At 72.3% G+C, this 56,119-nt stretch carries 52 protein-coding genes and 2 pseudogenes (2 of these 54 running past the window's edge); 16 read left to right on the top strand and 38 right to left on the bottom strand.

Translation table 11 applies throughout. From position 1 onward, the window contains the following. Positions 1-116, bottom strand: partial view of a DUF4328 domain-containing protein gene (locus IE287_RS02630; RefSeq protein WP_189847191.1) — the start only. 517 nt of this gene lie to the left of the window's left edge; 116 of the gene's 633 nt are visible here — the first part of the coding sequence; the start codon lies at positions 114-116; its stop codon lies off the left edge, out of view. A gap of 106 nt (positions 117-222) precedes the next feature. After that, positions 223-1,848, bottom strand: a complete 1,626-nt coding sequence (locus tag IE287_RS02625; RefSeq protein WP_189847190.1) for a beta-N-acetylhexosaminidase — start codon at positions 1,846-1,848, stop codon at positions 223-225. A 150-nt stretch (positions 1,849-1,998) separates the two neighbouring features. Here IE287_RS02625 and IE287_RS02620 point away from each other — a divergent pair, with 150 nt between their 5' ends. The 5 genes from IE287_RS02620 to IE287_RS02600 all read left to right on the top strand — a co-directional run bounded on the left by IE287_RS02620 (position 1,999) and on the right by IE287_RS02600 (position 6,206). Then, positions 1,999-2,613 (top strand): 2-oxo-4-hydroxy-4-carboxy-5-ureidoimidazoline decarboxylase, encoded by a 615-nt coding sequence (locus IE287_RS02620; RefSeq protein WP_373307780.1) that lies wholly within the window; start codon positions 1,999-2,001, stop codon positions 2,611-2,613. 193 nt (positions 2,614-2,806) lie between these two features. Continuing rightward, positions 2,807-3,187, top strand: coding sequence for a succinate dehydrogenase, cytochrome b556 subunit (gene sdhC, locus IE287_RS02615; RefSeq protein WP_015035721.1), 381 nt, complete (start codon positions 2,807-2,809; stop codon positions 3,185-3,187). A gap of 8 nt (positions 3,188-3,195) precedes the next feature. Further along, positions 3,196-3,669: a succinate dehydrogenase hydrophobic membrane anchor subunit gene (locus IE287_RS02610; RefSeq protein WP_189847189.1), complete on the top strand. Its 474-nt coding sequence runs from the start codon at positions 3,196-3,198 to the stop codon at positions 3,667-3,669. Positions 3,670-3,693: 24 nt separating this feature from the next. Next, positions 3,694-5,448, top strand: a complete 1,755-nt coding sequence (gene sdhA / locus IE287_RS02605; protein ID WP_189847188.1) for a succinate dehydrogenase flavoprotein subunit — start codon at positions 3,694-3,696, stop codon at positions 5,446-5,448. Further along, on the top strand, positions 5,448-6,206 hold the full coding sequence (locus IE287_RS02600; RefSeq protein ID WP_189847187.1) for a succinate dehydrogenase iron-sulfur subunit: 759 nt from the start codon (positions 5,448-5,450) through the stop codon (positions 6,204-6,206). Before sdhA ends, IE287_RS02600 begins: the two co-directional genes overlap by 1 nt. A gap of 193 nt (positions 6,207-6,399) precedes the next feature. On the opposite strand, the gene IE287_RS02595 is transcribed toward IE287_RS02600, so the two are convergent. Further along, positions 6,400-6,939: a MarR family winged helix-turn-helix transcriptional regulator gene (locus tag IE287_RS02595; RefSeq protein WP_189847186.1), complete on the bottom strand. Its 540-nt coding sequence runs from the start codon at positions 6,937-6,939 to the stop codon at positions 6,400-6,402. An 86-nt stretch (positions 6,940-7,025) separates the two neighbouring features. Here IE287_RS02595 and IE287_RS02590 point away from each other — a divergent pair, with 86 nt between their 5' ends. Together IE287_RS02590 and IE287_RS39050 are read left to right on the top strand one after the other, a co-directional pair. Next, positions 7,026-8,240, top strand: coding sequence for an MFS transporter (locus IE287_RS02590; protein ID WP_189847185.1), 1,215 nt, complete (start codon positions 7,026-7,028; stop codon positions 8,238-8,240). A 44-nt stretch (positions 8,241-8,284) separates the two neighbouring features. Further along, positions 8,285-10,798, top strand: a complete 2,514-nt coding sequence (locus IE287_RS39050) for a DUF4132 domain-containing protein (RefSeq protein WP_189847184.1) — start codon at positions 8,285-8,287, stop codon at positions 10,796-10,798. On the opposite strand, the gene IE287_RS02580 is transcribed toward IE287_RS39050, so the two are convergent. Beyond that, a complete protein-coding gene (locus tag IE287_RS02580; protein ID WP_189847183.1) occupies positions 10,779-11,567 on the bottom strand; it encodes an alpha/beta fold hydrolase in 789 nt (262 codons plus the stop codon). The two genes, IE287_RS39050 and IE287_RS02580, sit on opposite strands and share 20 nt — an antisense overlap. A gap of 126 nt (positions 11,568-11,693) precedes the next feature. Between IE287_RS02580 and IE287_RS02575 the strand changes: the two genes are divergently transcribed. The 3 genes from IE287_RS02575 to IE287_RS02565 are packed head-to-tail and all read left to right on the top strand — an operon-like array spanning position 11,694 to position 13,348. Further along, positions 11,694-12,128 (top strand): hypothetical protein, encoded by a 435-nt coding sequence (locus IE287_RS02575; protein ID WP_189847182.1) that lies wholly within the window; start codon positions 11,694-11,696, stop codon positions 12,126-12,128. 13 nt (positions 12,129-12,141) lie between these two features. Further along, on the top strand, positions 12,142-12,582 hold the full coding sequence (locus IE287_RS02570) for a thiol-disulfide oxidoreductase DCC family protein (RefSeq protein WP_189847181.1): 441 nt from the start codon (positions 12,142-12,144) through the stop codon (positions 12,580-12,582). A gap of 10 nt (positions 12,583-12,592) precedes the next feature. Further along, positions 12,593-13,348: a TetR/AcrR family transcriptional regulator gene (locus tag IE287_RS02565; protein ID WP_189847180.1), complete on the top strand. Its 756-nt coding sequence runs from the start codon at positions 12,593-12,595 to the stop codon at positions 13,346-13,348. Positions 13,349-13,361: 13 nt separating this feature from the next. Here the strand turns inward: IE287_RS02565 and IE287_RS02560 are convergent, their stop codons facing one another. From IE287_RS02560 to IE287_RS02550, 3 genes are all read right to left on the bottom strand, one after another. Beyond that, entirely contained in the window at positions 13,362-14,915 is a 1,554-nt protein-coding gene (locus IE287_RS02560; protein ID WP_189847179.1) for an ABC transporter substrate-binding protein, read from the bottom strand. 195 nt (positions 14,916-15,110) lie between these two features. Continuing rightward, entirely contained in the window at positions 15,111-16,436 is a 1,326-nt protein-coding gene (locus tag IE287_RS02555) for a metallophosphoesterase (RefSeq protein ID WP_189847178.1), read from the bottom strand. A 19-nt stretch (positions 16,437-16,455) separates the two neighbouring features. Further along, positions 16,456-16,689, bottom strand: coding sequence for an SCO4848 family membrane protein (locus tag IE287_RS02550; RefSeq protein WP_373307779.1), 234 nt, complete (start codon positions 16,687-16,689; stop codon positions 16,456-16,458). A 49-nt stretch (positions 16,690-16,738) separates the two neighbouring features. Here IE287_RS02550 and IE287_RS02545 point away from each other — a divergent pair, with 49 nt between their 5' ends. Continuing rightward, on the top strand, positions 16,739-16,978 hold the full coding sequence (locus IE287_RS02545; protein ID WP_189847177.1) for an SCO4848 family membrane protein: 240 nt from the start codon (positions 16,739-16,741) through the stop codon (positions 16,976-16,978). 316 nt (positions 16,979-17,294) lie between these two features. On the opposite strand, the gene IE287_RS39595 is transcribed toward IE287_RS02545, so the two are convergent. Beyond that, the gene (locus tag IE287_RS39595; RefSeq protein WP_444545976.1) at positions 17,295-17,525 is read right to left on the bottom strand and encodes a DUF7848 domain-containing protein; all 231 of its coding nucleotides are present in this window, start codon (positions 17,523-17,525) and stop codon (positions 17,295-17,297) included. Positions 17,526-17,743: 218 nt separating this feature from the next. Between IE287_RS39595 and IE287_RS02540 the strand changes: the two are divergent. Together IE287_RS02540 and IE287_RS02535 are read left to right on the top strand one after the other, a co-directional pair. Continuing rightward, positions 17,744-18,331 (top strand): annotated as a pseudogene (locus tag IE287_RS02540) (KH domain-containing protein); the annotation flags it as partial. A gap of 4 nt (positions 18,332-18,335) precedes the next feature. Continuing rightward, positions 18,336-18,806, top strand: a complete 471-nt coding sequence (locus IE287_RS02535) for an NUDIX hydrolase (protein ID WP_189847176.1) — start codon at positions 18,336-18,338, stop codon at positions 18,804-18,806. A 236-nt stretch (positions 18,807-19,042) separates the two neighbouring features. On the opposite strand, the gene IE287_RS02530 is transcribed toward IE287_RS02535, so the two are convergent. The 3 genes and pseudogenes from IE287_RS02530 to IE287_RS39590 all read right to left on the bottom strand — a co-directional run. Next, positions 19,043-19,372, bottom strand: a complete 330-nt coding sequence (locus IE287_RS02530) for an HNH endonuclease (protein ID WP_189847175.1) — start codon at positions 19,370-19,372, stop codon at positions 19,043-19,045. A 1,084-nt stretch (positions 19,373-20,456) separates the two neighbouring features. After that, positions 20,457-22,205 carry a recombinase family protein gene (locus IE287_RS02525; RefSeq protein WP_229883233.1) on the bottom strand — a complete coding sequence of 583 codons (1,749 nt, stop codon included), beginning with the start codon at positions 22,203-22,205 and terminating at the stop codon, positions 20,457-20,459. A 44-nt stretch (positions 22,206-22,249) separates the two neighbouring features. After that, positions 22,250-22,324, bottom strand: a pseudogene (locus IE287_RS39590) (SCO4848 family membrane protein); the annotation flags it as partial. A 109-nt stretch (positions 22,325-22,433) separates the two neighbouring features. Between IE287_RS39590 and IE287_RS02520 the strand changes: the two are divergent. After that, a complete protein-coding gene (locus IE287_RS02520) occupies positions 22,434-23,771 on the top strand; it encodes a D-alanyl-D-alanine carboxypeptidase family protein (RefSeq protein WP_229883232.1) in 1,338 nt (445 codons plus the stop codon). Here the strand turns inward: IE287_RS02520 and IE287_RS02515 are convergent. Next, positions 23,686-24,624 carry a YihY/virulence factor BrkB family protein gene (locus tag IE287_RS02515; RefSeq protein ID WP_189847173.1) on the bottom strand — a complete coding sequence of 313 codons (939 nt, stop codon included), beginning with the start codon at positions 24,622-24,624 and terminating at the stop codon, positions 23,686-23,688. The genes IE287_RS02520 and IE287_RS02515 overlap by 86 nt on opposite strands. Before the next feature lie 327 nt (positions 24,625-24,951). Here IE287_RS02515 and glgA point away from each other — a divergent pair, with 327 nt between their 5' ends. Continuing rightward, positions 24,952-26,133 carry a glycogen synthase gene (gene glgA, locus IE287_RS02510; RefSeq protein WP_229883244.1) on the top strand — a complete coding sequence of 394 codons (1,182 nt, stop codon included), beginning with the start codon at positions 24,952-24,954 and terminating at the stop codon, positions 26,131-26,133. A gap of 283 nt (positions 26,134-26,416) precedes the next feature. On the opposite strand, the gene IE287_RS02505 is transcribed toward glgA, so the two are convergent. The 6 genes from IE287_RS02505 to IE287_RS02480 all read right to left on the bottom strand — a co-directional run bounded on the left by IE287_RS02505 (position 26,417) and on the right by IE287_RS02480 (position 32,577). After that, positions 26,417-28,009 carry a GMC family oxidoreductase gene (locus tag IE287_RS02505; protein WP_189847171.1) on the bottom strand — a complete coding sequence of 531 codons (1,593 nt, stop codon included), beginning with the start codon at positions 28,007-28,009 and terminating at the stop codon, positions 26,417-26,419. Between the two features lie 48 nt (positions 28,010-28,057). After that, on the bottom strand, positions 28,058-29,599 hold the full coding sequence (locus tag IE287_RS02500; protein ID WP_189847170.1) for a GMC family oxidoreductase: 1,542 nt from the start codon (positions 29,597-29,599) through the stop codon (positions 28,058-28,060). Continuing rightward, complete coding sequence (locus IE287_RS02495; protein ID WP_189847169.1) at positions 29,596-29,922, bottom strand: Nif11-like leader peptide family natural product precursor; 327 nt, start codon at positions 29,920-29,922, stop codon at positions 29,596-29,598. Before IE287_RS02495 ends, IE287_RS02500 begins: the two co-directional genes overlap by 4 nt. After that, positions 29,919-30,254: a hypothetical protein gene (locus IE287_RS02490; protein ID WP_189847168.1), complete on the bottom strand. Its 336-nt coding sequence runs from the start codon at positions 30,252-30,254 to the stop codon at positions 29,919-29,921. The genes IE287_RS02495 and IE287_RS02490 overlap by 4 nt, the downstream gene beginning before the upstream one ends. 110 nt (positions 30,255-30,364) lie before the next feature. Next, positions 30,365-31,615, bottom strand: coding sequence for a low temperature requirement protein A (locus IE287_RS02485; protein WP_189847167.1), 1,251 nt, complete (start codon positions 31,613-31,615; stop codon positions 30,365-30,367). Positions 31,616-31,617: 2 nt separating this feature from the next. Further along, complete coding sequence (locus tag IE287_RS02480) at positions 31,618-32,577, bottom strand: NAD(P)/FAD-dependent oxidoreductase (RefSeq protein WP_189847166.1); 960 nt, start codon at positions 32,575-32,577, stop codon at positions 31,618-31,620. 208 nt (positions 32,578-32,785) lie between these two features. On the opposite strand from IE287_RS02480, the gene IE287_RS02475 reads away from it, so the two are divergent. Beyond that, the gene (locus IE287_RS02475) at positions 32,786-33,820 is read left to right on the top strand and encodes a zinc-binding dehydrogenase (RefSeq protein WP_189847165.1); all 1,035 of its coding nucleotides are present in this window, start codon (positions 32,786-32,788) and stop codon (positions 33,818-33,820) included. Between the two features lie 110 nt (positions 33,821-33,930). On the opposite strand, the gene IE287_RS02470 is transcribed toward IE287_RS02475, so the two are convergent. The 20 genes from IE287_RS02470 to IE287_RS02375 form a co-directional block, all read right to left on the bottom strand. Then, positions 33,931-34,563, bottom strand: a complete 633-nt coding sequence (locus IE287_RS02470) for a mycothiol-dependent nitroreductase Rv2466c family protein (RefSeq protein WP_189847164.1) — start codon at positions 34,561-34,563, stop codon at positions 33,931-33,933. A gap of 105 nt (positions 34,564-34,668) precedes the next feature. Continuing rightward, the gene (locus IE287_RS02465) at positions 34,669-36,090 is read right to left on the bottom strand and encodes a DHA2 family efflux MFS transporter permease subunit (protein WP_189847163.1); all 1,422 of its coding nucleotides are present in this window, start codon (positions 36,088-36,090) and stop codon (positions 34,669-34,671) included. 188 nt (positions 36,091-36,278) lie between these two features. Continuing rightward, positions 36,279-37,043: an alpha/beta hydrolase family protein gene (locus IE287_RS02460; RefSeq protein WP_189847162.1), complete on the bottom strand. Its 765-nt coding sequence runs from the start codon at positions 37,041-37,043 to the stop codon at positions 36,279-36,281. Next, positions 37,043-37,465, bottom strand: a complete 423-nt coding sequence (locus IE287_RS02455) for a CoA-binding protein (protein ID WP_189847161.1) — start codon at positions 37,463-37,465, stop codon at positions 37,043-37,045. Before IE287_RS02455 ends, IE287_RS02460 begins: the two co-directional genes overlap by 1 nt. After that, positions 37,462-38,700: a cation:proton antiporter gene (locus IE287_RS02450; RefSeq protein ID WP_189847160.1), complete on the bottom strand. Its 1,239-nt coding sequence runs from the start codon at positions 38,698-38,700 to the stop codon at positions 37,462-37,464. The genes IE287_RS02455 and IE287_RS02450 overlap by 4 nt, the downstream gene beginning before the upstream one ends. A 4-nt stretch (positions 38,701-38,704) precedes the next feature. Next, positions 38,705-39,190, bottom strand: coding sequence for a cation:proton antiporter regulatory subunit (locus IE287_RS02445; RefSeq protein ID WP_189847159.1), 486 nt, complete (start codon positions 39,188-39,190; stop codon positions 38,705-38,707). Positions 39,191-39,224: 34 nt separating this feature from the next. After that, positions 39,225-41,480: a 1,4-alpha-glucan branching protein GlgB gene (gene glgB, locus IE287_RS38285; protein WP_229883231.1), complete on the bottom strand. Its 2,256-nt coding sequence runs from the start codon at positions 41,478-41,480 to the stop codon at positions 39,225-39,227. After that, positions 41,477-43,516, bottom strand: coding sequence for an alpha-1,4-glucan--maltose-1-phosphate maltosyltransferase (locus tag IE287_RS02435; RefSeq protein WP_189847157.1), 2,040 nt, complete (start codon positions 43,514-43,516; stop codon positions 41,477-41,479). The genes glgB and IE287_RS02435 overlap by 4 nt, the downstream gene beginning before the upstream one ends. Before the next feature lie 62 nt (positions 43,517-43,578). Further along, positions 43,579-44,346 (bottom strand): MinD/ParA family ATP-binding protein, encoded by a 768-nt coding sequence (locus tag IE287_RS02430; RefSeq protein ID WP_189847156.1) that lies wholly within the window; start codon positions 44,344-44,346, stop codon positions 43,579-43,581. Positions 44,347-44,361: 15 nt separating this feature from the next. After that, positions 44,362-45,666 carry a PP2C family protein-serine/threonine phosphatase gene (locus IE287_RS02425; RefSeq protein WP_189847155.1) on the bottom strand — a complete coding sequence of 435 codons (1,305 nt, stop codon included), beginning with the start codon at positions 45,664-45,666 and terminating at the stop codon, positions 44,362-44,364. Between the two features lie 10 nt (positions 45,667-45,676). Continuing rightward, positions 45,677-46,183: an ATP-binding protein gene (locus IE287_RS02420; protein WP_229883230.1), complete on the bottom strand. Its 507-nt coding sequence runs from the start codon at positions 46,181-46,183 to the stop codon at positions 45,677-45,679. 10 nt (positions 46,184-46,193) lie between these two features. Beyond that, positions 46,194-46,505 (bottom strand): STAS domain-containing protein, encoded by a 312-nt coding sequence (locus IE287_RS02415; protein ID WP_189847154.1) that lies wholly within the window; start codon positions 46,503-46,505, stop codon positions 46,194-46,196. A 42-nt stretch (positions 46,506-46,547) separates the two neighbouring features. Beyond that, positions 46,548-48,692, bottom strand: a complete 2,145-nt coding sequence (gene glgX, locus IE287_RS02410; protein WP_189847153.1) for a glycogen debranching protein GlgX — start codon at positions 48,690-48,692, stop codon at positions 46,548-46,550. Beyond that, positions 48,689-49,030, bottom strand: coding sequence for an STAS domain-containing protein (locus tag IE287_RS02405; RefSeq protein ID WP_189847152.1), 342 nt, complete (start codon positions 49,028-49,030; stop codon positions 48,689-48,691). Before IE287_RS02405 ends, glgX begins: the two co-directional genes overlap by 4 nt. After that, positions 49,027-50,877 (bottom strand): AGE family epimerase/isomerase, encoded by a 1,851-nt coding sequence (locus tag IE287_RS02400; RefSeq protein WP_189847151.1) that lies wholly within the window; start codon positions 50,875-50,877, stop codon positions 49,027-49,029. Before IE287_RS02400 ends, IE287_RS02405 begins: the two co-directional genes overlap by 4 nt. 5 nt (positions 50,878-50,882) lie before the next feature. Continuing rightward, complete coding sequence (locus IE287_RS02395) at positions 50,883-51,482, bottom strand: DJ-1/PfpI family protein (RefSeq protein WP_189847150.1); 600 nt, start codon at positions 51,480-51,482, stop codon at positions 50,883-50,885. Further along, positions 51,475-53,124: a thiamine pyrophosphate-binding protein gene (locus tag IE287_RS02390; protein WP_189847149.1), complete on the bottom strand. Its 1,650-nt coding sequence runs from the start codon at positions 53,122-53,124 to the stop codon at positions 51,475-51,477. Before IE287_RS02390 ends, IE287_RS02395 begins: the two co-directional genes overlap by 8 nt. A 73-nt stretch (positions 53,125-53,197) precedes the next feature. Beyond that, positions 53,198-54,034 carry a type 1 glutamine amidotransferase domain-containing protein gene (locus tag IE287_RS02385; RefSeq protein ID WP_189847148.1) on the bottom strand — a complete coding sequence of 279 codons (837 nt, stop codon included), beginning with the start codon at positions 54,032-54,034 and terminating at the stop codon, positions 53,198-53,200. An 86-nt stretch (positions 54,035-54,120) separates the two neighbouring features. Then, positions 54,121-54,816 carry an EthD domain-containing protein gene (locus tag IE287_RS02380; RefSeq protein WP_189847147.1) on the bottom strand — a complete coding sequence of 232 codons (696 nt, stop codon included), beginning with the start codon at positions 54,814-54,816 and terminating at the stop codon, positions 54,121-54,123. 130 nt (positions 54,817-54,946) lie between these two features. Next, a protein-coding gene (locus tag IE287_RS02375) for a phosphomannomutase/phosphoglucomutase (RefSeq protein WP_189847146.1) crosses the window boundary here: on the bottom strand, positions 54,947-56,119 show its 3' portion. Its footprint extends 228 nt past the window's final position; the window shows 1,173 of its 1,401 coding nt (coding positions 229-1,401); its start codon lies off the right edge, out of view; the stop codon is at positions 54,947-54,949.

Here is a 56,119-nt window from a genome sequence, read left to right as displayed (position 1 = left end):
GCCGACGGGTCGGCCAGGATCCACGCCTCGGTGAAGGCGCTCAGCACGAGCAGGACGACGTCGACGCCCAGCAGGACCGTGACGGCGTTCGCCAGGCCGTTGGGATTGCGCAGCATGAAGGTTCCCCCCAGGGACACGAGTGATCGGAACGTGCCCCTCCCCCAGGGGCCGGGCCGGAACCTATGCCAGGCGGAACCATTCCGTCCAGGGAGAAACCGCAGCTCAGTCGCGCACCTTCGCCGCCAGGGCGCGGAAGTCGGACCAGCTCCGCGCGGGTTTGCGGGGGTCCCACACCTTCTGGGCGAGGGCTTCGAGCGGAAGGCGGATGCCGGCCGCGACCTGGGCCTGGGTCTGGGCGTTCGCGAAGTCGCACCAGACGGCGAGCCGGCCGCCGAGGATCTGCGCGTCGTAGCGGGCCGGCACCGGGGTGGTGCCGCGGACGACCAGCGGGGTCCACTGCTCGTAGATGCGGCGGCCGGTCGGGTAGGTGAAGTCGTTGGGCTCGCCGAGCACGTAGTAGAGGTACTCGTCGTTGAGGTTGACCAGCGCGCGGCCCGCCCGGAGGTACGGGAGCGGGGGCCGGGCGCCGTACTCCTTGCCGGTCCAGTACTCGACCTCGATGTCCTTCGCCGCGCTCACCACGCCGCCGGCGAAGAAGCCGTCGTTCCAGGCCTTGAGGGTCTTGCCGGTCGGGCGGACGGTGGCCGCCCGGTCGTTGAGCCAGCCGGTGGCCAGGTCCTGGACCCGGCCGGAGGGCCCGTACGCCTCCCGGGCCGCCCGCGCGAGCTGCGGATAGCTGGCCTCGGGGTCCTTCGCCATCAGCGCCACGTACTCGTCGGCGCCCAGGTGCCAGTAGGCACCGGGGAAGAGGGCGGTGTACTCGCGGAGCAGGTCGTCGACGATCCGGGCGGAGTCCGGGTCGGAGATGTCGACGGCGCCGCGCGGGGTGCGGCCGGTCGCGCTGACCAGCTGGAGGTCCGGGTGGGCGGCGATGACCGCGCCGAGGTGGCCCGGCGAGTCGATCTCGGGGACGACGGTGACGTGCCGGCTCGCGGCGAGCGCCAGGATCCGGCGGACCTCCGCCTTGGTGAGGTGCTGCTCGGAGACGACCTCGGGGTGCGAGTCCGACTCGATCCGGAAGCCCTGGTCGTCGGAGAAGTGCAGGCCGAGCTGGTTGAGCTTGAGGTCGCCCATCTCCCGGACGCGGTCCTCCAGCCAGGCGGCCGTGAAGTGCTTGCGGGCGATGTCGACGTTGAGTCCGCGCTGCGGCTTGGCCGGCCGGTCGGCGACCGTGCCCTCGGGCATCGCCCCGCTCCCCCTCACCGACTGCTTGAGGGTGCGGGTGCCGTAGAAGACCCCGGCCTCGTCGGGGCCGGCGATCCGGACCCGGCCGTCCTCCACGGTGAGCGTGTACGACTCGGGGGCGCCCTTCGCGCCGAGCGCGAGCTCGACGTCGCCGGGGCCCGCGGCGGCCTCGCCCCGGTAGCGCAGGCCCAGCTCCTCGGCTATCAGCCGGCCCTCGTCGGCGAGGCCCGCGCTGTCCGCGCCGAGGACGACCCCGGCGCGCGGACCGGGCTTCCAGCCGGGGCCGCGGGCCGGCTCGTGGGAGCGGACGGCGGGGACGGTGCGGGGCGCCGCGGAGAGCGGGTACGTCCGGGTGGGCGTGGGGGTGGGCGACGGGCTCGTCGTGACGGGCGCCGGGGCGGCCGTGCCCGTGGCGGAAGGGGCCGGAGAGGGGGAACCCGCACCGGAGGGGGCACCGCTCGAACAGGCCGCGACGGTGGTCAGGGCCACCGCGGCCGCCAGGAGCGCCGGGCCGCGCAGGGGGCCCCGTGGGGAGTACCGCATCCCTCGCATCCTCCCGCACCCCCGTCGGACCGGCCAGTCGTCCGCCCCAGGACGGAACGGAACCTTCACGTCCATCACACGTTCCCAAACTCTTCCTTCCGAGTGAAATTCGCGCACCCGTCGGACACTTCCCCCGTCCCGTCGATAACGTTGCGTCACGTCAACCCCTCTCGCCCCGCCGTCCCGGAGCCCACGCTGACCAGCGACACCCACGCCCCCTGCCGCAAGCCGGGTCCGGCGGACGCGCCTGCCATACCCGCCCAGAAATACGCCGGCACCCCGCACGGCCTGCTGCTCCTCGACGCGGCGGACCCCGCCGAGGCGGTCGAGCTGCTGCTCTCCTGCTGCCACAGCCGCCGCTGGGCCGAGCGGATCGCCGCGCACCGGCCCTACCCCACGGTGGACGCCCTGCTGGCCGCCGCCGAGGAGGCCGGATACGACCTGACCGGCGCCGATCTGGACGAGGCGCTGGCCGCCGAGTCCTCCGCGCCGGCGCACCCGGGCGCGCCGCCGGCCGCCCGGACCGCGCTGCGCGCCGCGCACGCCGCGTACGAGAGCCGCTTCGGCCACGCCTTCGTCATCAGCCTGGACGGGGTGCGGCCGGGCGAGCGGCTGGACGCCGTGCTGGCCGGGATCCGGTCACGTCTCGGCAACGAACCGGAGGAGGAACGGGTCGTCGCGGCGGACGAACTGCGCCGGCTGGCCCGCTCGCGACTCGTCCTCGCGCTCGCCCGGGGGCTCACCTTCCCCCGCACGGACCTGTGATTCCGCCCGGAAGGGGCCGATTCGGCCCTGGACGATAGCCCGTCCGTGCCTGTTTGATCACACTGACGGACCCCGCGCGAGCGAACCGACAAGTCGTCGCTACGATGACCGGGGCCGGTGGACCGTACCCGGCCGGGCCAGACCGACAGAGAAGCCGGCCGGGCCCCGATCCCCGCTCCCGGAGGGTTTTTCCGTGCCGGCTGGAACGCTGTACCGCGGCCGGGAAGGAATGTGGTCCTGGGTGGCTCATCGAGTCACCGGCGTCCTCATCTTCTTCTTCCTGTTCGTACACGTGCTGGACACCGCTCTCGTCCGCGTCTCCCCCGAGGCGTACGACGAGGTCGTCGCGACCTACAAGACGCCGATCGTCGCTCTGCTGGAGTACGGCCTTGTCGCCGCCATCCTCTTCCACGCGCTGAACGGTCTCCGTGTCATCGCCGTGGACTTCTGGTCCAAGGGCCCGCGCTACCAGAAGCAGATGCTCTGGACCGTCGTGGGCATCTGGGTCGTGCTGATGGCGGGCTCCCTGTACCCCGTCCTCGGCCACGCCGCACGTGAACTGTTCGGGAGCTGACGCCAGACATGTCCGCTGACACCACTTCCGCGATCGGTCCCGTCGAGGGCCCTGCCTACGACGTGGACAACCCCGCCCCCTACATCGAGGCGCCCCGCAAGCGCACGGGCAGGACCCCGCGCGCGACCCGCGGCAACTTCGAGATGGCCGCGTGGCTCTTCATGCGCCTCTCGGGCGTCGTCCTCGTGGTCCTCGTCCTCGGCCACCTGCTGATCCAGCTCTTCCTGGACGGCGGCGTCTCCAAGATCGGCTTCGCCTTCGTGGCCGGCCGCTGGGCGTCCCCGTTCTGGCAGGTCTGGGACCTGCTGATGCTGTGGCTCGCCATGCTGCACGGCGCCAACGGCCTCCGTACCGTCATCAACGACTACGCGGAGCGCCCCAACACGCGCCTGTGGCTCAAGGGCCTGCTGTACACCGCCACGGTGTTCACCATCCTTCTGGGCACGCTGGTGATCTTCACCTTCGACCCGAACATCCGCTAGGCACGGGGCTGAGGTAACCACCCAATGAAGATCCACAAGTACGACACCGTCATCGTCGGCGCCGGCGGCGCCGGCATGCGCGCCGCCATCGAGGCGACGAAGCGCAGCCGCACCGCCGTGCTGACGAAGCTCTACCCCACCCGCTCCCACACGGGCGCCGCGCAGGGCGGCATGGCCGCCGCGCTGGCCAACGTGGAGGAGGACAACTGGGAGTGGCACACCTTCGACACGGTCAAGGGCGGTGACTACCTGGTCGACCAGGACGCCGCCGAGATCCTGGCGAAGGAGGCCATCGACGCCGTCCTCGACCTGGAGAAGATGGGCCTGCCCTTCGGCCGTACGCCCAACGGCGACATCGACCAGCGCCGGTTCGGCGGTCACTCCCGCAACCACGGCGAGGCCCCGGTCCGCCGCGCCTGCTACTCGGGCGACCGCACCGGCCACATGATCCTCCAGACGCTGTACCAGAACTGCATCAAGGAGGGCGTGGAGTTCTTCAACGAGTTCTACGTCCTGGACCAGCTCATCGTCGAGGTCGACGGCGTCAAGAAGTCCGCCGGCGTCGTCGCGTACGAGCTGGCCACCGGCGAGATCCACATCTTCCAGGCGAAGGCCGTGGTCTACGCCTCCGGCGGCACCGGCAAGTTCTTCAAGGTGACGTCGAACGCCCACACCCTGACCGGTGACGGCCAGGCCGCCTGCTACCGCCGCGGCCTGCCCCTGGAGGACATGGAGTTCTTCCAGTTCCACCCGACGGGCATCTGGCGCATGGGCATCCTGCTGACGGAGGGCGCCCGCGGTGAGGGCGGCATCCTCCGCAACAAGGACGGCGAGCGCTTCATGGAGAAGTACGCGCCGGTCATGAAGGACCTCGCGTCCCGTGACGTCGTCTCCCGCTCCATCTACACGGAGATCCGCGAGGGCCGCGGCTGCGGTCCCGAGGGCGACCACGTCTACCTGGACCTGACGCACCTCCCGCCGGAGCAGCTCGACGCCAAGCTCCCGGACATCACCGAGTTCGCCCGTACGTACCTCGGCATCGAGCCGTACACGGACCCGATCCCGATCCAGCCCACCGCGCACTACGCCATGGGCGGCATCCCGACCAACGTCGAGGGTGAGGTCCTGTCGGACAACACCACCGTCGTCCCGGGCCTGTACGCGGCCGGCGAGGTCGCCTGCGTGTCGGTGCACGGCGCCAACCGCCTCGGCACCAACTCGCTGCTCGACATCAACGTCTTCGGGCGCCGCGCGGGCATCGCCGCCGCCGAGTACTCCCACCAGCACGACTACGTCGAGCTGCCGGAGAACCCGGAGTCGCTGGTCGTCGCGCAGATCGAGAACCTGCGCAACTCCACGGGCTCCGAGCGGGTCGCCGACCTGCGCCGCGAGCTCCAGGAGACGATGGACGCCAACGTGATGGTGTTCCGCACGGAGCAGACCATCAAGACGGCCGTCGAGAAGATCGCCGAGCTGCGCGAGCGCTACAAGAACGTGTCCATCCAGGACAAGGGCAAGCGCTTCAACACCGACCTCCTGGAGGCCGTCGAGCTGGGCAACCTGCTCGAACTGGCCGAGGTCATGGCCGTCTCGGCCCTGGCGCGCAAGGAGTCCCGCGGCGGTCACTACCGCGAGGACTACCCGAACCGCGACGACGTCAACTTCATGCGCCACACGATGGCGTACCGCGAGGTCGGCGAGGACGGCTCCGAGACCGTGCGTCTCGACTACAAGCCGGTCGTGACGACCCGCTACCAGCCGATGGAGCGTAAGTACTGATGGCCACCCCCGTTCTGGACAAGGTCGAGGCGGAGTCCGCCGCCTCCCCGTACATCACGGTCACCTTCCGGATCCGCCGCTTCAACCCCGAGGTCTCGGACGCGGTGGTCTGGGAGGACTTCCAGGTCGAGATCGACCCGAAGGAGCGCGTGCTCGACGGTCTCCACAAGATCAAGTGGGACCTGGACGGCACGCTGACCTTCCGTCGCTCCTGCGCGCACGGCATCTGCGGTTCCGACGCCATGCGGATCAACGGCAAGAACAGGCTCGCCTGCAAGACGCTGATCAAGGACCTGAACCCCGAGAAGCCGATCACCGTCGAGCCCATCAAGGGCCTCACGGTGCTGAAGGACCTCGTGGTCGACATGGAGCCCTTCTTCCAGGCGTACCGCGACGTCATGCCCTTCCTCATCACCAAGGGGAACGAGCCGACCCGCGAGCGCAAGCAGTCCCCCGAGGACCGCGAGCGCTTCGACGACACCACCAAGTGCATCCTGTGCGCCGCGTGCACGTCGTCCTGCCCGGTCTTCTGGAACGACGGCCAGTACTTCGGTCCGGCCGCGATCGTCAACGCGCACCGCTTCATCTTCGACTCGCGCGACGAGGGCGGCGAGCAGCGCCTGGAGATCCTGAACGACAAGGACGGCGTGTGGCGCTGCCGCACCACGTTCAACTGCACGGACGCCTGCCCGCGTGGCATCGAGATCACCAAGGCGATCCAGGAAGTGAAGCGCGCGCTGATCACGCGTCGCTTCTGACCTTCCCGCGTGCGCCGAAGGCCCCGTCTCCCCTCCGGGAGGCGGGGCCTTCGCACGTGCGGACGGGGCGTCAGCCGCCGGCCGGGGGGACGAGTACGAGGGGGCGAGGGCGCCGCGGGCGCCCGGGGCCGTCCCGTCGACGAAGGCGACCGTGGCCACGGCGCCGGGGACAGGGAGCGCCGCCGACAGCGGGTCAGCCGTGCCAGTGCGGGAGGGAGGGGTCCTCCTCGGCGGCGAGCATGATCCGGCGCAGGAGGTCGTTCAGGGCCGTCCGCTCGGCGGGGGCGAGGACGCCGAGGAGGCGTTCCTCCTCGTGCCCGAGGACGTCCATGGCGCCGAGCCAGGTGGTGCGGCCGGCGTCGGTGAGCTCGACGACGACGCGGCGGCGGTCGGTGGTGGAGGGGGTGCGGCGGACGAAGCCGCGCCGCTCCAGGGCGTCGAGGCGGCCGGTGACCGAGGCGGGGGCCAGGTCGAGGTCCTGGGCCAGCTCGGAGGGGGCGGCGGAGCCGCCGCGGCCGGCCAGCTTGTGGAGGGTGTCGAACTCGTGGCGTTCGAGGTCGAAGTCGAGGAGGGACTGCTCCCGGACCCGCCGCAGGTGGACGGAGAGCTTCTTCATCCGGGTGACCGCGCCTTCGACGACGGGGTCGAGTTCGGGCAGGAAGGGCTGCCAGCGGGCCACGTGTCCGTCGGTCCAGTCCTGTTCCCGGGGCGCTGCGGGGTCCGGCTGATTCATGGGGTGATCGTACGTGCGGGGGCACGGACCGATCCGGCACGAATATTTCGTTGCCGAATTATTCGGCAACGAAATAACCTGCGCGCATGATCCCCGCCACCGGAGCGCCGCCCGCCGCCCTCCATCCCCTGCGCACCCGCCCCTTCCGGCTCCTGTTCGCCGGCCGGGTGCTCTCGCTCACCGGCGACGCCGTCGTCCCCGCCGCGCTGGCCCTCGCCGTCCTGGAGGCCACCGGCTCCACCGGCGCGCTCGCCCTCGTCCTCGCCTGCGCGATGGTGCCGAAGCTGCTGCTGCTCCCGGTCGGCGGCGTGCTCGCCGACCGGTTCGACGCCCGCACCATCGCCCTCGCCATGGACCTCGTCCGGTGCGCCGCCCAGCTCCTCGTCGGCCTCCAGCTCCTGGGCGGCAGCCCCACCCTGTGGCTGATCGCCGCCGCCTCGGCCGCCGGCGGCGCCGCCGGGGCCTTCGCCGCGCCGACCGGCTCCCCGCTGGTGCGCGGGACCGTCGCCGAGGAGTCCCTGCACCGCGCCAACGCCGCCATGGGGATCGCCTACAGCGCCACCCGGGTGGGCGGGCCCGCCCTCGCCGGCGCCCTCGTCCTCACCGTCGGCCCCGGCTGGGCCTTCGTCCTCGACGCCGTCTCCTTCGCCGTCAGCGCCGCGCTGCTCTCCGTCCTGCGGGTCGAGCGGGTGCCGGTCCCCCGCCGGTCGGTCGTCGCCGACCTGCGCGAGGGCTGGCGGGAGGTCAGGTCCCGCGACTGGTACTGGACCAGCCTCGTCGCGCACAGCGCGTGGAACGGCGCCGCCGCCGTGCTCATGACCCTCGGCCCCGCCATCGCCGTCGACCGGCTCGGCGGGGCGGGCGCCTGGGTGCTGATGCTCCAGGTCGGCGCGGTGGGGCTGCTGGCCGGCTCGATCGCGGCCGACCGGCTGAAGCCCTCCCGGCCGGTCCTCACCGCCAACCTCGCCCTCGCGAGCTACGCGCTGCCGCTGCTGCTGCTCGCCGCCCAGGCGCCCGGGTGGCTCGTGATCGGCGCGTACGGGCTCGCGCAGGCCGGCCTCGGCGTCCTCACGCCCGTCTGGGACACCGTCGTCCAGCGCGCGGTGCCCGAGCAGGTGCTGGCCCGGGTGGTCTCGTACGACTGGCTGCTCTCCTTCGCCGCGATGCCCCTCGGCTACGCCCTGGCGCCGCTCGCCGCCGAGGCCTGGGGGCCGGGCGTGCCGCTGGTCGTGGCGGCCGTCCTGGTCGGCGGCTGCTGCCTGGCGACGGCGCTGGTGCCGGGGGTGCGCAGGCTGCGCTGAGCCCTGCGGGCGGGTTGTCGGCACGGCCCTCTACCGTGGTCGGCATGGTGGGGATCACGGGCCCGGCGACCGGGCCGGGCGAGGCGGTGGCACGGGCGGCGGCCGAGGGGCCGGAGGCGCTGCGGGACTTGCTGGACGCACGGGAGGCACCGGAGCTGCGGGAGGCCGCGCTCGCCCTGCACCTGCGTGCCTGCCGCCGGGGCGCCGGGGAGCCGGTGGCCGCCGCCCTCGCCGCCCTGGCGCGCCGGAGCCTCGGCTGGTCGCCCGCCGAGGCGGACCTGCTGCTGTGCCGGCTCCAGGGCGGCGCGGCCGAGGTCGCCCCGCACGAGCTCGACGCGCGCTTCACCGTCCTGGTGCCGCTCGCGCTGGCGGCCTGCGCGCAGGCGGGCGACTTCTCGCGGACCCACGTCCGGGCCCTGCGCCGCGTCGCCGGCTCCCCGCGCGGGTACGGCCGGGAGGGGTTCGTCGGGCTCCGCGACCGGATGGACGCCCTGCTGGAGCGCGAGGCCCGGGTGGACCCGGATCTGCTGCCCCGTCACGTCCTGGACGGGTTCGACGACTACGGCCGGGCGATGCGGGCCGCGCACCGGGAGGCGCTGGCGGGGCCCGGGGTCGCGGCGCTGCTGGCGCACTGCGCGCTGATGGACCGGCCCCGGGCGACCCGGGCCTGGCGGAAGGAGTGCGCCGCGCTCCTCGCGGGGGCGGAGGGCGGCGCGGAGGTGGTGCGGCGGCTGCTGGAGGGGATCGCCGCGCAGGGCGAGCACCGGGTGAACGACCCCGACCCCGTCGGGATGGGGGTCCCCACCCTGGCGAGCGCCGCCAACACCTCCCTCGTGCGGGGCCTGCTGTGGGCCGCGCAGGGCCTCCGGGAGGCGTGGGCGCTGCCGCTCGTGGGGGCGGTGGCACGGCACGCGGGGACGGGGATCGGCGGGTCCGGGGGGATGTGCCGGAGCCAGTCGATCGCGACGGCCGCCGTCGCGGTGCTCGGGGAGTGGCCCGTGGACCGGGCCGAGGAGGCCGTGGCGGAGCTGGGCCGGCTGCCGGGACGGGTGGTCAACCGGACGGTGGCCAAGGGGATCGCGCGGGCCACGGAGGCGGTCGCCGCGCGGGCCGGGATGACCGCGTCGATGCTGCGGGAGCGGGCCGTGCCGGCGCTCGGGCTCGACGCGCGCGGGCTGTGCGGGGTGGCGCTGGGGGCGTACACCGCGGAGCTGGCGGTACGGGAGCCGGGCACGGCCCTGCTCTCCTTCCGGGGCCCGGAGGGGAGGCTCCTGAAGACCGCGCCGAAGGAGGTGCGGGAGGCCCGCGCCGAGGAGCTGAAGGAGGTCAAGGCCGGGCTGCGGAAGCTGTCGGCGCTGCTGTCGGAGGAGCGGGCGCGCCTGGAGGGGCACCTGGCGGCGGGCACGACCTGGCCGGCCGCGGACTGGCTGCGGTACTACGCGGACCACCCGGTGACGGGGGCGGTGGCGCGGGCGCTGGTCTGGGAGGTCCGGGACGGAAGCGGGGACGGACCCGGGGGCGGGGGCTGGACGGCGGGGCTGCCGGAGCGGTCGGGGGGCGGCTGGGTGCTCACGGGCGCGGACGGCACCGCGCGGGCGGTGGGGGGCGGCGACCGGCTGCGGCTGTGGCATCCGCTGGGGGCCGGTGACGGGGAGGTCGCCCGGTGGCGGGCGGAGCTGCTCGACCGGGAGCGGCGGCAGCCGTTCAAGCAGGTGTTCCGGGAGGTGTACCCGCTGACGCCGGTGGAGCGGGAGACCGCCTCGTACTCGAACCGCTTCGCGGGGCACGTGCTGCGGTACGGGCAGGCGCGGGCGCTGATGACGGGCCGGGGCTGGGCGGGGAGGCACCTGGGGTACTTCTCCGACGGCGACGCCGCCGAGATGGTGAAGGAGCTGCCCGCGCCGGGCGAGCTGCCGGCGGCGGAGGGGACGCGGTGGCGGGCCCGGTTCCTCGTGGACCTGGTGGACGCGGGGGCGGTGTCGGACGGCTCCGCCCAGCTGTGCGCGACGGACCGGGTGCGGTTCGAGCGGCGGGCGGGCGCGGCGGGGCCGCGCGGCCCGTGGGAGACGGCTCCCCTGGAGGAGGTGCCGCCGAGGGTGCTGTCGGAGGCGCTGCGGGACGTCGACCTGTTCGTGGGGGTGGCGTCGGTCGGGACCGATCCCGGGTGGCGGGACCGGGGCGAGGACCGGGGCTTCGGCGACTACTGGACGCGCTGGGGCTTCGGGGAGCCGACCGAGGGGGCGCGGGTGCGGCGGGAGGCGCTGGCCCGGCTGCTGCCGCGGACCCGGATCGCGGACCGGGTGGAGCTGACGGACCGGTTCCTGCGGGTGCGCGGGGAACTGGGCACGTACCGGATCCACCTGGGCTCGGGGAACGTGCTGCGGGAGCCCTCGGACACGTACCTGTGCGTGGTGGTGGACCGTTCGCGGGAGGCGGGGAAGGTCTTCCTGCCGTTCGAGGAGGACGGCGGGATGCTGTCGGTGATCCTGTCGAAGGCCTTCCTGCTGGCCGCCGACGACCGGATCACCGACCCGGCGATCACCGCCCGGCTGCGGTAGGGGCGCCGGCCCCGGCGAGGTGGTCGAGGAGGAGGTCCAGGGTCTCCCGCGGGCGCTCCAGGGCGGGCAGGTGGCCGGCCCAGTCGAGTGTGACGCGGCGGGCGGCGGGGAGGAGGGCGGCGATCCTCTCCCCGATGGCCCGGAAGTCGGGGAGGTCGTGGGCGCCGGTGACGACGAGGGCCGGCACGCCGATGGTCCGGAGGTCGTCCTCGGTGACGCCGGCGGGCCGGGGCCCGTGCTCCTCGGGGGCGGCGAGCTGGAGCTCGAAGGCGCGGCGCTGCATGGTGCGGACGAAGGCGCGGGCCTCGTCGCCGGCGTCGGGACCGAGCCACAGCTCCACGTTGAGCTCGGTGGCCGCCTCCACGTCGCCGGCTTCGAGGAGGGCGTCCTCCCGCGTGAGGAAGGCGCGGAGCGCGGGTCCCGCCTCGTGCTCGACGGGGGCGGCGGCGCAGAGCAGGGCGAGCGCGGCGGTCCGGCCGGGGTGGCGGACGGCGAACTCCAGGGCGACCTCGCCGCCGAAGGAGGAGCCGACGAGCGCGGCCCGTCCGACGCCGAGGTGGTCGAGGAGGTCGCGCACGTCGTCGGCGTGGACGTGCGGGGCGTCGACCGGGGTCTCGCCGAAGCCCCGGAGGTCGCAGCGGACGACGTGGTGTCCGGCCTCGGCGAGGGCCTCGAACTGCCCGTCCCACATCCGGCGGTCGCAGACCCCGGAGTGCAGGAGGACGACCGTGGTGCGGCCGGTTCCGGCCGTGTCGTGGGAGAGCGTCACCCGCGTGACTCTAGACGCCCCCGGCCTCCCGGGCCACACCTTTCCCCCAGCGACTTGAACGCGTTCAAGAAGAGGGTCTACAGTCGTGTCCGCCAGCATTTGAACGCGTTCAAGGGAGCGTGGGGCATGGACCTCACTGTCGTCGCGTACACCGTCTACCTGCTGATCAGCGTGGCCCTGACCGTCTGGGTCGCCCGCACCCTCAGCCGCAACGGGAGGATCTTCCTCTCCGACGTGCTGCACGGGAACGAGAAGCTCGCGGACGCCGTCAACCACCTCCTGGTGGTCGGCTTCTACCTCGTCAACTTCGGCTTCGTCGCCCTCTACCTGGGCCAGGACGCGGCCGTCCTCGACGCCCGGGCGCTCTTCGAGGCCCTCTCCGTCAAGCTCGGCGTCGTCCTGCTCGTCCTCGGCGTGATGCACCTCGGCAACGTCTACGTCCTCAACAGGATCCGCCGCCGCGGCGTCATGGAGCGCGAGCAGACCCCGCCCGTCGCCCCGCAGGGCTGGACCACCGCCCCCGGGAGCGGCCCGTGGGCCCCGCCCGCGCCGCAGGCCTGACCCGGACCCGGCCGTGACGACCGCGACCGCCCACCGGGGCACCCCCGTCGGACGCCTCACCGTGCTGTACGACGCCGACTGCCCGCTCTGCGTGCACGTCCGGCACTGGCTGCTGCGCCAGCGGCAGCTCGTCCCGCTCGACCTCGTCCCGGCCGGCTCGCAGCGCGCGCGGCGGCTCTTCCCGGACCTCGACCACGACGCCACCCTGCGGGAGGTCACCGTGGTCGGGGACCGGGGCCAGGTCTACCGCGCCTCGGCCGCCTGGATCGTCTGCCTCTGGGCCCTGGCCGAGCACCGGCCCCGGGCCCACTGGCTCGCCACCCCCGCCGGGCGGCCCCTCGCCCGGGCCGCCGTCCTCACCGCCGCGAGGTGGCGCGAGGCCCGCGGGGGCCCGGGGCGGACCGACGGGGGCTGCGCGGACGGACACTGCGAGATGCCCGGTCCGCCCGGTTAGGCTCGGCTCCGTGAAGGACGTGACGGAAGAGAAGCCGGCCGACGAGAAGAAGGCCCCCAAGAGCGAGCAGACCCGCACGCTCATCCTCGAGACCGCGCTCCGGCTGTTCAGGGAGCGCGGTTACGACAAGACGACGATGCGGGCCATCGCCCAGGAGGCCGGGGTCTCCGTCGGCAACGCGTACTACTACTTCTCCTCCAAGGAGCACCTGGTCCAGGGCTTCTACGACCGGATCGCCGAGGAGCACCAGGCGGCGGTCGAGACGGTCCTGGAGGGCGGCGAGAAGGAACTCGTCGCCCGCATCCGGGGCGTCCTGCTCGCCTGGCTCGACATCGCGGAGCCGTACCACGAGTTCGCCGCGCAGTTCTTCAAGAACGCGGCCGACCCGGACAGCCCGCTCTCGCCCTTCTCCCCCGAGTCGGAGGGACCGCGCGAGGCGGCCATCGAGGTGCACCGCAGGGTGATCTCCGGCGCCTCGGTGAAGATCGACCCCGAACTCTCCGAGGCGCTGCCGCAGCTGCTCTGGCTCCAGCAGATGGGCCTGGTCCTCTTCTGGGTCTACGACCGCTCCGAGGGCGCCGCCAACAGCCGGCGGCTCGTGGAGCGGCTGTCGCCGGTGACCGCGCGGGCGATCTCGCTCTCCCGCTTCCGCGTCCTGCGCCCGCTGGTCAAGGAGACCCACGAGCTGCTCGCGGACTTCATGCCGACGGCCGCCGGGATGGCGGCGTCGGGGCGGCCCCGCAGGGCCGCCCCGAAGAAGAACTGAGCGCCTCGGCGGCTCAGACCCAGGAGAGTTCCCACAGGCGCCAGATGCCGGTGCCGTCGGAGAGGTTCTGCGAGCCGCCGACGGCCTCGGTGGCGAGGACGTAGTCGTTCTTCTGCCAGAGCGGGATCAGCGGGACGTCCTCGGAGACCTGGTCCTGGATCGTCTTGAAGTCACCGGTGGTCCGCGAGCGGTCGTCGTACTGCTGGGTCTCGGTGATCAGCTTGTCGACGAGCTTGCTCGAGTAGCCGTTGTCCAGGGTGTTGCCGGTGCCGACGAGCGGGGCGGTGAAGCTGTCCGAGTCGGGGAAGTCGGGGAGCCAGCCGACGGTGTACATGTCGTAGGCGCCGCTGGTGTACCCCTTCTGGAAGGTCGGCCAGTCGGCCTCCACCACCTTCACCGCGAAGAGGCCGGTCTGCTCCAGCTGCTTCTTGATCTCCAGCGTCTCGGCCTTGTACGTGGCGTCCTGGCGGAAGCCGAAGGTGAACGCGACCGGCGTCCGCACGCCGGCGTCCTTCAGCAGCTTCTTCGCCTTCTTCGGGTCGGGCGCCGGGTAGCGGTCGTAGAAGGCCGTGCTGTGGCCGACGAAGCCCTGCGGGATCAGCGAGTACAGCGGCTCCACCGTGCCCTTGTAGGCGCCCGTGGTGATGGTCGGGCGGTCGAGGACCGCCGCGATCGCCTGCCGGACCGCCTTCTCCCCCACCGGCGACTCGGCCCGGGTGTTGAAGACGATGTTGCGGATCTCGGCGCTCTCCGCCTCGGTGAGGCGGGTGCCGCCGTTGGTGTCGAGGTTCCCCACGAAGGACGGCGGGAGCTGCCGGTGCGTCACCTGGACGTCGCCGGCCTTCCAGGCCTCCGCCAGCTGCTCGGACTCCTTGTAGTACTTCACCAGGACCGGGCGGCCCGTCGCGGGGAGCGCGCCCCGGTACTTCGGGTTGGGCTCCAGGAGGGCGCTCTGGCCCGGCTTGTACTCCTTGAGGACGTACGGACCGGTGCCGTCGACACCGTTGTCCGCGCGCAGGGTGTCGGCCTGGTAGCGCTCGCGGTCGACGATCGAGCCGGCGCCGGTGGCCAGCTTCAGCGGGAAGGTGGCGTCCCGGCCGCCGAGGTTGAAGGTGACGGTCCGGCCGTCGGCCGTCACGTTCTTCAGGGTGGGGAAGAGCGGCGCGGGACCGACCTCGGCCTTGATCTTCAGCATCCGGTCGAAGGAGTACTTGACATCCTCGGCCTCCACCTTGCGCCCGCTGGGGAAGGTGAGGTCGTCCCGGAGCGTGCACTGGTACGTGATGAGCTTGTCGCCGACGAACTTGCAGCTCTCGGCGGCGTCGGGGGTCGGGGTGGTGAAGCCCGGCTTGAAGGTCAGCAGCGACTGGTAGACGTTGCTGTAGATCGCCCAGGAACCGGCGTCGTACGCGCCGGCCGGGTCGAGCGAGGAGATCGAGTCCGTGGTGCCGACGGGGATGGCGTCGGTGCGGCCCTCGTCGGAGGGCAGGAGTTGCCAGCCCCCCACCCCCGCGGCCACCAGTACTCCACAAGTGATGAGGATCCGGAGACGGACCGTCGACCGCATTGCCGTGCTTCCTTTTTTCGTGCAAAAACCCCAAAGAGCGACGACCCCCGAATCGTCGTGTTTGCGCCACCCAATCACACGGTTTTCACCGGGGGAAGAGGAAACCTTCACACGGCATGCATATGTCCGGGAAATGCGAATTTAAGTCGATGAGCGGCACGTATCGACCCCGGAGCAGGGAGTGACGTTCGCCGATTACGCCTGTTTCGAGGCGAGTTGGACGACGGTGATGTCGGACGGCGCGCCGACCCGGACCGGCGGCCCCCACGCGCCCGCGCCCCGGGAGACGTACAGCTGGGTGTCCCCGTACCGCTCCAGACCGGCCACCGTCGGATTGGCGAGCTCGGCGAGGTACCCGCCGGGCCAGAGCTGGCCGCCGTGGGTGTGGCCGGACAGCTGGAGGTCGACCCCGTGGGCCACCGCGTCGTCGATGACGACCGGCTGGTGGGCGAGGAGGACCGCCGCGCGGGAGCGGTCGCGGTCGCCGAGCGCGCGCCCGAAGTCGGGGCCCCGGCCCTCGCTCTCGCCGGCCACGTCGTCCACGCCGGCCAGGTCGAAACCGGCGGCGATCTCCAGGCGTTCGTTGCGCAGCGGGCGCAGTCCGAGCTCGCGGACGTGGTCGACCCAGGCATCGGCGCCGGAGAAGTACTCGTGGTTCCCGGTGACGAAGAAGGAGCCGTGCCGGGCGCGCAGCCGGGCCAGCGGCTCCGCGGCGGGCCCGAGGTCCTCCACGGTGCCGTCGACGAGGTCGCCGACGATGGCGACGAGGTCGGGCTGGGTGGCGTTGATCGTGTCGACGATCCGCTGGGAGTGGGCGCGTCCGAGGATCGGCCCCAGGTGGATGTCGGAGACCACCGCGATCCGGTAGCCGTGCGCGGCCCGGGGCAGCTTGGCCAGCGGCACGGTCACCCGCTTCACCTTCGGCCCGCGCAGCACCCCGTACGCGCCGTTCGCCACGGTCCCCGCCGCGGCGGCCGCGGCGGCTCCCCCGACCACCCGCGCGACGAACAGCCGGCGCGACACCTCGGCGGCCGGAGCCTTCCCGCCGCTCCCCGCGCCGGCCCCGGGCTCCGTCTCCGTCTCCGGCTCCGTCTCCGGTACGGCCTCCGGCTCCGGTCCCCGCTCCGGCACGGGCACGGGCACGGGCGCGGGGGCGGGCACGGACACCGGCGCCGGGGCGGGAGCGGGAGCCGCGGCGGCGGCCCGCCGGGCGAGCACCCGGCCCAGCAGCGGCCGCACCGCCTCGCCGACGAGCAGCGCGAGCACCACGTACAGCAGCAGCGCCAGCCACAGGAAGCCGGGCCACGCCACGACCTGCTGGAACAGGAACGGCGCCCCGGCCCGCCCGGAGGCGAGCGCCGCGAGCGAGAGCAGCGGCAGCACGATCAGCAGGACCGTGCCGACGCGCCGGGCGAGGCCGCCGGGCACGGTGACGTCCCGGACCAGACGACGCCACACGTACCAGTGGACCGCGCCGAGCAGCGCGAGGACCACGGGCAGGATGAGCAGGAAGGCGATCACGCCCGGCACCTCTCTTGTGTCAGTCGGTGGAGCGGCGCGAGGCACGCACCCCGCGCAACCCGATCGCGCCGATCACCGTCCCCAGGACAAAGGACGTCACGGCGAGCAGCAGATGGACCCAGAAGTAGGCCGTCGGATCCCCGGCCTCGTCGAAGGCGAGACCGCTCCCGTCGTTCCACAGATTCTTGACGAAAGTGATCCATACGCAGCCAACCGTTAGCGTACAGACCCCGGCCACCACGGCAGAGGCCACGGACCGGATACTGGCAGGACCGACCCGCCTACCCCCGGAAGGGCATCCCGTGAAGCTCAGCCGTCGCACGTCCTGGTTCCTTCTCGCGTTCGGTGCCTGGTCTTGGATGATCTGGATCACCTTCGCCCGGAACCTGTACAAGGACGCGAGCGGACTTGCCTTCGACGACGCGGGTGACCCGACCGCCTACTTCTGGGTGCATCTCACCCTCGCCGTGACGTCGTTCATCCTAGGGACGGCCGTCGGCGTGATCGGCCTGAGGGGCGTACGCGCGAACGCGAGCAAGTAGAAAGCCCCGCCCACGCGCCACGGGGGGAAGCGCACGGACGGGGCCGTTGAGGCGTGGTCCCACTCGGTGATCGCGCCGCCGGACCGGCTGACGAGAGGCGGCGCCGCGCGACCACCGCAGTTCCCGACAGTCGAGCAGCGAGTGCCCGAAGAACGCCCTGCGCCGTCTCGCTGCCCGTCCCGGCCGCCCGCCCTTCCTGTGGCGAAGCGTCCGGGGCGGAGCCTGTCCTCCCACTCTTGCCGTCTCACTCCGCCGCGATCACGGAAGCGGTGGGAAATCCGGATGTGCGGCGCGCGGGCCGGGAACCGCACCCGCTCTATTCCACGCGGCTCACCCGGGCGTGGGCGGTGAAGACGCGCCGGAAGAGGTCGTGACCAGGGTTCAGGCCGGCATGCCTCAGAGCCCAGTCCTGCGACGCTTCCTGACCTTCCTGCCGGGCGGATTCCTCCTCACAGTCGGGGGCGGTGCAGAACAGCTCGTACGTCACCCCGCCGGACGACTCATGGCGAATGGAGTGCTCGACGTACCTGTAGACAGCGCGGCTCACCGGTCACGCCTGTACGGCTCGGCGCACTTGGGGTGCCGGTACACGACGGCGGGCGGTCCGGACTGCCGTTCCACGGTGCCCCGCCGACAGACCTCCAGAGACCCGAACGGCTCCTCGCACTCGGGGCACGTTTGACGGGAAGGGGCATAGGTCGCGTACTCGTCCGTCCGGGCATCCGTGTCGCTGGGCATCTTCGGCATGGTCGCTGTCCCCTCGTCGCCCTGGGCGAGGACGTTCACGCACTGTGGCCGGCGCTCAGGCAGGCGCGTGCCGCACGGGCCGTCAGTCCGGAGCTGGTCACGCTGTACGACCAGCGGGCAGACCTCCCGGTGTCCGTGTTCGTCGATCTCCTCGCCGCAGCACGCGAGCGCATCGACGTGCTCGTCTATGCCGCCGTCTTCCTGCACGAGGCGTACCCCCGCCTCAATGACCTGCTGCGCGAGCGGGCCGCCGAGGGTTGCACGGTCCGCATCGCCCTCGGGGATGCCGACAGCGAGAACGTGCGCCTCAGAGGCCAGGAAGAGAAGTTCGGGCATGGCATCGAGTCCCGGTGCCGTCTCGCGTTGATGCACTACCGGCCCCTGCTCGGGGTACCCGGGATCGAGGTGCGGACGCACGGGACGACCCTCTACAACAGCCTGTACCGCGCTGATGACCAGGTGTTGGTCCACGCGCACGTGTGGGGCGTCAACGCGTACGGCGCCCCCGTGTGGCACCTGCGGCGTACCCGCTCGGGAGGGATGTTCGACACCTACGCGGACAGCTTCCACGCCGTATGGGAGACCGCCCGCGCCGTGGAAGGGTGAGCCCATGGCACGGACCGAGTACTACGACGACCCCAACGCCCCGAAGCCCAACAGCCTGGTCGTGGCGGCGTCCGCCGTCGTGACCGATGACCGGGGCCGGATCCTGCTCCAGCGCCGTCGGGACAACGACCTGTGGGCACTGCCGGGCGGCGGAATGGACAGGGGCGACTCGCTGCCGGGCACGGCCGTCCGAGAGGTCAAGGAAGAGACCGGCCTGGACGTGGAAGTCACAGGACTCGTCGGCACCTACACCGATCCACGCCACGTGATCGCGTACAGCGACGGCGAGGTACGCCGACAGTTCAACGTGTGCTTTCGCGCGCGCGTGACCGGTGGAGATCTGCGGATCTCCGACGAGTCGACCGAACTGCGCTTTGTGGACCGGGAAGAACTCGACGCGCTGCCGATGCACCACACACAGCGGCTACGGCTGTCACATTTCCTGGAGGACCGCCCGGCGCCGTACTTGGGCTGAGCACCCCCGTCGCAGCAGTCACAACCCACGCCGGCGGGCAGATCGTCCCGAAAAAACTACTAGGCCATGCCGCAGAACGAGCCCGTGAAGCCCGAGCCCTCGGAGAACGAGCCGAAGCCGTGGGTCTCGCTCAGCTTCCGCAATGGGTCCGTCATCCGGATTCAGCGCATCCCCGGGTGGTTCATCGCCTCCGCGAGCACGGCAGTAGGGGTAGCCGGGACATGGTGGACGCAGCGCTAAGCCGCGCCCCCGAACTCCGTCGCCGTCTTGAGCCGGTGGCAGCCACGGCACAGCACTTGAACGTTCCCGTCCGTGTCGGTCCCTCCCCTTGAGAGGGGCCGCACGTGGTCCACGTACACGTCCACCGTGGGGAAGTCGTTCAGGCACCGGTCACACCAGGCGAAGCCCTTCCGCTCGATGACCCGGTGGAGCCGTGCCGCAGCGTCGTTCCGAGCCGCTCGACGTCGTCCCCGTGCTTCGATGGCCGGACGGCCCTCGTACACGGCGTGGTGGGTCTTGCAGCGGCCCCGATGGGTCGCCAGCTCGGTGCAGTCGATACAGCGCATGCGCGCCCCCTTGTTGTCAGTGGCCCGCCATACCCTGAGTGGGTGACTGGAACCGATCGCGCGTCCACCCCTGCCCCGAGCTACCGCCGCTTCGCAGGCACCTGCGCCGTATGCGGCATCGGGCTTGACTGGGAGGCGTACAGCAACCGTCAGTTGGTCGACCGCAACGGAAGCACCTACTGCGAGGCAGTACGGGGGCCACATGTAGTGGAGTAGTGCCCACCCCCAGACTCGAACCAGGGAACTCTGCGGCCGATGTCCCGAGCGAGCCGGGCCGGTACCGCGCACCTCTGCCGTTGGATCAGTGGGCTTGGTCGTCCTCGCCGGCGCGGCCGGTCCGGACACTGTGGGGGACCGCACGCGCTCACAACCCCTTTCGGCGACTCGCGGACGAGCCGGCTACTCATGGGCGGTACAGTCCCCCGCGCTCTGCCACACGACCCCTGCGGCCACCCCGGTAATAGCGGGGTACGTGGTGCACGGGCAGAGCTGGTGCGAGGGCGGGCACTCGGTCCGCCGGACTCCCCTCGGGGTGGGTGCGCGGTAGTCCCGCTCTCTCTTGCCCCAGTAGTAGGGACCGAAGGCGTCCCGAGGGTGCCGAGCGGTGTCGGTAGTGACGACTGAGACCCCGGTTTCCCTTTCTCTGTATTTTTTCCATGCGTTCTAAAAAGTGTGGAAAGTCGTCACTCTCAACACCTCCTCGCCCCGCTGTGGGGCGGCGTCCGAGCGAGTTCCGGCGCCCGACGGGGCAACACCCATCCCGTCTCCCCCTCCCCGGAAGCGGGCTCTGCGTCTCCTCGCCGGTAGTAGGGACGGGTGGATTCCCGCGCCGTTCACCCAGCGCGATTGGTGCCGCCCACTCCCTCACTGTGTAGCAGGGACCACCAGATTCCCGTGGGCCGTGGGCCGTGCATGACGGGATGGCGTTTTGACGGATGGTTTGGTTTTCTCCTTACTTTTTCTTGTGCATACGAAAAAGCACTCAGAATCGCCATACCATCATCGCTTCGCCCGCTGATCGACCCCGCTGCGGACACAGCAGAGCCCCGGCGGTCCGCGAGGGACTACCGGGGCTGTCTGGCTGTCAGAGGGCGGCTGGCGTCTCTTCGTCCTCCTCCTGGGCCTCCGCCTCAAGCCGCCGCCAGTGGAGCGTCAAGCGGTCCTCGATCGCGACGTACTTCCGGGTCTCCGGGTCCCGGCCAGGGCCGACCGAGATTCCGGAGAGGAAGAGGTCGAGGAACTCGCGGCGCTTGAAGACGTCCCAGGCTGCCCAGGGTGCACCGGGGCCCAACGGGTCCTCGCCCGGTTCGAACCAGTCGGTCGGCACCTGGATCGCTGCCGTGGTCTGCTCGTTCAGCTCCTCCAGCCTGGCGGTGCACTGGTCTTCGAACGCCCGGTACTGCGTCATCGTCGCCCGCCACATGGCCAGTTCGTCGCGGCCTCGGTAGAGGCCCGCCTTGCGGTCGGCCTGAAGTTCGGCGATGGAGTTCCGGACGTGCTCAAGGTGCGTCGCCGTCTCGCGCCTTTCCTCCTGGACTCCGGACAGATCCCGCTGCATCGCGAAGCGGAGAGCCGCCTCGGCCACCCATTCCCTGTCCTTGTCGTCGTCCATGTCCGCGCCGGCGAGACGTGCCCACACCCGTCCGGCGACGTAGTCGTCGGCGTCCTTGCGCTTGATGCTCAGCCCGCCGTGTCCCTTGGGGTTGGAGCACATGTAGTAGTCCTGTCCGCCGTTGTTCTTGCTCTGCCCCATGGATCCCGTGCAGATTCCGCAGGTGGTGAAGCGCCACCCGCTCAGGAGCGTGGGTGTGGCCTCTCCGCCGGGCTGCCTGTCGGTCCTGGCACGCTTGCTCCGCTTCTCCTGGAGCTCCAGCCACCGGGCTCCTGGCACCACTCCCCGGTGAGGTGTCAGAGGCGTCCCCGCCTCGTTCCGGGCGATCACGTTCACGTACGCCTTGCCCCGCTTCACGCGTTCGCTCGCGAAGCCGCCGATGGCGGGATGGGAGAGGATCCAGCGGACTGTCTGCGCACGCCACCGGATGGGGCTGTCGTCCGTCGCCACGCGTCGCTTCTTGATGGACTCCATCCGCTTCTCGGTGGCGCGTCGTGCGGCCTCGCCCGGCGCGGGCACGTCCTCCGAGTCCAGCGTCGTCGCGATCTTGTTGTCGGAGACTCCGGCGAACGACATCTCCACCATGCGCTCGACGATCGCGACGTGGTCCGGATTGTCCTCGTCCGGCTCCAGGACGGAGACGACGAGGTTGCCGATCTTCTCGCGCACCGCCCTCATGCCGTACGGCGCGGAGCTGGAGTGCCGGCCGCCGACCGCCCTGATCTCGTCCTTGGCCCCGCGCAGCCGCTCCGCCTTGATGTCGCTGTCCTGCTTCGCGAGGGCTGCGATGAGCGCGAAGATCGCGACCCCGATCGCGTTCGACGTGTCGAGGAACGGTTCGAGGACCGAGACGAAGCGGACTCCGTACTTCTTGAACTCGCTGTCGATCTCCAGGGCGTCGTGTGCGCCCTTGCGGGTCAGCCGGGACAGCTCGTTGACCACCACCACGTCGACCTCACCCGCGCGCACGGCGGACAGGAGGTCTTCGAAAGCCGGACGCACGGCGTTGGGATCCCAACCGGACCTACCGACGTCCTTGAACGTGTGAACGACCTCCCAACCCCGGCTCGCCGCCAGCGCCTCACCGGCCGCCACCTGCGCCTCCGGAGACGCCTCGGACGAGTCGGGGCGCGCCTTGGACTGTCGGGCGTAGACGGCCACCCGCACGGTGTCCAGCCGCTCGGCTCCCACGGGCGAAACGAAAGGGGTCAAGGCTCTCACCTGATCTTCTCTGTCGTCGAGGCTCTACAGGTTAGCTACATATGGAAAGTGATCCAGATGAACCAGCTCCAGACTCCGAACGCGAGCAGGAACCAGGAGACGCGGCGGCTGAGCTTCATGGGCTCAGTATCGCCGTCCGCGCCGGGGGCCCCGCGTCCGGGTGGACGGCGGCCGGGGAAGGGGACCGCGAGGTTCGGATCGGGGGGGCGTGCCTGTACTTTTTCGATCGTGTCTGCTTCGAACAGGACCGCCGCCGCGGTCGCCGCCGCCCTGTTGCTTCCGCTCGCGATCGCCGCCGGGCCCGCCCGGGCGGACGAGCCCGTCCGGCCGGGAGCGGGTTCGCAGGCTCCGGGGAAGCCGGAGAAGGAGGCGGAGCAGCCGAAGCCGCCGCAGAACATGTCCACGGTCGGCGGGGTGCTGCTGGGGCAGCCGGGTACGCAGGTGAAGCTGGGGACCGGGGCCCCGGTGCTGCCGAAGGAGCTGTCGGCGCGGTCGTGGATCGTGGCGGACGCGGAGAGCGGCGCGGTGCTGGCCTCGCACAACGCGCACTGGCGGCTCGCGCCGGCGTCCACGCTGAAGATGCTCTTCGCGGACACGCTGCTGCCGAAGTTCACCGACAAGCAGCGGACCCACCTGGTCACCGCGGCCGACCTGGCCGGCCTCGGCGAGGGATCGAGCCTCGTCGGGATAAAGGAGAAGCAGAGCTACACGGTCCGGGACCTGTGGCTGGGGGTCTTCCTGCGGTCCGGGAACGACGCCGTGCACGTCCTGACGCAGATGAACCAGGGCCTGGCGAAGACCGTGAGCGAGATGAACGCCCACGCCGCCGAGCTCCAGGCGCTCGACACCCAGGTCAGGACGCCGGACGGCTACGACGCGCCGGGGCAGGTCTCGTCGGCGTACGACCTGACGCTGATCGCCCGCAGCGGCATGCAGAAGGCGGACTTCCGGGAGTACGCGGCCACCCCCCGCGCCGCCTTCCCCGGCGAGGCGAAGCCGGGCAAGAAGCGCGAGACCTTCGAGATCCAGAACACCAACCGGCTGCTGACCGGCGACTTCGGCATCGCCCCCTACCAGGGCATCGCCGGGGTGAAGAACGGCAACACCACCCACGCGGGCGCCACCTTCACCGGGGTCGCCGAGCGCAACGGGCGGGTGCTGCTCGTCACGGTCATGAACCCCTCGTCGAAGGAGCAGCACGCGGTCTACAAGGAGGCCGCACGCCTGCTCGACTGGGGCTTCGCGGCGTCCGGCAAGGTGACGCCGGTGGGTGAGCTGGTGCCGCCGCGGAACGCGGTGCCGTCGGCGCGTCCGGTGGGCGGTACGGAGTCGGGCGCGGCGCCCGCGCCGGGCCGGGAGCGTCCGGAGACGGGCGGGCCGGCCGTCGCGGCCGCCGCCGAGGAGGGCGCGGGCGGGGTCGGGATCGCGCTCGGCGTCGCCGGCGGGGTGCTGGTGCTGGTCGCGGCCGCGGTCTTCCTCGTCAACCGTCGCTGGCCGGCCGCGGGCGGGCCGTCCCGTCGTCGCCGTTCCCGGACGGCCGCTCCGGATCCGGACGTGAACCCGTAGTCCGCAGGGAGTCGACGGCCGTCCAGGCGGAGCAGAACAGCAGGAGCTTCGCGGTGAAGTTGATCCACAGGAGGAGCGCCACCGGCACGCCGAAGGCGCCGTACATGGACTTCGCCGCGACCTCCCGCATGTAGCCGCCGAGCAGGAGTTTCAGGAGCTCGAAGCCGGCCGCGCCGATCAGCGCGGCGATCACGAGGCGCCGGCGCGGCGGCTCGACGCCGGGCAGCGCCTTCAGGACGTAGAGCAGGATCAGGAAGTCTGCGGCCATCGCGACCAGCACGGCCGCGCCCTGGAGGAGCACGCCGCCCGCGCCGTCGCCGGAGACGCCGAGCCGGTCGGCGCTCCAGCCGACGGCCGTGGAGCCGAGCCAGGAGGCGGCGAGGGAGCAGAGGGCGACGCCGCCGAAGCCGACCAGGATGACGGCGTCCTTGCCCTTGCGGACCACCGGGTTGCCCTCGTCGGCGTCGTCGAGGCCCCAGACCGCGCGCAGGCAGTCCCGCATCGAGCCGATCCAGCCGATGCCGGTGAAGAGGAGCAGGGCGCCGGCGACGAGTCCGACGGTCCCGGCGTTGGCGACGAGCCCGCCGATGTTCAGCTGGTCGGAGATGCCGGGGACCTGGTCGGCGAGCTTCTCCTCGATCCGGTCGAGCTGGTCCTGGCTGAGGAGGGCGGCGCCGATCGCGGCGGCGACGGTGATCAGCGGGAAGAGGGCGAGGAAGGAGAGGAAGGTGATGGCGGCGGCCAGCCGGCTCCAGTGCACCTCGTCGAGCCGCTCGTAGGAGCGCCAGGCGTGCGTCCGCATGAGCCGGGCGGCCCAGGGGCCGATGACGGGGAGCTTGGTCAGCCAGTCCATGGTCCCAACGTACGAGCCGGGGGTGCGCGGGACGAGCACCCCGGGCCGGACACCCCGGAACGGCCCTTCCCGCTCGGTACGGTGACGGGGAGGGAGGCGTCCGCGGCCGGTCTCCACGGCCCGGTACCGCCGCCGTGCGCCCCCCGTTCCGCCTCGTCAGCCGCTCCGCGCGCCCTTCCGGCCCCGCCTCCCCGCCCGGGGAGGGGGGACCGAGGGCTGCGCGGAACCCGCCCGCCAGGGCGCCGAAGTCAGGAAGTGCGCATGAACTCGCAGCCGATCTCCGCCCCGTCCACGGCTCCGGACGCCGCCGGGTCCGCGCGTCCGCGCGTGGACCTCTTCACCCGGGAGTACCCGCCGGAGGTGTACGGCGGGGCCGGGGTGCACGTCGCCGAGCTCTCCCGGGTGCTGCCCCGTCACGTCGACCTGCGGGTGCACTGCTTCGGCGGTCCGCGGGAGGCGGACGGGGTGCTCGCGCACCGGGAGCCGCACCTCGCCGACGGGGCGAACGCGGCGCTGCGGGTGCTCGGGGCGAACCTCGGGATGGTCGCGGCGGCGGCCGGGACCGAGCTGGTGCACAGCCACACCTGGTACGCGAACGCCGCCGGCCACCTCTCCCGGGTCCTGTACGGCGTGCCGCACGTGGTGACGATGCACAGCCTGGAGCCGCTGCGGCCGTGGAAGGCCGAGCAGCTGGGCGGGGGGTACGCCCTGTCCTCGCTGGTGGAGCGGGTGGCCGTGGAGGGCGCCGACGCGGTCGTCGCGGTCTCGCGGGGCATGCGGGACGACATCCTGCGCGTCTACCCGGAGGTCGACCCGGAGCGGGTGCACGTGGTGCACAACGGCATCGACACCGCCGTGCACCGGCCGGACCGCGGGACGGCGGCGCTGGAGCGGCACGGCGTCGACCCGGACCGGCCGATCGTGCTCTTCGTGGGCCGGGTGACCCGGCAGAAGGGCCTCCCGCAGCTGCTGCGGGCCGCCTTCGACCTGGACCCGGAGGCGCAGCTGGTGCTGTGCTGCGGGCAGCCGGACACGCCGGAGATCGCGGCGGAGACGGCGGCGCTGGTCGACGAGCTGAGCGCGGTGCGCAAGGGGGTGGTGCGGATCGACGGGATGCTGGACCCGGTGTCGCTGCGGCAGCTGCTCACCCACGCGTCGGTCTTCGTCTGCCCGTCGCTGTACGAGCCGATGGGGATCGTGAACCTGGAGGCGATGGCGTGCGGCACGCCGGTGGTGGCGACGGCCACGGGCGGCATCCCGGAGGTCGTGGTGGACGGCGGGACGGGGCTGCTGGTGCCGCTGGAGCAGCGGGACGACGGCACGGGGACGCCGCTGGACGAGCGGCGGTTCGCGGCGGACCTGGCGGCGGCGGTGAACCGTCTCCTGGCCGAGCCGGCGCTCGCGCGTGAGCTGGGTGCGGCGGGGCGGCTGCGCGCGGAGCGGGAGTTCGGCTGGGACCGGGCGGCGGAGCGGATCGCCGGGGTCTACGGCGGGGTCCTGGGTTCCTGACGGCCCTCCCGGCTCCGGGGCGCGTCCGGCGCGCCCCGGAGCGGTACGGGTCCCGGGGCGGTACGGGTCCCGGGGCGGGGTCCCGGGGCGGGGTCCCGGGGCGGGGTCCCGGGGCGGGCTCCCGGGGCGGGCTCCCGGGGCGGGCTCCCGGGGCGGGGTCCCGGGGCGGGGTCCCGGGAACGGTACGGAGTCTTCGGGCGGGCCCCGGGACGGGAGCGCGGCGAAGGCCCCGGCCGCGCCTGCGGGGCAGGTGCGGCGGGGCCTTCGGCGGGGCGGGCGCGGGTCAGGCGGCGGCGAGGTCGTTCTTGATGAAGTCCGCGGCGCGCTCGCCGATCATGACGGCGGTGGTGTGGGTGTGGGCCGAGACGATCGTCGGCATGATCGACGTGTCGGCGACCCGCAGGCCCTGGATGCCGTGGACGCGCAGCCGGGAGTCGACGACGGAGAGCTCGTCGATGCCCATCTTGCAGGTGCCGGAGTAGTGGTGGTACGAGCCGGTGTTGCGGGAGACCCAGGTCTCCAGCTCGGCCCGGGTGCGCACGTCCGGTCCGGGCGCGACCTCCTTGACGCCCCACTGGCTGGTGAAGGCCTTGGTGCGGAAGACCTCGCGGGCGATCTCGGTGCAGTCGGTGGCGCGGACGAGGTCGGCGCGCTCCGCGTAGAAGTTGGGGTTCACGCGGGGGCGGGCGAGCGGGTCGGCGCTGCGGAGCCTGATCCAGCCGCGGGAGAGCGGGCGGACGACGGCCGGCAGCATGATGACGAGGTGCGGGTCGACGTGGTCCTGCTCGTGGACCGAGGAGACGCTGCCGGTGGCCTTCCACTCGACGAGCTTCTCGATGAGCTTCTCGCCCCAGGGCGCGCGGGGCAGGAACCACAGCTCCAGGTCGGGGGCGAGGAGGCCGGGCTCGGACCCCCAGAAGAGGACCGGCTCGTTGATGACGCCCTCGGTCGGACCGGGCTTCTCCATGTAGCCGGTCGGGCCGATGACGAGCGGGTGGTTCTGGTAGTTCTCGCCGACGCCGGGGAGGTCGGCGACGACGTCGATGCCGAACTCGGCGAGCTGCTTGGGGTCGCCGATGCCGGAGAGCAGGAGGAGCTTCGGGGACTCGATGGCGCCGGAGCTGAGGACGACCTCGCGGTCGGCGCGGACGCTCTTGAGGGTGCCCTCGTGGACGTACTCGACACCGACGCAGCGGGTGCCCTCGAAGAGCAGCCGGGTGGCGGTGGCCTCGGCGCGGACGGTGAGGTTGGCGCGGTCCCTGGCCGGCTCGTAGTAGCCGGTGCGGACGCCGCCGCGCTTGCCGTCGGGGGTGATGTCGAGGTGGTGCCAGCCGACGCCGAAGTAGTCGACGTTGACGTCGGCGACCTGGGGGTAGCCGAGTTCGACGCAGCCGTCGACGAAGGCCTGGGAGACGGGGTTGCCCTCGTCGCCGGCGTTGACGACGTTGATGGGGCCGCCGAGGCCGGCGGTGGGGTTGGTGCCGTCCTCCTGGTTCTCGATGCGCCGGAGGTAGGGCAGGACGTCGCGGGAGGACCAGCCGGCGGCGCCGCCGTAGGCCCAGGAGTCGTAGTCGGCGTCCCGGCCCCGGTTGTGGATCATGTGGTAGATGCCGGAGCTGCCGCCGAGGCCGCGGCCGGCGGCGGAGTAGACGGTCTCGCCGCCCATGGCCGCCTGGGGCTCGGTGAGGTAGGACCAGTCGAACTCGCTCAGGTTGGTCTGGGACCAGAGCTCGGGCACCTCGATCAGCGGGTCGTCCTTGGCGCTGCCGGCTTCGAGGACCAGCACGGAGACGTCGGGGAGTTCGCTGAGCCGGGCGGCCGTCACCAGGCCGGCGGTGCCGCCGCCGACGACGACGAAGTCAAAAGCCTCAGTCATGGTTATCGATTTCCCTGGGTACGTGGGGTCGTGGGTCGCGCGGTGCCGTCAGGCGCCCGCGCGGACGAGGTCCGCCGCGCGCTCGCCGATCATGATCGTGGCGGCGTTGGTGTTGCCGGCGGTGATGGCCGGCATGATCGAGGCGTCGGCGACGCGCAGTCCCTCGACGCCGTGCACGCGCAGTGCGGCGTCGACCACGGCCTCGGCGTCGGGGCCCATCCGGCAGGTGCCGACGGGGTGCCAGACGGTGGAGGCGGACGCGCGGACGTACGCGGCGAGTTCGGTCCGTGAGGTCAGGTCGGCCCCGGGGGCGAGCTCCCGGCCCCGGTAGGGGGTGAGGGCCTCGGTGTGGGCCAGCTCGCGGGAGAGCTCGATGCCCCGGACGAGGACGTCGAGGTCGGACTCCTCGGAGAGGTAGCGGGGGTCGACCACGGGCGGCGCCGCGGGGTCGGCGGAGGCGAGGGTGACGGTGCCCCGGCTGTGCGGCTGGGCCAGGATCGGGGCGAAGGTGAAGCCGGGTCCCTCGGTCTTGTACCGGTCGTCGACGAACTGCACCGGGCCGAAGAAGAACTGCAGGTCCGGGGAGTCGGTGGCGGCGGCGTCGGGCCGGGTGTGGACGAAGAGGCCCGCCTCCGAGAGGAGTTCGGGGAAGGGCAGGTCGCTGCGGCTCTCGTAGCCGACGCCGAGGAGCAGGTGGTCCTGGAGGTTGCGGCCCACTCCGGGGAGGTCGACGAGGGGGGCGATGCCGTGGCGGCGCAGTTCCCCGGCGGGTCCGATGCCGGAGAGCATCAGCAGCTTCGGGGTGGCGAGCGCGCCCGCCGCGAGGATCACCTCGCCGGTGGTGCGGGCGGTGTGCGGGACGCCGTCGCGGAGGTAGGTGACGCCGGTGGCCCGGCCGTCCTCGACGATCACCCGGGTGACGGTGGCGCCGGTGGCGAGCGTCAGGCCGGGGTGGTCGCGGACCGGGTCGAGGTAGGCGGCGGCGACACTGGCGCGGCGTCCGTCCTTGGAGCGGGTGGACTGGTAGTAGAAGCCGCCGTTCTCCTGGCGTTCCGCGTTGTAGTCGATGGGCCCGGGGTGGCCGAGCTCGTCGGCGGCGGCGACGAACGCCTCCGAGACGGGGGCGGGCCGCTCGTAGTCGGTGACCGCGAGGGGGCCGCCGGTGCCGCGGTGCTCCGAGGCGCCGCCGGTGTAGTCCTCGGCGCGGCGGAAGTAGGGCAGGACGTCGTCGTAGCCCCAGCCCTCGTTGCCGAAGGCGCGCCAGCGGTCGAAGTCGCGGCGGTTGCCCCGCACGTACATCATCGCGTTGACGGAGCTGCCGCCGCCGAGGACGCGGCCCTGGGGCAGCGGGACGGTGCGGCCGCCGAGGGCGTCCTGCGGGACGGTCTCGTACCCCCAGGCGGTGTCGCCGCCCCACAGGGAGACCATCGAGGGGATGTCGGTGCGGTGGATCCGCTCGTCCCGGTCGTCGTCGCCGGCTTCGAGGAGGAGGACCCGGACGTCCGGGTCCTCCAGGAGCCGGGCGGCGACCACGCCGCCGGCGGACCCGGCGCCGACCACGATGCAGTCGAAGCTCTCCTCGCCGGTCACCGGGGCTCGTTCTCCGCGAAGCTGGGCAGGAGCTTGGTCTCCTGGAAGCTGGGGACGAGGTCGACGACCAGGTATTCGAGGTAGTACCGGCCCCACATGGTCTGCCAGAGGGGGAAGGTGCCGTCGAACTCCTCGCCGCGGACGCCGGCGAGCTTGGCCTCCAGGTCCCAGACGAGGGTGTCGAAGTCCTCGTGGGTGAAGGGGAGTCCGAAGGAGGCCGCGGCGGCGAGGACCTCGTCCTTGCTGCGGTACTTCAGCGAGTCGAGGAGGTCGGGGCGCACGGCCACGGTCCGCAGGAACTCGATCACGTTCTTGGCGCTCATCGGGCGTCCACCTGCTCCTCCTCGACCAGCGCGGCCAGTTCCTCGTCGGTGTAGCGCACGACGACCCGCTCGATCAGGTAGCCGAGGTGGGTCTTGCCCCACATCGCCTTCCAGAGGCTGCTGTTGCCGTCGACGGGCTCCTGGTCCTTGCCGGCGATGACGCCCATCTCCAGCTTGAAGATGACCTCGGACATGTCGTCGGGCGTGAATTCCCAGCCCTCGTTCTTCGCGTGGAAGACGAGCTGGCTCAGGTTCCTCAGTTCGTACGCGGCCAGCGTCGCCGGATTCTCCCGCACGGCCACGAGGAAATCGAGAAAGCTCTTCTGTGACATTTCCTTCGCCCCCTTTTCCCATGATGTGAGCACGAGTCCTTCACTGCGGAGATTGTCGTCCTCAAATTCATTCACGGGCAAACAGCGGGGGCGGACTTCCTGACCTGTGGCTAGCGTTTCCAGTGCGGCATGTGGAGGAAGAGAATGCGCCGTCCGGTGGTGACGATCCAGTATTCGAAGACGTTCAGGCCGACCAGGACGGCGGCCACGATCACCCCGGTGACCAGCATCGGGAGGGAGAGGGCGACGGGCGTGAGCAGCAGGCAGAAGGCGGCCGCGGAGAAGCGGCTGACGCCGGCCGCGCCGAACATCCGCCAGCGGGAATAGCAGAACCCGAAGAGGTAGAGGGCCGCGCTCGGGGCGAGCAGCATCTCGGGGAGGGAATGCGGCACCGCGAGCGGATCGAGGCATATCTTCTTGAGGCCGACCGCGAGGAAGATGATGGCGGTGAGGTAGATGAAATGCCCGTAGTTGAAGACGTCCCGGACGATCCGGGCCTGCACCGGGTCGGTCTGCAGGCTGTGCCGGACGGCCGCGGCCCCGAAGTGGAAATAGGTCCACCACAGCCCGACGATGACCGTGAAGCTGACGGCGAGGGCGGCGAACCGGGCGGGCCCCAGGGCGCTGTCGGAGGCGTTGGTGCCCACGGCGAGGACGGTCTCGCCGAGCGCCATGATGATGACCAGGCCGAAGCGCTCGGGCAGGTGCGAGGTCTCGAAGGTGAAGCGGTCGAGGCGGTGGCCGAAGAGGACCGGGACGGCCACCTCCAGGACGGCGGCGGTGCCCCAGAGCGCGGTGCGGGCGGCCCCCGAGGTGAGGCCGCCGGCGAGGAAGAGCGGGCTGGCGAGGAGCAGGCTGAGCCCGAAGGGTTCGATCCTGAGGTCGCCGAAGAGCGGCAGTTTGCGCATGCCGGCCCAGAGCAGGGCCCGCATGACCACGTAGCAGAGCGCGAAGAGCAGCCCGTGCTGCTCGTACGCGTGCGGGATGGCCACGGTCATGCCGAGGCCGCACGCGGCGAGCGCGAAGAGCATCATCCGGATCGCCGGGCGGTCCAGGGCGACGCCCGCGGAGTTGCCGAGCAGGGTGGCGCTCATCCAGCCCCACCAGAGCGGGACGAGGAGGATGAGGGTCTGCGCCAGGCCGAGCGGACCGTAGGCGGAGGCGAGGACGCCGGAGATCTGCACCAGGGCGAAGACCCAGACCAGGTCGAAGAACAACTCGGCCCAGGTGACGCGCTGTTCGCCCTTCTTCCCGGACGGTTCGGCGGAGTCGCCGGTGGCGATGTCGACCTCGGAGTCCGGGTCCGCCGCGTCGGTCCCGCCGCCGGAGGCGGGACCGGTGCTCCCTGCCGTGCGGTCCACCGTCAGTCGGCCTTCAGCTCGGGCGGGTAGAGGAAGTAGTTGACCGCCGAGGCGGCCTGGGCGCCCTCGTGGACGGCGGCGGTCACCTGGTGCGAGTGGAGGGCCGTCAGGTCGCCGGCCGCGTAGACGCCGGGGACGGAGGTCTTCTGCTCGGTGTCGACGACGACGTAGCCGGTGTCGGCGAGCGGCACGCCCAGCTGGCGGGCGAGGGTCGTCTCGGGGGTGGCGCCCTGGATGCTGAAGAGCGAGTCGAGCTCCAGCCGGCGGCCGCCCCGGGTGACGACGGCGGAGAGCATGCCGCCCTCGCCCTCGACCTCGCCGATGCGGTCGTGGACCACGGGGATGCCGGCGCGCTCCAGGCGGCGCCGGAACTTCTCGCTGATCTCGTCGCTGCGGCTGTTGGTGAGCAGCTCCACCCGGTCGGTGAGGCTGTGCAGCTGCATGGCCTCGCCGGCGGCGGCGTCGGTGTGGCCGACGACGAGGATCCGCTTGCCCCGGTTCTCGTACCCGTCGCAGGTGATGCACCAGAACATCGACCGGCCGACGTACGACTCCCAGCCCGCGAAGTGCGGGAAGTGGTCGAGGACGCCGGTGGCGAGGACGAGGGTGCGGGCGCGCCAGGAGTGGCCCTGCGAGTGGACGGTGAAGCCCTGCTCGGCGTCGCCCTCGGCGTGGGTGATGAGGTGGTGGACGATCCGGGCCCGGGGGTAGCGGGCGAGCTGCTCGGTGCCCAGCTTGCGCAGGTCGACGGTGGGGATGCCGTCGGGGAAGCCGAGGTAGTTGTGGTTGGTCTGGTGGTGGGTGGAGCGGCCGTGGCCGGTGTCGAAGACCAGGACCTCTCGGTTGTAGCGGGCCAGGTAGATCGCGGCGGAGAGTCCCGCCGGTCCGCCTCCCACGACGATCGTGTCCACCGGCTCGCCGGCGGCCCGTCCGGTTCCGGTGGCTGGAGACGTGGACGTCACCGGGTCCCCTCCCTCGACTCTGTCGACAACGCGGTCATGCCCGCCGACGCTAGGGGCGGGGGCGGCGGCGGCCCAGTTTTCCGCCGCGACTTCCTGGGGTCGGGGCGGACGGCGGTCCACCTCAGATAGCCGGGGCGGTTTTCTTGCCGGGGTCCGGACCGCGGTGTTCCCGTCGGGAGTTCCTCTGAAATCCAGGCGGGAGACCTCCATGCGCGCAAGCCTCATCCACGGCCACCAGGACGTCCGGGTCGAGGAGGTGCCGGACGCCCGGCTCCGGTACTCGACCGACGCGGTGGTGCGTGTGACCCATGCCTGCATCTGCGGCAGCGATCTGCTCGGCTACCGGAACACGGCTCCCCGGCCGCGCAGCCAGCGCACCGGCCACGAGTTCATCGGCGTGGTCGAGTGGGTGGGTTCGGACGTGGCCCACGTCCGTCCGGGCGACCGGGTCGTGGCGCCCTTCACCTGGTCCGACGGGGTCTGCGCGCACTGTGTGGCCGGGGTCCACACGTCCTGTGTGCGCGGCGGCTTCTTCGGGCAGCCGGGCTCGGACGGGGCGCACGGCGAGGCGGTGCGGGTGCCGTTCGCGGACGGCACGCTGGTCGTGGTGCCGAAGGGCACGGACGCGCCGGCCGGGGCGCTGCTGACGCTGTCCGACGTGATGGGCACCGGGCACCACGCGGCGCTGTGCGCGGCGGTGCGGCCGGGGGCGACGGTGGCGGTGGTCGGCGACGGCGCGGTGGGGCTGTGCGCGGTGCTGGCGGCGCGGCGGCTCGGGGCGGGCCGGGTGATCATGATGAGCCGGCATCCGGAGCGGTCGGCGCTGGCGACCCGGTTCGGCGCGACGGACCTGGTGGTGGAGCGGGGGCCGGCGGCGATCGAGGCGGTCCGGGAGCTGACGCGGGGGCTCGGGGCGGACTCGGTGATCGGCGCGGTGGGCAGCGGCGAGGCGATGCACACGGCGCTGGGGATCGCCCGGGACGGCGGCGCGGTCGGCTTCGTGGGGGTGCCGAAGGACGGCAACGAGGGGGTGGACTTCCGGCAGATGTTCCGGCGGAACGTGGCGCTGCGCGGCGGTGTGGCGCCGGTGCGGGCCTACCTTCCGGAGCTGCTGGCGGACGTGCTGGCGGGGCGGCTCGACCCGTCTCCGGTGTTCGACCTGACGGTCGGTCTCGACCAGGTGGCGGAGGGGTTCCGGGCGATGGACGAGCGGCGGGCGGTGAAGTCGATGATCGCGTTCTGAGCGGCGCGGTACCGCGGACGGGCTCCGCCCCCTCGTCGGGGGCGGAGCCCGTCCTGCGTACCGGCGTGCCGTCGTCCTCGCCGCGCCGGGCGGCGGGATCGGGGGGTGGGTCAGCGGAAGTCGGGGCCCCGGGTGCGGGTGCGCTTGAGCTCGCTGAATCCGGGGGTGGAGGCGACGAGGACGACGCCGTCCCAGAGCCGGCCGGCGGCCTCGCCGTGCGGGGTGGGGCTGACGACCGGGCCGAAGAAGGCGGTGCGGTCGGGGACGGACGGGCCGTCGAGGGCGATGACGGGGGTGCCGACGTCGTCGCCGACGAGGGCGACGGCGGCCTTGTGGGAGTCGTGCAGGGCGCCTTCGTAGACCTGGGAGGTGAGGTGGTCGGCGAGGCCGGCGGGGAGTCCGGTCTCGCGCAGGGCGTCCTCGACGACGGCGCGGGTGTGCGGGAGGCCCCGATTGTGGAAGCGGGTGCCGAGGGCGGTGTAGAGGGGGCCGACGACCTCGTCGCCGTGCTCCTGCGCGGCGGCGACGCAGACCCGGCCGGGGCCGCGGGCGTCGCGCAGCATCTCGCGGTAGGCGCGGGGCAGCCGGGGGTTGTCCTGGAGGATGGCGAGGCTCATCACGTGCCAGCGGGTGGTGACCGGACGGACGCCCTCGACCTCGTGCATCCAGCGCGAGGTCATCCAGGACCAGGGGCAGACCGGGTCGAACCAGAAGTCCGCGTGGTGTGCTGCGGTGGTGTTCATGGGTTCCTTCGGTGGGCGGGGCGAACCGCCGAAGCGGTCACCGCGGGGATCCGGAAGGGGTGGGATCTCCGCGGTGACCGGCTTCGGGGCTCGTACCGGGTCGGGTCAGGACTCGGACGAGGTGGGCGTGCGGCCCGGGAGGAGCGCCAGGGCGGCGAGGGTGGCGAGGACCGCGAAGCAGGCGGAGCCGATCAGCGCGGTCTGGTAGCCCTCGGTCAGCGCGGCCGGGACGGCGGTGCCGTCGGCGATGGCGTTGCTGGTGGTCGAGCCGGCGACGGTGACCAGGATGGCGAGGCCGAGGGCGGCGCCGACCTGGTTGGCCGTGTTGAAGAGGCCGGAGGCGAGGCCGGCCTCCTCCTCGGACGCCTCGGCGGTCGCGGCGACGGTGGCGCACACCCAGACGGTGCCGCCGCCGAGGCCGGTGAGGATCTCGGGGCCGAACTGCTCGACGAAGAAGGCGCCCTGGTCGATCTGGGCGGCCCACAGGGTGCCCGCGGCGACCAGGAGGGTGCCGAGGGCGGCGGTCCAGCGCAGGCCGAGGCGGGGCAGGACGTGGCCGATGTTGGTGGCGGCGATGACGACGCAGAGGGCCAGCGGGACGAGCGCGAGGCCCGACTCCAGCGGCGAGAAGCCGCGGACCATCTGGGTGTAGAGGGTGAGGAAGAAGATGGCGGGGATGACGGCCATCGGGGTCAGGCCGCCGACCAGGTTGGCGCCGCGCAGGGTCTTCTTGCGGAAGATGCCGAGCGGGACCAGCGGCTGGCGGCTCTTCGCCTCGACGACCAGGAAGAGGCCGAGGAGGCCGAGGGCGAGGGCGCCGAGGCCGAGGGTGCGGCCGGAGGTCCAGCCGTACTTCTCCGCCTCGACGAGGACGTAGACGAGGAGGGCGAGGCCGCCGGTGCTGAGGACGGCGCCGACCAGGTCGAAGCCGCCGGAGAGGCCGGCGTTGTCGCGGTCGGCGGGCAGCAGCTTGGCGGCCAGGACGACGGCGACGAGGGCGATCGGCACGTTGACGTAGAAGACCGAGGCCCAGCCGAACCAGTCGGTGAGCAGGCCGCCGAGGATCATGCCGGCGGCGCCGCCGGCGCCGGAGACGGCGCCGTAGATGCCCATGACCTTGTTGCGCTGCTTCTGCTCCTCGGGCGTCCCGTTCGGGAAGATCGTCATGAGGAGGGAGAGCGCGGCCGGGGCGGCGAACGCGGAGGCGAGGCCCTGGAGGGCGCGGGCCGCGATCATGACGGCGGGCGTGCCGGCGAGGGCGCCGAGGAGCGAGGCGGCCGCGAAGAGCACGAGGCTGGCGACGAAGAGCTTGCGCCGGCCGACGAGGTCGGCGAGACGGCCGCCGAGCATCAGGAAGCCGCCGAAGAGCAGCAGGTAGGCGTTGGTGACCCAGGACAGGTCGCCCTGGGAGAAGCCGAGTTCGGCGCCGAGCGACGGCATCGCCACGGCCACGATGGTGGAGTCCAGGACGAGCATGAACTGGACGGCGACGAGCAGGGCCAGTGCCGCGCCAGGGCGCTGAACCACTGGGCTGAGATCCTTGGTCTCAGTGACCGCTGGTGCGGACATGTGAGAAACCCCCAATGAGGAAGAGGACGGAGAGCGGGACGGGAGACGGGCGGTGGTGTGCGGTCCGCCCGGTCGCGACGGGATGCGAACGTACTGGCCGTTTCCCGGGGGCCGCGAAGAATCCGCCGCGACAATATGAAGTCCGGTCACGACAGGTAATGCTCTGCCCAGACCGCGATGAGATCGGCCGCGTAATGGGCGTCGCCGACATCGCTCAGATAGTGGTCGGCGGTGTCGAGGGAGACGTACGACTTCGGGTGCCGGGCGGCCCGGAAGATCGCCGCCGCGTGCGAGACGTCGACCAGGGTGTCCCCCGGCGCGTGCAGCACGAGCAGGGCGGCGCCGAGCTCGGCCACCCGGTGCCGCGAGGGCTGCCCGGCGATCGACGCGAGGAACTCCCGGCCGAAGACGAAGCGGCGGCCGGCCAGCTCCACCGTCCCCTCGCCGTCCCGCTCGATCTGCTCCGCCGCCGCCCCGAAGAGGTCTCTGACCTGCGCGGGAGTGCTGGGTGCCGCGATCGTCGCGACCGCCCGGACCTCGGGGAGCAGGCCGGCCGCGGCGAGCACGGTCGCCCCGCCGAAGGAGTGCCCGACGAGCAGGGCGGGCGCCTCGTACCGCTCGCGCAGGTACTCCGCGGCGGAGAGCACGTCGGCGACCGAGTCGTCGAAGGCGCCGTACGGCCGGTCGCCCTCGGAGGCGCCGAGTCCGGTGAAATCGAGCCGGAGCACGCCGATTCCGCGATCGGCCAGCCGGCGCGATACGCGGGCGGCCGTGAAGAAATCCTTGGAACAGGTGAAACAGTGGGCGAAGATCGCGAATGCGCGGGGCGTGCCCGCCGGAAGATCCGTTTTCGCGGCGAGCAGCCGTCCGCTCGCGCCCGGAAATCGGACGGGACGCGTCGACGCGTCCATCAGTATTCCCCGGCCAGCTCCAGTTCCGCGTGGACGGCGCCGAGGCAGCGGTTCATGACGACGCCCATGCCGGCGGCGCGGGCGACCCGGGCGGCCTCGTCGGAGACGATGCCGAGCTGGAGCCAGAGGGTGCCGGCCCCGATGGCGGCGGCCTGCCGGGCGATCTCCGGCGTCTCGGGCGCCGGCCGGAAGACGTTGACGACGTCGACCCGGTCCTCGACGTCGCGGAGGGAGGGGACGGCCGGCACGCCGAGGATGCTGCCCCCGTGCGGGTTGACCGGGATGATCCGGAACCCCTTGGCCTGGAGGTAGGCCGGGATCTCGTGGGCCGGCTTGCCCGGGACGTCGGAGGCGCCGACGACCGCGATGGTGCGGGCCCCGGTGATGATGCGGACGTAGTCGTCCCAGTGTCGCTCGCTCATGCGTAGAGTTCGCCTTTCTCGTGCGGGAGTTCGGGATCGGGCTCCTCGGCGGGGCGCCGCCGGGGCTTCGGCGGCTCCTCGGGGCCGCCGGTCAGCCGCCGGGCCAGCGGCTCGGTGAAGCGGGCCGTCAGCGGGCCGAGGATGACGAGGAGCAGGACGTAGGCGGTGGCCAGCGGGCCGAGGGCGGGTTCGACGCCGGAGGAGACCGCGAGGCCGGCGATGACGATGGAGAACTCGCCGCGGGCCACCAGGGCGCCGCCCGCGCGCCAGCGGCCGCGCACCCCGATGCCGGCGCGGCGGGCCGCCCAGTAGCCGGTGGCGATCTTGGTGAAGGTGGTGACGACCACCAGGCCGAGGGCGGGCAGCAGGACCGGCGGGATGGTGGTGGGGTCGGTGCTGAGGCCGAAGAAGACGAAGAAGACGGCGGCGAAGAGGTCGCGCAGCGGCATCAGCAGGTGGTGGGTGTTCTCGGCGACCTCGCCGGAGAGCGCGATGCCGACGAGGAAGGCGCCGACGGCCGCGGAGACCTGGAGCTGCTGGGCGAAGCCGGCGACGAGCAGGGTGAGGCCGAGGACCACCAGGAGCAGCTTCTCGGGGTCGTCGCTGGAGATGAAGCGGGAGATGACCCGCCCGTAGCGGACGGCGACGAGGAGGACGGTGCCGACGGCGGCCAGCGCGATGGCGAGGGTGAGCCCGCCGGCGGCCCAGCCCGCGCCCGCCAGGATCGCGGTGAGGATGGGCAGGTAGACGGCCATCGCCAGGTCCTCCAGGACGAGGACGCTGAGGATGGCGGGGGTCTCGCGGTTGCCGAGCCGGCCGAGGTCGCCGAGGACCTTGGCGATGACGCCGGAGGAGGAGACCCAGGTGACGCCGGCGAGGACGACGGCGGCCACCGGGCCCCAGCCGAGCAGCAGGGCGGCCAGGGCGCCGGGGATGGCGTTGAGCAGGAAGTCGACGACGCCGGCCGGGGCGTGGGTGCGCAGGTGGCCGACGAGGTCGCCGGCGGTGTACTCCAGGCCGAGCATGAGCAGCAGCAGGACGACGCCGATCTCCGCGCCGACCTCGATGAACTCCTCGCTGCCGCCGAGCGGGACGACGCCGCCGGCGCCGAAGGCCAGGCCGGCGAGCAGGTAGAGCGGGATCGGGGAGAACTTCATGCGGACGGCGAAGCGCCCGAGGAGGCCGAGGGCGAGGACCACGGCCCCGAACTCGATGAGGAAGACGGCGGAGTGCACGGGATCACGCCCGATCGAGGATGTCGTGGGCGCCGTCGACGCCCTCCCGGGTGCCGATCACGATGATCGTGTCGCCGCCGCGCAGCCGGAAGTCGGGGCCGGGCGAGGGGACGGCGTGCGAGCGGCGCATGACGGCGACGATCGAGGCGCCGGTGCGGGTCCGCATCCGGGTGTCGCCGAGGGTGCGGCCGTTCCAGTAGGAGGTGCCGACGATGGTGACGCGCTCGGCGATCAGCCCGAAGTCGCTGGTGTGCAGCAGGTTGGGGCTGTTGTGGTCGGGGACGAGGGCGTCGGTGAGCGCCATCGCCTCGCTGGGCGTGAGCTTCATCGAGAGGCCGGCGGAGTCGGGGTCGTCGTCGTGGTGGACGTTGAGCGTGCGGGTGCCGTCGCGGTGGGCGATGACCGACAGGGTGTCGTGGCGGCGGGTGGTGAGCTCGTACTGCACGCCGACGCCGGGCAGCGGGGTGGTCCTCAATCGCGGAGCGGGCACGGTGCCCCCCTTCTCCTGGGGTTCGGTGGTGCGGTCAGGCGCGGCGGAGCCAGACGGCCCCGAGCGGTGGCAGGACGAGTTCCGCGCTGTGGCCGAGGCCCTGCCAGGGCACGGCCTGGGCCTCGACCGGGTGCGGGTTGCCGGTGCCGCTGCCTCCGTAGGCGGCGGCGTCGGTGTTGAGCACCTCGGTCCAGCGGCCCGGCGCGGGCAGGCCGACCCGGTATCCGGGGCGGGGCTCGGGCCGGAAGTTGTGAACGCAGACGAGCGGGGTGCCGTCGGCGTCGTGGCGGGTGAAGGAGAGGACGTTGTCCTCGGCGGCGTCGGCGTCGATCCAGCGGAAGCCCTCCGGGTCGGCGTCGCCGCGCCAGAGGGCGGGGGTGTCGCGGGAGATCCGGTTGAGGTCGCGGACCAGGTCGCGGACCCCGGCGTGGGGGGCTCGGCCGAGCAGCCGCCAGTCCGGTCCGCGCTCGTGCGACCACTCGGTGTCCTGGGCGAACTCCTGTCCCATGAAGAGGAGTTGCTTGCCGGGGAAGGACCACATGAGGGCGAGGTAGCCGCGCAGGTCGGCGAAGCGGCGCCAGGGGTCGCCGGGCATCTTGGCGAACAGCGAGCCCTTGCCGTGCACGACCTCGTCGTGGCTGATGGCGAGCATGTGGTGCTCGGCGTGGGCGTAGACGGAGGGGAAGGTCAGGGCCCGGTGGTGGTGGCGGCGGTGGACCGGGTCCTTCGTCATGTACGACAGCGAGTCGTGCATCCAGCCCATGTTCCACTTGAGGTCGAAGCCGAGGCCGCCGGTGTCGGTGGGCCGGGTGACGCCCTCCCAGGCGGTGGACTCCTCGGCGATCGTGACGACGCCGGGGCAGCGGCGCCGCACGGTGGCGTTGGTCTCCTGGAGGAACTCGACGGCCTCCAGGTGCTCGCGTCCGCCGTGGGCGTTGGGCAGCCACTCCCCGTCGCGGCGCGAGTAGTCGAGGTAGAGCATGGAGGAGACGGCGTCGACGCGGAGTCCGTCGACGTGGAACTCCTCGCACCAGTAGACGGCGTTGGCGACGAGGAAGTTGCGGACCTCGGGGCGCCCGTAGTCGAAGACGAGGGTCCCCCAGTCGGGGTGCTCGCCGCGGCGCGGGTCGGGGTGCTCGTAGAGCGGGGCGCCGTCGAAGCGGGCGAGGGCCCAGGAGTCGCGGGGGAAGTGGGCGGGGACCCAGTCGAGGATGACGCCGATGCCGGCCGCGTGCAGGGCGTCGACGAGGTACCGGAAGTCGTCGGGGCCGCCGAGCGAGGCCGCCGGCGCGTAGTAGGAGGTCACCTGGTAGCCCCAGGAGCCGCCGAAGGGGTGTTCGGCGACCGGCATGAACTCGACGTGGGTGAAGCCCATCGCCTTGGCGTAGGCGGGGAGTTCACCGGCGATCTCGCGGTAGCCGAGGCCGGGGCGCCAGGAGCCGAGGTGGACCTCGTAGACGCTCATCGGTTCGGGTTCCGCGCCGCGCCGGGCGCGGGCGGCCATCCAGTCGGCGTCCCGCCACCGGTGGGCGGAGGCGTGCACGACGGAGGCGGTGCCGGGGGCGGACTCGGCGGCGGTGGCGAGGGGGTCGGCCTGCTGGGCCCAGGTGCCGTCGGGCCGGAGGATCTCGTACTTGTAGCGGCAGCCGGCGCCGACGCCGGGCACGAACAGCTCCCAGACGCCGGTGGTGCCGAGCGCGCGCAGCGGGTGGCCGGCGCCGTTCCAGTGGTTGAGGTCGCCGACCAGCCGGACGGCGCGGGCGTGCGGCGCCCAGACCGCGAAGGAGGTTCCGGCGACGGAGCGGTGGCGGCGCACGGTGGCGCCGAGCACGGTCCACAGGCGCTCGTGCCGGCCCTCGGCGATGAGGTGGAGGTCGAGCTCGCCGGGGACGGGCGGGAAGCGGTACGGGTCGTCGAGGAGGACCTCCTCGTCGCCGTAGCGGACGAGCAGGCGGTACTCCGGCACGGCGCCGGTGCCGCTCGCGCCGGCCGCTCCCCCGGGGCCGGGGAGGGGGCCGGTGAAGAGGCCGCCGCCCGCCGGGCTCAGCTCGGCGAGCGGGGCGCCCGAGGGGGTGACCGCGCGGACGCCGTCGGCGAGCGGGCGCAGCACCCGCAGGACGGTGCCGCCGCCGGCTCCCGGGTGCGGCCCGAGCAGGGCGTGCGGGTCGCGCGCGGTGCCGGCGAGGAGGCGCCGGAGCTCGGCGGGGTCCGGCGCGGCGCGGTCCGCCGCGGCGCGGTCCGGGGCGGCGGGCGCCGGGGCGGGGCGGCGGACGGGCGGGGCCGTGGTCACGAGTGCTTCCTGTCCGTGATGACGTGGGCCACCCGGTCGCGCGGGTCCAGGCGCACGTAGTTGTCCCGTCCCCACGGGTAGGTCTCGCCGGAGAGGACGTCGTGGGCGGCGAAGGTCTCCGCGCGGTCGAGTCCGAGGGCCGGGAGGTCGAGGTGGACGGTGGCCTCCCGGGCGCTGTGCGGGTCGAGGTTCAGCACGACGAGGACCCAGTCGTCGCCGGCCCGCTTGGAGAAGCAGACGACGGCGTCGTTGTCGGTGCGGTGGAAGTGGAGGTTGCGCAGTTCGTGCAGGGCGGGGTGGGACCGGCGCAGGGTGTTGAGGGTCTTGACGAGGGGGGCGAGGGTGTCGCCCGCGGCCTCGGCGGCCTTCCAGTCGCGGGGGCGGAGCTGGTACTTCTCCGAGTCCAGGTACTCCTCGCTGCCGGGGCCGGCGGGCACGTTCTCGTAGAGCTCGAAGCCGGCGTACACGCCCCAGGTGGGGGCGGCGGTGGCGGCGAGGACGGCGCGGATGGCGAAGGCCGGCCGGCCGCCGTACTGGAGGTAGGCGTTGAGGATGTCGGGGGTGTTCACGAAGAGGTTGGGCCGCAGGTAGGCGGCGCTCTCCCCGCCGTCGAGCCCGGCGAGTTCGGAGAGGTAGGACTCGACCTCGTCCTTGGAGTTGCGCCAGGTGAAGTAGGTGTACGACTGGTGGAAGCCGACCCGGGCGAGGCCCTGCATCATCGCGGGGCGGGTGAACGCCTCGGCGAGGAAGAGGACGTCGGGGTCGGTGGCGTGGATCTCCTCCAGGAGCCGCTCCCAGAAGCCGACGGGCTTGGTGTGCGGGTTGTCGACCCGGAAGATCCGCACGCCGTGGTCCATCCAGTGCCGCAGGACGCGCAGGCACTCCTCGAAGAGGCCGTCGGGGTCGGTGTCGAAGTCGATCGGGTAGATGTCCTGGTACTTCTTGGGCGGGTTCTCGGCGTAGGCGATGGAGCCGTCGGCGCGGTGCCGGAACCACTGGGGGTGCTCGGTCACCCAGGGGTGGTCGGGCGAGCACTGGAGGGCGAAGTCGAGGGCGACCTCCAGGCCGAGCTCGCGGGCCCGGGCGACGAAGAGGTCGAAGTCGTCGAGGGTGCCGAGGTCGGGGTGGACGGCGTCGTGGCCGCCGTCGGCGGAGCCGATCGCCCACGGGGAGCCGGGGTCGTGCGGTCCGGCGGTGAGGGTGTTGCCGGCGCCCTTGCGGTGGGTGCGGCCGATGGGGTGGATCGGCGGCAGGTAGACGACGTCGAAGCCCATGTCGGCGACGGCGTCGAGGCGTTCGGCGGCGGTGCGGAAGGTGCCGGAGCGGGGCGGGTCGAGGACGCCCTCGGCGTCGGCGAGGGCCGGGACGGCGCCCTCGGAGCGGGGGAAGAACTCGTACCAGGCGCCGTAGAGGGCGCGTTCGCGGTCGACGCGGAGCGGCAGTTCCGCGGAGCGGGTGACGAGGTCGCGCAGCGGCCGGGCGGCGAGGACCGCGGTGACGGCGGGGGCGAGGGCGGCGGCGAGCCGGTCCTCGGGGGTGCGGGCCGGGTCGGCGAGCCGGTCGCGGGCGGCGGCGAGGACGCCCCGGGCCCCGTCCTCGTCGGCGCCGGGCCGCTCCTGGGCGGCCCGGTCGAGGAGCAGGACCCCTTCTGCGAGCACCAGTTCGACGTCGAGGCCGGCCGGCACCTTGATCTCGGCGGTGTGGCGCCAGGTGGCGTACGGATCGGCCCACGCCTCGACCCGGTAGGTCCAGTCGCCCTCCCGGCTCGCGGAGACCCGGGCGGTGTACCGGTCGGTGCCGGGGGCGACCAGCCGCATCGGGCTCCACGGTCCGGTGCGGCCGTCGGGGTCGGTCAGGACCACGTTGGCGGCGACGGCGTCGTGGCCCTCGCGGAAGACGGTCGCCGACACGTCGAAGACCTCCCCGGGCACGGCCCGGGCGGGCCGGTGGCCGCCGTCGACCTGGGGACGGACGTCGGCGATCGGTATCCGGCCGACCGTCGGCGGGAACCGCCGGGCGTCGGGCTTGCCTCTCATGTGGGTGCCTCCTCGCACCGAGGTGCGGTCGCTGGGAAGGGTGGGGCGGTCTCGGTCGCCGGTCAGCGGCGGAACCCGGTCGTGCCGTTGCGGACGTCGGAGATGATCCGGCGGTATCCCGTGACCAGGGCGTGGTGCGGGTAGGCCGTGCTGAAGGGGCGCTCGCCGGCGAGCGTGGCCATCTCGGGGGCGTACGGGAGGATCGCGGTGATCCCGGTGCCGTAAGCGCCCTCGACGACGGAGCTCAGCCGCTCCCGGTCCATCCCGTCCGGCACCATGTTCACGGCGACGCTCAGGCGTCCGCAGCCGAGCCTGCCGGTGAGGGACATGGTCTCGCGGGCTCCCGCGAGGTCGAGGCGGTCGGCCCGGGTGACGACGACGAGCGCGTCGGAGCTGGCCATCGCGGTGACCGTCTCGTTGTTGAAGCCGGCGTGGGTGTCGAGGATGAGGACGTCGAGGGCGAGGGAGTCGATGAGCCGGTCGAAGCCCTCGCGGAGCAGTCCGACGTCGTAGCCCCGGCCCATGATCTCGCCGGCGCCGGCGGCGCGGCTGCGGGCCGGGACGAGGAAGAAGCCGTCGTGGCCGGCCTCGACCTCGGCCGGGTAGGCGGCGTCCTCGATCTCGCAGCCGCCGATCAGGTAGTCGCTGAGCGAGCGGCGCACCGAACCGACCACGTCGCCGAACATCACGTCCAGGGCGGGCGTCTGGATGTCCGTGTCCACCAGCGCGACCCGGCGGCCCGCCGAGGCGAGGAGCAGCGCGAGGTTGGCCGCGGTGCTGGACTTCCCCGTGCCGCCTCGGTACGAGTGCACGGTGATGATCTGCGACATGGTCTCCAGGTCTCCTCAGGTGGCGGGGTCCGGCTCGGGCGCGCGCCAGTGGACGGTCATCATCGTGATGTCGTCGGACTGCTCGGCGGCGCCGACGAACTCGTCGAGGACGCCGTCCATGTGGTCGAGCAGTTCCTCGCCGCGGCCGGCCGCGGCGGTGAGCTGTTCGACCATGGCCTCCTCGCCGAAGAAGCCGCCGGACTCGGCGCGGGCCTCGGTGACGCCGTCGGTGTAGATGAAGAGGGTGTCCCCGGGGCTGATCTGGGCGTAGCCGAGGGAGAAGGTCACGTCGGGCATGACGCCGACGGCGGGTCCGGTGGGCTCCAGGAAGACGGGGTCGGAGCCGTCGGAGCCGACCAGGACGGGCGGGTTGTGGCCGCCGTTGATGTAGACGAGGTTGCCGGTCACCGGGTCGAGCACGCCGAAGAACATGGTGGCGAAGTAGCCCTGCCGGATGTGGTTGCGGGTGAGGTAGTTGTTGGTGCCGACGACCGCGTTGAGCAGCGGGGTGGCGCCGACGACGGGGATGGCCCGGCTGTGCTCCTCCCAGACGCTCGCCTCGCCGAGCAGGTCGGCGGCGATGAGGTTCTGCAGGCCGCTCTGTTCGGCGGTGTGCCGGAGCAGGCTGCGGATGAGGGCCATGAAGAGGGCGGCGCCGACGCCCTTGTCGCAGACGTCGGCGACGACGAGGGCGAGGCGGCGGCGGTTGACCAGCTCGAAGACGTCGTAGAAGTCGCCGGCGACGGTGCGGGCGGGGCGGAAGCGGACGTCGATCTCCCAGCCGTCGAACTGCGGCAGGGTGTCGGGGAGGAAGCCGCCCTGGATCTCCCGGCCGATCTCCAGTTCGCGCTCGTAGCTGAGGAGTTCGGCGTGAGCGGTGACGTCCTCCAGGGTGCGGCTGAAGGCGGCCCGCTCGTGGCAGTTGCGCAGCCGGGCACGGACCAGTTCGGGGTAGAAGGGCGGCACCAGGTAGTCGGATCCGGCCCGTATGTGGCCGCCGAGCAGGTGGAGTTCATGTTCGGCGAAGGCCACCACGGTGGGGTTCTGGCCCTCTTCGACGAGCCGCCGGGTGACGGCCTTGACGGTGCTCGGCGAGAGCCGGGCGGAGGCGAGGACGACCTCGGTCTCGCCGGAGGCGCCGGCCGCCGCGGCGAGGAGTTCCGCCGGGGTGCGGACGCGGACGTCGGCGTCCAGGCCGTTCAGCGCCTTCATCAGCTCGGGCGGCACGCGGTGGTGTTCGTCGAGCAGGAGCACCTTGGTCCGGGTCTGCCGGGGCTCCGGCGGGGTGTCGGCCCGGGTCTCCGTCTGCGTCTGTGACATGTCGTCTCGTCTATCCGTTGTCGTGCCGGGCGATGGCCAGGGTGCAGACGTTGCGGCCCGCCACCAGCGCGTAGTCGAAGGTGTCGACGGCCGTCAGGGCGAGGAAGACGCCGAGTCCGCCGACCTTGCGGTCGGCGAGGGGGACGTCGAGCTCGGGGGCGCGCAGGCCCTGTCGCGGGTCGAAGGCCGGGGCGTCGTCGGTGAAGCGGATCCAGACCCGGCCGGGTTCGATGCCGCCGTCGACGAGGATGCAGCCGGGTGTTCCGCGGTAGCCGTGCATCACGATGTTGGTGGCGAGTTCGTCGGCGGCGAGGCGGAGCCGGTACAGCTCGGCGGGCGGCAGCCCGGCCCGGCGCCCGAGGTCGAGGGTGAACCGGGCGATCCGGTCCAGCTCCCCCAGCTCGGCCGGGACGCCGATGGCGGCGGGGACCGGGCCGGCCGGCTCCGCGGGGTCGCCGGGGCCCGGTGCGCAGGGTGCGACGGGCCCCGCGGGTGCGGTGCTGAAGTCGATCGCCATGGCCGCCTCCTCAGGCGTCGATCAGGTCGATGCTGTGGTCGAAGCCGGCGAGGCGGATGGTCCGGCTCACGGGTTCGGTGGCGCCGACGACGCTGATGCGCACCTCGTCGCCCATCTTCTGGCGGGCGAAGACCAGGGAGCGCAGGCCGGCGCTGGAGAGGTACGAGAGCCTGCTGACGTGGATGTCGAGGCGGAGCGCGCCGGCTCCGGCGGCGTCCTCGATGAGGTCGTGGAAGCGGGGGGCCGTGGAGGCGTCGAGCTCGCCCTTGAGCTCGATGGTGGCGACCTCGCCGGTCAGGTTGAGGGTGGCGTCGAAGGACACGGTGGGGCTTCCTCTCGTGGGACGGTCGGTGCGGCGGGTGGGTCAGCGGGGGTCCGCGGGGCGGCCGACGAGGATCACCACGGAGTGGGCTCCGAGGTGGTAGCGGCCGGGGTGTTCCAGCGGGGGTTCCGCGCCGAGGGGGTGGAGGCCGTGCGGGAGGGGCACGCCGGTGTCGGCGTAGACGTGCCAGCGCTGTCCGTCCGGGAGTCCGGGCAGCTCCAGGTCGTGGGCCTCCCAGTGGGCGTTGACCGCGACGTACACGTGGTCGTCGGGGGCGGTGCCGCCCTTGGCGTGCCGGCCGCAGCGCATCATGCCGAGGACCCTGCTGTGCTCGGACCAGTCCGGGGACCAGGCCATGACGCCGTGCCAGCTGACGTCGGGGTAGCCGCTGCCGACCCGGTCCGTGCCGAGCGGGTGGTCGGTGGAGCGGAGCACGGGGTGGGCGTGGCGGAAGGCGATGAGGCCCTGGGCGAAGGCGAGGAGTTCGGCGTTGGCCCCGACGAGTCCCCAGTCGAACCAGGAGAGGGCGTTGTCCTGGCAGTAGGTGTTGTTGTTGCCGAGCTGGGTGCGGCCGACCTCGTCGCCGGCCAGGATCATCGGGACGCCCTGGCTGGTGAGGAGGATGGCCAGCATGTTCTTCATCTGGCGCAGCCGGAGTTCGCGGACGTGGGCGGAGGCGCTGGGACCCTCCTCGCCGCAGTTCCAGCTGTGGTTGTCGTCGGCTCCGTCGCGGTTGGACTCGCCGTTGGCCTCGTTGTGCTTCTCGTTGTAGGAGACGAGGTCGGCGAGGGTGAAGCCGTCGTGCGCGGTGATGAAGTTGACCGAGGCGGAGGAGGTCCGGCCCTGGTAGAGGTCGGGCGAGCCGGCCATCCGGGTGGCGAGTTCGCCGACGAGGCCCGGCTCGCCCTTGATGAAGCGGCGGACGGTGTCGCGGTACTTGCCGTTCCACTCCGACCAGCGGCCGTAGTCGGGGAAGCTGCCGACCTGGTAGAGGCCGGCCGCGTCCCAGGCCTCGGCGATGAGCTTGGTGTGCCGCAGGACGGGGTCGTGGGCGAGCTGCTCCAGGAGCGGCGGGTTGGGCAGGGGGGTGCCGTCGGGGGCCCGGTCGAGGATGGCGGCGAGGTCGAAGCGGAAGCCGTCGATGTGGTACTCGGACACCCAGTAGCGCAGGCACGACAGGACGAAGTCGCGGACGACGGGGTGGTTGCAGTTGACGGTGTTCCCGGTGCCGCTGAAGTTGTAGTACTCCCCCTGGGGGGTGAGCATGTAGTACGTGGCGTTGTCGAGGCCGCGGAACGAGATGGTGGGGCCCTGCTCGTTGCCCTCGGCGGTGTGGTTGAAGACCACGTCGAGCATGACCTCGATGCCGGCCCTGTGGAGCTCCTTCACGAGCGACTTGAACTCGTCGGCCTGCATGCCGAAGCGTCCGGTGGCGGCGTAGCCGGCCTTGGGCGCGAAGAAGGAGACGGTGTTGTAGCCCCAGTAGTTGTGGAGCCGTTCGCCGGTGACCGGGTCGGTGCGGGGGTTGTCGAGCTCGTCGAACTCGAAGACCGGGAGGAGTTCGACGCAGTTGACGCCGAGCTCCCTGAGGTACGGGATCTTCTCCCGCAGGCCCGCGTAGGTGCCGGGGGCCGACACCCCCGAGGAGGGGTGCCGGGTGAAGCCGCGGACGTGGGTCTCGTAGATGACGAGGTCCTCGGTGGGGATGCCCAGCGGGGTGTCGTCGCCCCAGTCGAAGTCCTCGTCGGGGACCTGCGAGCGGTAGGGGTAGACGTCCTCCCAGTCCGGCTCCTCGCCCCAGACGTCGCGGCCCGAGACGAGCCGGGCGTACGGGTCGGCGAGGACCTTGCGGCTGTCGAAGCGGTCGCCCTCCTCGGGGTTCCACGGGCCCTCGGCGCGGAAGCCGTACTCGATGTTCTCCGGGTCGAGGCCGAAGACGGTCATCGCGTACACGCTGCCGATGCGGAACTCGGGCGGGAACTCCAGTTCGGCCATGGGCATCGCCGCGCCGCGCTCGAAGAGCACCAGGCTCATCGCGGTGGCGCGGTCGGAGTAGACCGAGAAGTTGATCCCGCCCGGCACCGGATGGGCGCCGTACGGGAAGGGCCGGCCGGCCCTGACCCGGTGGCCGCCGATCCGGCGGGTGGGGAACGCGTCGACGCGCTCGCGGGTGTCGGGGGTGCTCATCGGCCCGCGCGTTCCAGTGCGGAGTCGAGGTCCTCTTCGATGTCGAAGAAGTCGAGGAAGCCGGTCGCGGACATCACGAAGTGGACCTCCTCGGAGAGCCCGACCAGGGTGACCCGGGCGGCGACCTGCTGGGCGCGCCGGTGCACGATCAGCAGGGTGCGCAGGCCGGCGCTGGAGACGTAGGAGACGGCGGTCAGGTCGATGAGGACCTTGCAGCCCTCGCCGACGTGCGGCAGGAGCTGGGCCTGGAGGCCCCCGGAGGTGGTGGAGTTGATCTCGCCCTGGAGCGCGACGACGGTCGCGGCGCCCTCGGCGCGGGCGGTGATCCTGACGGTCATCCGGTCACCTCCGGCCGGGGCGCGGGCGCGAGGCGGACCTTGACCTTGACGCGGCCCGAGGTCTCGGGGAGCCGGACGGCGAGGGCGTCGGCGTCGAAGTCGGTGTGCGGCTCGCCCTCGATCTCGACGGACTCGATGCGGACGGAGCCCGGGGGCAGCAGGTCGGGGGCGACGCGCAGGAGGCCGTCGTCGACCAGGGCCGGGTCGGGCTTGAACCAGAAGTCCATCGCCTTGCCGTTGATCAGCAGGTTGTTGTAGACGGCGGCCAGGTAGCAGAGCTCGGCCGAGTGGTACATCGACATCGAGTGGCTGCCCTTGTGGCGCTCGACGCCCAGGAGGTACGGCAGGCCGCTGGCGAGGACGTTGAAGTAGACGGCGCCCTCGTCGTGGTCGAGGAAGAAGGCGTTGTAGAAGGACTGGGCGTCCCGGGCCTCGGTGCGGAAGTCCTCGCGGCGGGTGTGGCCGTGCAGGATGAGGTACGCGAGGATGGCCTGCTCCTGCTGCCACCACGCCTTGCGGTCGTGCCAGGTGAAGCGGAAGCGGTCCTCCCCGTCGGCCTTGACCCGCTCGACGACGTCGTACCAGCCGCCGCGCTGCCGGTCGGCGCCGGCCTCGGGCATGGTCTCGGCGATGGAGACGGCGGTGTCGAGGTAGGCGTCCTTGGGGCGGAGCGCCTGCATCCGCATCAGGTTCCAGGCGATCTTGAGGTTGTGGCCGACGACGGCGCGGTTCTGCTGCCAGCCGTGCGTGGTGTCGTGCGACCAGTCCCGGTGGAACCGCTCCTGCACGAAGGGGCTGTGCGCGGTGTCGGGGAAGCGCTCGACGATGGTGTCGAAGGTGTACTCCAGCATGTCGGCGTAGCTCTTCTCGCCGGTCGCCAGGTACAGGTTGATCAGGTACGCCGGGGCGTGGTCGCCGACCGAGTTCCAGTTCTTGCGCGCCCGGTTGGGGCCGAGGGACTCGTGGTCCGGGCTGAGCAGGATCGGGTCGATGTGCGAGAAGTAGCCGCCGTGCTCCGGGTCCAGGTAGAAGCGGTCGAAGAGCCGCAGGGTGGCGTCCGCGTCGGCCTTGATCCGCGGGTCCCCGGTGATCCGGTAGGTCTGCACGGGACCGGCCAGGGCGTAGATCTGCTCGTAGGCCGGCAGCGCGTCGTAGTCGTCGGAGAACTCCGAGGTGAAGAGCTTCGACTCGACGTCCCCGTCGACCTTGAGGCCGTGGTACCAGTAGACGACGTTCTCGTCGCCGTCGACGAAGCGCATGTGCTCGCGGAGGTACTCGGTGCCGCGCTCGGCGATCTCCAGGTACTCGTCCTCGCCGGTGAGCAGGAAGGCCGAGGCCATGCCGTAGACCAGCCGGGAGATGGTGTCGGTCTCCTGGACGTGGCCGGCGGTCTTCTCGCCGCTGAGCCGGATCTCGGTCCGGTACTCGGCGAAGTCGACCGGCCCGTCGCCGAACTGGGCCTTGCGGTAGAAGGCGGCGATCTCCTCGATCTGCCGGATCCACCAGCCGCCCTCCTCGAAGCGGTAGTCGTCGGCCTGCCGGCCCACGAAGACCAGCCGCTTGGCCTCGAAGCGCAGCCCGCCGCCGGGGCGCGGGTAGAAGACGCCGTACGCGAGGACGAAGCGGCCCTCCTCGGCCAGCGCGTCGATGTGGCCGGAGGCGTCCTGGTAGGGCTCGCCCAGGTTGTGCAGCAGCTCCGCGCTGGGGCCGCCGTCCAGGGCGACGTCGAAGCTCCGGCCGTCGGCGGTGGCGAGGGTGAGGACCCGGGCCTCCCGGTCGAAGCCGGTGATCCGGCCCGCGATGGTGTCGGAGAACGTGAAGTCCACCGTTGCCGCGTTGCTCGTCATGATCGTCACGCCCCTCGGAGCACGAGCTCGTCGATGATGGTCCTGGCGAAGAGATGGCAGTGGTCGCCGGTGCGCGCGGTCACCAGGTCGCCGTCGACGACGACGTCCTGGTCCACGTAGGAGGCGCCCATGTTGCGCACGTCGCCGATCAGGTTGTTGTGGCACACGACCTTGCGCCCGCGGACGGTGTGGGGCACCGACGAGGCCAGCCACATGCCGTGGCAGATGATCCCCTTGACCAGGCCGGACCGGGAGAAGGCCCGGCGCAGCAGGTCGGTGGCGGGGGCGAGGCGCTCGATGTCCTCGGTGTAGCGCAGCCGGTCGGCGACCATGCCGGAGGGCACGATCAGCGCGCCGTACTCGCGCAGCCGGCGGTCGTCGAGTTCGGACAGGTCGCGGGTGACCGTGAGCGGCGCCCGGTGCTCGTGCCCGGTGAAGGTGAGGGAGCGGTTGCCCCACAGCCGGCTGAAGAGGTCGATCTGGGCGCCCTCCTCCGCGAACCGCCGCTGGTAGTAGGAGATCTCGGGCTCGTAGAAGTCGCTCTCGGCCAGGATCGCGATGCGGCGACCGGTGAGGACCCCGGGACGGACCGGTATGTCAGGCATCTTTCCGCTCCTCGGCGGTGGTCCGGAGGTCGATCAGGAACGGCGCGTCGTCGGCGAGCATCCGCTTGACGGCGTCGGCGATCTGCTCCGGCGCGTCCACCCGGACCGCCTCGACGCCGAAGCCCCGGGCGATCTCGGCGAAGCCGAGGTCGGGGTGGGAGAGGTCGAAGGGGGTGGGGTGGTCGTGGTGCGGGACGCCGCGCTCGCGCCAGTACTGCTCGATGTTGAGGTCGAGCAGCTTGTAGCTGCGGTTGTTGCAGACCACGAACTTGGCGCCGATGCCGTGCCGGACCGCGGTGTACAGCGCCTGGAAGGTGTACATCGAGCCGCCGTCGCCGGTGAAGCCGATGACCGTCTTCTCCGGGTGGGCCAGCTTGATGCCCATGGCGCCCGGGATGCCGACGCCGAGCGAGCCGCCGCGGGTGGAGAACCAGTGGCCGGGGATCCGGCCGGGCAGGTGGGCGTTGAGCGGTCCGCCGGAGGTCAGCGCCTCGTCGAAGACCATGACGTCCTCGGGGACCTGGGCGGCCAGCTCCCGCATGAAGGCGTCGAGGAGCGAGCCGTCGGGTGCCGGCGCGGCCGGCTGGGCGGCCCTGCGGGCCTCCAGGCGGGCGGCGGCGGCCGCGCGGTCGGCGTCCGTCAGCCGCTCGTCGAGCCGCTCGGCGAGCGCGGCGAGGGTGTGCTTGGGGTCGGCGACGAGGCCGAGGCTCACCGGGTGGTTCTTGGCGATCTCGTAGCCGTCGAGGTCGATGTGGACGATCCGGGCGTCCTCGCGGAAGGCTCCGCCGGTCACCGGGAAGACCTCGGGGAAGACGTAGGTGCCGACGATCAGGACGGCGTCCGCGTCCCGCACGATCCCGTGGCTGACCTCGCCGAACATGTGGCCCAGCTGGCCGCGGTAGAGCGGGTGCCGGGCGTCCAGGTTGACCTCGGAGAAGTCGACGCCCCACACGTCGGCGCCGAGCTGCTCGGCGACCCGGACCAGCTCCTGCTGGCCGCCGGAGGCCGAGACGCCGTCGCCCACCAGGACGAGCGGGCGTTCGGCTCCGGCGAGCAGCTCGGCGGCCCGCTCCACCAGTTCGGGGACGGGCACCGACCGGGTGTCGAGGAAGGTGGTCGGGACGACCGGCTCGGAGTTGAGCGCGTCGAGCACGTCCATCGGCAGGGCGACGAAGACCGGTCCGCGGGGCGGCGTCATCGCCGTCTTCATGGCGCGGCGCAGCACCCGCAGGACCGAGTCCGGGTCGGTGACGCGGGTGGCGTACTTGGTCACCGGCTCGGCCATGGCCACCAGGTCGGCGGCCATCTGCGCGTCCATCGCCTCGTACTTCACGCCGGCCTCGCCGGCGATGACGAGGAGCGGCGAGTGCCCGCGCTTGGCCTGGTAGAGCATGCCGATCGCGTTGCCCAGGCCGACTCCGCTGTGCAGCTGGAGGAGCGCGGGGCGCCCGGTGGCGCGGGCGTAGCCGTCCGCGATGCCGGCCGCGACCGTCTCCTGGAGGGTCAGGATGTACTGGAGTTCGTCGTAGTCCTCCAGTGCGTCCAGGAATCCCTGCTCGACCGTCCCGGGATTGCCGAACATATAGGGAATTCCATCGGCGATGAACTGCTCGATGATCGCGGCATTGCCCTGCCTGGCCATGTTCTCCTTCTCTCGTCGGATCTCTTCGGATTGCCGTACGGAATTCCGTGCGGCCGTACGGAATGCGCCGGCGTTACCAGCCGAAGCGGCGCAGACCGTCCTCGAGGACCTCGACGACCTTCTCGCCGGTCAGGTAGGAGTCGGGGGTCGAACGCCCGGTGATGAACGGGAAGTCGACGATGACCGAGGTCTCCTTGCCGAAATTGCCGATGTAGCGGCCGTCGGGGCCGGTGGCGTCGCGCAGGATGTACTCCAGCGGGTACGGCGGCGGGCCCATGACGAAGTCGGTGCCGAGGAAGCCGGTGCCGTCCTTGTAGTCGTACTCCTTGCAGTGGCCCGTGACGCGCTTGCCGCGGATGATCGACTCGCGGTCCTCCCAGTCGCGGGCGAAGGCGAGCGGCGTCACGCCGTAGCACTCGGCGGCGATCGGCTTGCCGGCGCGGTGGAACGCCAGGATGATCTCGTGCAGCCGCTCGTTGTTGCCGAGGTCGACGATCGGGCCGCTGCCGCCGACGATCAGCAGCGCGTCGTAGGCGTCGAGCTCCTGCTCCACCAGGGCGACCGCCCGGTGGTACTCCTCCAGGCGGCGCAGGTAGTCGTCGTCCGAGGTGTACGGACGCTGCGGCAGCCAGGCGGATATGTCGAGCGGGTCGTCGAGCCGGTCGGACCCGTCCAGCTCGCGGGTGAGCCGGGCGACCTCCTCGGAGGTGACCGAGCGGCCCAGCGGCGGGTCGATGTACCCGGGGTCCATCGACGGCGGCAGGGCGTGCGCGCGCTTGCCGGTCGGGGTCGCGAAGTCGACCTCGTAGCCGCGCTGGTCGAAGTGGTGGAGCGGGCCGACGAGCTCCTCGCCCCAGTAGCCGTACTCCGAGAGCACGACGAGGATCCTCTTGGCGTTCTTCCTGGCCACGCCTTCTCCTTGGGTGGTGGGTGCGGAAGGGGTGGCCGCGTCCGCGGGCGCCGGGCGCCGGCGTCGCAGCCACCTCGGTGGGCGGATCAGCGGGCCTCGGGGCCGATGATCCAGTTCTCCTTCACGGCGAGCGAGAAGACGTACTTCGGGTCGACGATCTCGTCCCGGGCCGCCTGCACCCCGCCGGAGGAGTACGCGGTGCGCAGCGCCTCGCGGAGCGCGTCGACGTCGTCGAACCACAGCTGCTCGACGGAGTCGAAGGAGGCCTCGCCGAAGACGTAGGCGCCGTCCACGGTGTGCGCGTGCAGGTAGCGGCGCAGGCCCGGGATCCCCTTCACCGCGTCGGCGTAGGCGCCGAGGCTGCGCTCGCGGTACTCCTGGAGGCCGAGGCCCGGACGGCGCTTGAGCAGCACCGTGAGCTTCACGCCGCCGCCCTGCTCGGGGCCGGGCACGATCTCGTGCGCCGTGGTGTCGACGACCAGGGTCTGCCAGAAGGCGGCCCAGTGGGGCTCGTCGAGGCGGGCGCCCTGGAGGAACTCCTCGGTCTGGAGCGAGGCCAGCTGCTCCTCGCCGTTGGCCAGCCAGATCTCGGCGATGCCCTGGTGCGGCAGGGCCGGCGTGCCGAGGTTCTCCTCGACGTCGACGACCGTGTCGACCATGTACTTGCGGATCTGCGGGATCTTCGCGGCGTACTTCACCGCGTGTACGTCCACCCAGTAGTCCTGGAATTCCTGGGCGGTCATGCCGGGCTTGGGCGCCGCCAGAATGAACTGGTGAATCATCGGGATTCTCCCTCTTTCACATTCCGTGAACTCGCTTCATCTTCACCGGGTGCTTCTCGGCCGGTCAAAGTTCGGCCAGGGACTTCCTGAACTGTCCGCACAGGCGTTCTCCCTCGTGCGGCCGGCGCATTCAGGAGGGGTCTATTCCGCCGTGGACGGCGAGCACGTCGAGCACCCGGCCGCGGACGGCCGCGACCTCGTTCCCGTCGGCGCCCTCGGCGTTGAGGCGCAGCACGGGCTCGGTGTTGGAGGCGCGCAGGTTGAACCAGGCGCCGCCGGGCAGCCGGACGGTGAGCCCGTCCAGTCCGTCGGTCTCGGTGCCGTCCGCCGCGCCGGCGGCGAAGGCCGCGCGGACCGCCTCGACGGCGACGGCCGGGTCGGCCACCCGGACGTTGATCTCGTCGGAGGCCGCGTACCGCGTGAAACCGGCCATCAGCGCGGAGAGCGGCCCGCCCTGCCCGCCGAGGGCGGCGAGGACGTGCAGGGCCGCGAGCATGCCGGTGTCCGCGAACCAGAAGTCGTGGAAGTAGTAGTGACCGGAGTGTTCGCCGCCGAAGACCGCGTCGTGCTCCGCCATCAGCGCCTTGACGAAGGAGTGCCCCACCCGGGAGCGGACCGGCCTGCCGCCGGCCTCGGCGATCAGCTCGGGGACCGCGCGGGAGGTGATCAGGTTGTGGACCACCGCCCGGCCGGGCCTGCGGGCCAGCTCGCGGGTCGCGATCAGGCCGATGACCTGGGAGGGGCTGACGCCCTCGCCGCGCTCGTCGACCACGAAGCAGCGGTCGGCGTCGCCGTCGAAGGCGAGTCCCAGGTCCGCGCCCTCCGCGACCACCCGGGCCTTGAGGTCGGCGACGTTGGCCGGCTTCATCGGGTCGGCCTCGTGGTGGGGGAAGTTCCCGTCCAGCTCGAAGTAGAGCGGCACGACCCGGAGCAGCGGGTGGTCGAGCACCTTCGGCGCGGTGAGCCCCGCCATGCCGTTGCCCGCGTCGACGACGACCTTGAGCGGCCGGACGCCGTCGAGGTCGACGAGGGAGCGCAGGTGGGCCACGTACCCGTCGAGCAGGTCGAGGCCGGTCAGCCCGCCGCGGACGGCGGCCGGGGCCGGCGCGGGCTCGCCGAGGGCGGCCCGGATCCGCTCCAGTCCGGTGCCGTCGCCGATCGGCACGGCCCCGGCCCGGCAGAGCTTGACGCCGTTGTACCGGGCCGGGTTGTGGCTCGCGGTGAACATGGCGCCCGGCACCCCGAGGCTGCCGGAGACGTAGTACAGGTAGTCGGTCGAGCCCAGTCCGGCGTCCAGGACGTC

The organism is Streptomyces omiyaensis (genome assembly GCF_014650895.1).
In the GTDB taxonomy this organism is placed as follows: Bacteria; Actinomycetota; Actinomycetes; order Streptomycetales; family Streptomycetaceae; genus Streptomyces; species Streptomyces omiyaensis.
The sequence above is the reverse complement of the archived record's forward strand: the minus strand, read 5'-3'. Positions and strand labels throughout refer to the sequence as shown.

What these genes read in the sequence shown, in the direction of transcription:
- IE287_RS02530 (WP_189847175.1), bottom strand. Translation starts at nt 19,372, where the DNA reads ATGCGCTGTATCGACTGCACCGAGCTGGCGACCCATCGGGGCCGCTGC.
- IE287_RS02455 (WP_189847161.1), bottom strand. Translation starts at nt 37,465, where the DNA reads ATGAGCGAGCGACACTGGGACGACTACGTCCGCATCATCACCGGGGCC.
- IE287_RS02380 (WP_189847147.1), bottom strand. Translation starts at nt 54,816, where the DNA reads ATGATTCACCAGTTCATTCTGGCGGCGCCCAAGCCCGGCATGACCGCC.
- IE287_RS02575 (WP_189847182.1), top strand. Translation starts at nt 11,694, where the DNA reads ATGGACCTCACTGTCGTCGCGTACACCGTCTACCTGCTGATCAGCGTG.
- IE287_RS02490 (WP_189847168.1), bottom strand. Translation starts at nt 30,254, where the DNA reads ATGTCACAGAAGAGCTTTCTCGATTTCCTCGTGGCCGTGCGGGAGAAT.
- IE287_RS02470 (WP_189847164.1), bottom strand. Translation starts at nt 34,563, where the DNA reads ATGAACACCACCGCAGCACACCACGCGGACTTCTGGTTCGACCCGGTC.
- IE287_RS02395 (WP_189847150.1), bottom strand. Translation starts at nt 51,482, where the DNA reads ATGCCTGACATACCGGTCCGTCCCGGGGTCCTCACCGGTCGCCGCATC.
- IE287_RS02590 (WP_189847185.1), top strand. Translation starts at nt 7,026, where the DNA reads ATGATCCCCGCCACCGGAGCGCCGCCCGCCGCCCTCCATCCCCTGCGC.
- IE287_RS02515 (WP_189847173.1), bottom strand. Translation starts at nt 24,624, where the DNA reads ATGGACTGGCTGACCAAGCTCCCCGTCATCGGCCCCTGGGCCGCCCGG.
- IE287_RS02560 (WP_189847179.1), bottom strand. Translation starts at nt 14,915, where the DNA reads ATGCGGTCGACGGTCCGTCTCCGGATCCTCATCACTTGTGGAGTACTG.
- IE287_RS02495 (WP_189847169.1), bottom strand. Translation starts at nt 29,922, where the DNA reads ATGAGCGCCAAGAACGTGATCGAGTTCCTGCGGACCGTGGCCGTGCGC.
- IE287_RS02475 (WP_189847165.1), top strand. Translation starts at nt 32,786, where the DNA reads ATGCGCGCAAGCCTCATCCACGGCCACCAGGACGTCCGGGTCGAGGAG.
- IE287_RS02505 (WP_189847171.1), bottom strand. Translation starts at nt 28,009, where the DNA reads ATGACTGAGGCTTTTGACTTCGTCGTCGTCGGCGGCGGCACCGCCGGC.
- IE287_RS02390 (WP_189847149.1), bottom strand. Translation starts at nt 53,124, where the DNA reads ATGGCCAGGCAGGGCAATGCCGCGATCATCGAGCAGTTCATCGCCGAT.
- IE287_RS02625 (WP_189847190.1), bottom strand. Translation starts at nt 1,848, where the DNA reads ATGCGGTACTCCCCACGGGGCCCCCTGCGCGGCCCGGCGCTCCTGGCG.
- IE287_RS02435 (WP_189847157.1), bottom strand. Translation starts at nt 43,516, where the DNA reads ATGAGAGGCAAGCCCGACGCCCGGCGGTTCCCGCCGACGGTCGGCCGG.
- IE287_RS02610 (WP_189847189.1), top strand. Translation starts at nt 3,196, where the DNA reads ATGTCCGCTGACACCACTTCCGCGATCGGTCCCGTCGAGGGCCCTGCC.
- glgX (WP_189847153.1), bottom strand. Translation starts at nt 48,692, where the DNA reads ATGAGCACCCCCGACACCCGCGAGCGCGTCGACGCGTTCCCCACCCGC.
- sdhA (WP_189847188.1), top strand. Translation starts at nt 3,694, where the DNA reads ATGAAGATCCACAAGTACGACACCGTCATCGTCGGCGCCGGCGGCGCC.
- IE287_RS02600 (WP_189847187.1), top strand. Translation starts at nt 5,448, where the DNA reads ATGGCCACCCCCGTTCTGGACAAGGTCGAGGCGGAGTCCGCCGCCTCC.
- IE287_RS39050 (WP_189847184.1), top strand. Translation starts at nt 8,285, where the DNA reads ATGGTGGGGATCACGGGCCCGGCGACCGGGCCGGGCGAGGCGGTGGCA.
- IE287_RS02425 (WP_189847155.1), bottom strand. Translation starts at nt 45,666, where the DNA reads ATGTCACAGACGCAGACGGAGACCCGGGCCGACACCCCGCCGGAGCCC.
- IE287_RS02535 (WP_189847176.1), top strand. Translation starts at nt 18,336, where the DNA reads ATGGCACGGACCGAGTACTACGACGACCCCAACGCCCCGAAGCCCAAC.
- IE287_RS02420 (WP_229883230.1), bottom strand. Translation starts at nt 46,183, where the DNA reads ATGGCGATCGACTTCAGCACCGCACCCGCGGGGCCCGTCGCACCCTGC.
- IE287_RS02400 (WP_189847151.1), bottom strand. Translation starts at nt 50,877, where the DNA reads ATGACGAGCAACGCGGCAACGGTGGACTTCACGTTCTCCGACACCATC.
- IE287_RS02460 (WP_189847162.1), bottom strand. Translation starts at nt 37,043, where the DNA reads ATGGACGCGTCGACGCGTCCCGTCCGATTTCCGGGCGCGAGCGGACGG.
- IE287_RS02595 (WP_189847186.1), bottom strand. Translation starts at nt 6,939, where the DNA reads ATGAATCAGCCGGACCCCGCAGCGCCCCGGGAACAGGACTGGACCGAC.
- IE287_RS02405 (WP_189847152.1), bottom strand. Translation starts at nt 49,030, where the DNA reads ATGACCGTCAGGATCACCGCCCGCGCCGAGGGCGCCGCGACCGTCGTC.
- IE287_RS02430 (WP_189847156.1), bottom strand. Translation starts at nt 44,346, where the DNA reads ATGTCGCAGATCATCACCGTGCACTCGTACCGAGGCGGCACGGGGAAG.